Annotated in this window: 33 protein-coding genes; 14 read left to right on the plus strand and 19 right to left on the minus strand. The window is 74.3% G+C overall.

Features of this window, described 5'->3' with window-relative positions:
* The first annotated feature begins 227 nt into the window (after positions 1–227).
* Positions 228–695 carry an ATP-binding protein gene (locus ACWERV_RS16535; protein ID WP_452933377.1) on the plus strand — a complete coding sequence of 156 codons (468 nt, stop codon included), beginning with the start codon at positions 228–230 and terminating at the stop codon, positions 693–695.
* A gap of 70 nt (positions 696–765) precedes the next feature.
* On the opposite strand, the gene ACWERV_RS16540 is transcribed toward ACWERV_RS16535, so the two are convergent.
* Positions 766–1,887, minus strand: coding sequence for a GlxA family transcriptional regulator (locus ACWERV_RS16540; protein WP_452933379.1), 1,122 nt, complete (start codon positions 1,885–1,887; stop codon positions 766–768).
* Positions 1,888–1,957: 70 nt separating this feature from the next.
* Between ACWERV_RS16540 and ACWERV_RS16545 the strand changes: the two genes are divergently transcribed.
* A complete protein-coding gene (locus tag ACWERV_RS16545; protein WP_452933381.1) occupies positions 1,958–3,283 on the plus strand; it encodes an MFS transporter in 1,326 nt (441 codons plus the stop codon).
* Between the two features lie 210 nt (positions 3,284–3,493).
* Here the strand turns inward: ACWERV_RS16545 and ACWERV_RS16550 are convergent, their stop codons facing one another.
* The 3 genes from ACWERV_RS16550 to ACWERV_RS16560 all read right to left on the minus strand — a co-directional run bounded on the left by ACWERV_RS16550 (position 3,494) and on the right by ACWERV_RS16560 (position 6,537).
* Positions 3,494–4,675 carry a flavin-containing monooxygenase gene (locus ACWERV_RS16550; protein ID WP_452933383.1) on the minus strand — a complete coding sequence of 394 codons (1,182 nt, stop codon included), beginning with the start codon at positions 4,673–4,675 and terminating at the stop codon, positions 3,494–3,496.
* Positions 4,676–4,816: 141 nt separating this feature from the next.
* The gene (locus ACWERV_RS16555; RefSeq protein WP_452933385.1) at positions 4,817–5,719 is read right to left on the minus strand and encodes a trypsin-like serine peptidase; all 903 of its coding nucleotides are present in this window, start codon (positions 5,717–5,719) and stop codon (positions 4,817–4,819) included.
* A 170-nt stretch (positions 5,720–5,889) separates the two neighbouring features.
* Positions 5,890–6,537: a TetR/AcrR family transcriptional regulator gene (locus tag ACWERV_RS16560; protein WP_398176847.1), complete on the minus strand. Its 648-nt coding sequence runs from the start codon at positions 6,535–6,537 to the stop codon at positions 5,890–5,892.
* A 301-nt stretch (positions 6,538–6,838) separates the two neighbouring features.
* On the opposite strand from ACWERV_RS16560, the gene ACWERV_RS16565 reads away from it, so the two are divergent.
* The gene (locus tag ACWERV_RS16565) at positions 6,839–7,633 is read left to right on the plus strand and encodes a VOC family protein (RefSeq protein WP_452933387.1); all 795 of its coding nucleotides are present in this window, start codon (positions 6,839–6,841) and stop codon (positions 7,631–7,633) included.
* Between the two features lie 240 nt (positions 7,634–7,873).
* A complete protein-coding gene (locus ACWERV_RS16570) occupies positions 7,874–10,267 on the plus strand; it encodes an outer membrane protein assembly factor BamB family protein (protein WP_452933389.1) in 2,394 nt (797 codons plus the stop codon).
* A 73-nt stretch (positions 10,268–10,340) separates the two neighbouring features.
* Here the strand turns inward: ACWERV_RS16570 and ACWERV_RS16575 are convergent, their stop codons facing one another.
* The 3 genes from ACWERV_RS16575 to ACWERV_RS16585 all read right to left on the minus strand — a co-directional run bounded on the left by ACWERV_RS16575 (position 10,341) and on the right by ACWERV_RS16585 (position 14,846).
* Entirely contained in the window at positions 10,341–11,000 is a 660-nt protein-coding gene (locus ACWERV_RS16575) for a hypothetical protein (protein WP_452933391.1), read from the minus strand.
* A 430-nt stretch (positions 11,001–11,430) separates the two neighbouring features.
* The gene (locus ACWERV_RS16580) at positions 11,431–11,598 is read right to left on the minus strand and encodes a hypothetical protein (protein WP_452933393.1); all 168 of its coding nucleotides are present in this window, start codon (positions 11,596–11,598) and stop codon (positions 11,431–11,433) included.
* A gap of 278 nt (positions 11,599–11,876) precedes the next feature.
* Complete coding sequence (locus ACWERV_RS16585; protein ID WP_452933395.1) at positions 11,877–14,846, minus strand: BTAD domain-containing putative transcriptional regulator; 2,970 nt, start codon at positions 14,844–14,846, stop codon at positions 11,877–11,879.
* 383 nt (positions 14,847–15,229) lie between these two features.
* On the opposite strand from ACWERV_RS16585, the gene ACWERV_RS16590 reads away from it, so the two are divergent.
* Positions 15,230–16,243 (plus strand): AMP-binding protein, encoded by a 1,014-nt coding sequence (locus ACWERV_RS16590; protein ID WP_452933396.1) that lies wholly within the window; start codon positions 15,230–15,232, stop codon positions 16,241–16,243.
* Positions 16,244–16,327: 84 nt separating this feature from the next.
* Here ACWERV_RS16590 and ACWERV_RS16595 read toward each other — a convergent pair whose 3' ends face one another.
* On the minus strand, positions 16,328–17,122 hold the full coding sequence (locus ACWERV_RS16595) for a class I SAM-dependent methyltransferase (RefSeq protein ID WP_452933398.1): 795 nt from the start codon (positions 17,120–17,122) through the stop codon (positions 16,328–16,330).
* A gap of 183 nt (positions 17,123–17,305) precedes the next feature.
* Between ACWERV_RS16595 and ACWERV_RS16600 the strand changes: the two genes are divergently transcribed.
* A complete protein-coding gene (locus ACWERV_RS16600) occupies positions 17,306–17,857 on the plus strand; it encodes an N-acetyltransferase family protein (RefSeq protein ID WP_452933400.1) in 552 nt (183 codons plus the stop codon).
* A 52-nt stretch (positions 17,858–17,909) separates the two neighbouring features.
* Here ACWERV_RS16600 and ACWERV_RS16605 read toward each other — a convergent pair whose 3' ends face one another.
* The 4 genes from ACWERV_RS16605 to ACWERV_RS16620 all read right to left on the minus strand — a co-directional run bounded on the left by ACWERV_RS16605 (position 17,910) and on the right by ACWERV_RS16620 (position 24,125).
* Entirely contained in the window at positions 17,910–19,418 is a 1,509-nt protein-coding gene (locus ACWERV_RS16605; protein WP_452933402.1) for a CehA/McbA family metallohydrolase, read from the minus strand.
* Positions 19,419–19,498: 80 nt separating this feature from the next.
* Positions 19,499–20,617, minus strand: coding sequence for a WxL protein peptidoglycan domain-containing protein (locus tag ACWERV_RS16610; protein ID WP_452933403.1), 1,119 nt, complete (start codon positions 20,615–20,617; stop codon positions 19,499–19,501).
* Between the two features lie 183 nt (positions 20,618–20,800).
* On the minus strand, positions 20,801–22,777 hold the full coding sequence (locus ACWERV_RS16615) for a fibronectin type III domain-containing protein (RefSeq protein ID WP_452933405.1): 1,977 nt from the start codon (positions 22,775–22,777) through the stop codon (positions 20,801–20,803).
* A 136-nt stretch (positions 22,778–22,913) separates the two neighbouring features.
* Complete coding sequence (locus ACWERV_RS16620) at positions 22,914–24,125, minus strand: HupE/UreJ family protein (RefSeq protein ID WP_452933406.1); 1,212 nt, start codon at positions 24,123–24,125, stop codon at positions 22,914–22,916.
* Between the two features lie 182 nt (positions 24,126–24,307).
* Here ACWERV_RS16620 and ACWERV_RS16625 point away from each other — a divergent pair, with 182 nt between their 5' ends.
* The 3 genes from ACWERV_RS16625 to ACWERV_RS16635 all read left to right on the plus strand — a co-directional run bounded on the left by ACWERV_RS16625 (position 24,308) and on the right by ACWERV_RS16635 (position 26,143).
* Complete coding sequence (locus tag ACWERV_RS16625; protein WP_452933408.1) at positions 24,308–24,994, plus strand: hypothetical protein; 687 nt, start codon at positions 24,308–24,310, stop codon at positions 24,992–24,994.
* 56 nt (positions 24,995–25,050) lie between these two features.
* Positions 25,051–25,485 carry a VOC family protein gene (locus ACWERV_RS16630; RefSeq protein WP_452933410.1) on the plus strand — a complete coding sequence of 145 codons (435 nt, stop codon included), beginning with the start codon at positions 25,051–25,053 and terminating at the stop codon, positions 25,483–25,485.
* 61 nt (positions 25,486–25,546) lie between these two features.
* Positions 25,547–26,143 (plus strand): hypothetical protein, encoded by a 597-nt coding sequence (locus tag ACWERV_RS16635; RefSeq protein ID WP_452933412.1) that lies wholly within the window; start codon positions 25,547–25,549, stop codon positions 26,141–26,143.
* A gap of 41 nt (positions 26,144–26,184) precedes the next feature.
* Here ACWERV_RS16635 and ACWERV_RS16640 read toward each other — a convergent pair whose 3' ends face one another.
* Entirely contained in the window at positions 26,185–26,931 is a 747-nt protein-coding gene (locus tag ACWERV_RS16640; RefSeq protein WP_452933413.1) for a TMEM175 family protein, read from the minus strand.
* Positions 26,932–27,225: 294 nt separating this feature from the next.
* On the opposite strand from ACWERV_RS16640, the gene ACWERV_RS16645 reads away from it, so the two are divergent.
* Complete coding sequence (locus ACWERV_RS16645) at positions 27,226–29,826, plus strand: bifunctional FO biosynthesis protein CofGH (protein WP_452933415.1); 2,601 nt, start codon at positions 27,226–27,228, stop codon at positions 29,824–29,826.
* An 88-nt stretch (positions 29,827–29,914) separates the two neighbouring features.
* The gene (locus tag ACWERV_RS16650) at positions 29,915–32,188 is read left to right on the plus strand and encodes a tetratricopeptide repeat protein (RefSeq protein WP_452933417.1); all 2,274 of its coding nucleotides are present in this window, start codon (positions 29,915–29,917) and stop codon (positions 32,186–32,188) included.
* Positions 32,189–32,196: 8 nt separating this feature from the next.
* Here the strand turns inward: ACWERV_RS16650 and ACWERV_RS16655 are convergent, their stop codons facing one another.
* Positions 32,197–33,165, minus strand: a complete 969-nt coding sequence (locus tag ACWERV_RS16655) for a hypothetical protein (protein ID WP_452933419.1) — start codon at positions 33,163–33,165, stop codon at positions 32,197–32,199.
* Positions 33,166–33,228: 63 nt separating this feature from the next.
* Between ACWERV_RS16655 and ACWERV_RS16660 the strand changes: the two genes are divergently transcribed.
* Positions 33,229–33,840 (plus strand): TetR/AcrR family transcriptional regulator, encoded by a 612-nt coding sequence (locus tag ACWERV_RS16660; RefSeq protein WP_452933420.1) that lies wholly within the window; start codon positions 33,229–33,231, stop codon positions 33,838–33,840.
* A gap of 224 nt (positions 33,841–34,064) precedes the next feature.
* Positions 34,065–35,168: an ADP-ribosylglycohydrolase family protein gene (locus tag ACWERV_RS16665; protein ID WP_398176889.1), complete on the plus strand. Its 1,104-nt coding sequence runs from the start codon at positions 34,065–34,067 to the stop codon at positions 35,166–35,168.
* Between the two features lie 17 nt (positions 35,169–35,185).
* Here the strand turns inward: ACWERV_RS16665 and ACWERV_RS16670 are convergent, their stop codons facing one another.
* From ACWERV_RS16670 to ACWERV_RS16690, 5 genes are all read right to left on the minus strand, one after another.
* Complete coding sequence (locus tag ACWERV_RS16670) at positions 35,186–36,757, minus strand: sodium:solute symporter family protein (RefSeq protein ID WP_452933421.1); 1,572 nt, start codon at positions 36,755–36,757, stop codon at positions 35,186–35,188.
* 331 nt (positions 36,758–37,088) lie between these two features.
* On the minus strand, positions 37,089–38,279 hold the full coding sequence (locus ACWERV_RS16675; protein WP_452933423.1) for an aminotransferase-like domain-containing protein: 1,191 nt from the start codon (positions 38,277–38,279) through the stop codon (positions 37,089–37,091).
* Positions 38,280–38,499: 220 nt separating this feature from the next.
* On the minus strand, positions 38,500–38,709 hold the full coding sequence (locus tag ACWERV_RS16680) for a DUF397 domain-containing protein (protein ID WP_398176895.1): 210 nt from the start codon (positions 38,707–38,709) through the stop codon (positions 38,500–38,502).
* A gap of 237 nt (positions 38,710–38,946) precedes the next feature.
* On the minus strand, positions 38,947–39,801 hold the full coding sequence (locus tag ACWERV_RS16685) for a helix-turn-helix domain-containing protein (RefSeq protein WP_398176897.1): 855 nt from the start codon (positions 39,799–39,801) through the stop codon (positions 38,947–38,949).
* A 632-nt stretch (positions 39,802–40,433) separates the two neighbouring features.
* Entirely contained in the window at positions 40,434–41,135 is a 702-nt protein-coding gene (locus ACWERV_RS16690; protein WP_398176899.1) for a GOLPH3/VPS74 family protein, read from the minus strand.
* A gap of 786 nt (positions 41,136–41,921) precedes the next feature.
* Here ACWERV_RS16690 and ACWERV_RS16695 point away from each other — a divergent pair.
* Positions 41,922–43,784, plus strand: a complete 1,863-nt coding sequence (locus ACWERV_RS16695) for a D-alanyl-D-alanine carboxypeptidase (RefSeq protein ID WP_452933425.1) — start codon at positions 41,922–41,924, stop codon at positions 43,782–43,784.
* The last annotated feature ends 558 nt before the right edge of the window (positions 43,785–44,342 follow it).

The following is a 44,342-nucleotide window of genomic DNA, read 5'->3' on the forward strand; positions in this document are numbered from 1 at the left end:
GCCGCCCGGTTCCGCCGGGTGGGGGTGAGCCCTGGTCGGCTGACCGGTGCGCCGACCGGCGCACTGCGGGGCACAGTATGCAGCACGCGTGCTCCGTTGCGCTGGAATATGACGGAAGCGCTTGTTGGGGTGACTGACGGTCAATCATGCTATGGAGGGCCGGGATCACGCACGGTGATTCCGTGGAAGCATGAAGTCCGGTGTCCGCCGGTTCGGATGGTGTGAACGTGCAGATGCTGCAGGTGCAACTGGAGCTGGGCGTCGACCCCGCGGAAGTGGGGCGGGCGCGCCGCTGGGCGAGGTCGCGGCTGGTCAGGTCGGGCATAGGTGCCGACGAGCCGGTCGCCGAGACGCTGATCCTGCTCATCTCCGAACTCGTCACCAACGCCGTCGTGCACACCGGCTGCCCCGCCGTGCTGCGGATGCTCTTCTCCTCCGCGCCCGCGGCCCCGGTGCGCGTCGAGGTCGCCGACTCCAGCGACACCCCGCCCGCCCCGCGGCACGCCCGCAAGGACGACACCGGCGGCCGCGGCCTGGAACTCGTCGACGGCCTCGCCGACCGGTGGGGCTGGCAGCCGGAGGGCGCGGGCAAGCAGATCTGGTGCGAGGTCGACCGCGGGGCGGGCGACACCGACGGCTGCCCGGCCCGGGTCGGCCTCGGCGACCGGGTCCTGCGCGCGGCCGCCCTGAGCTGACCCCGGCCGCCAAGCCGCCCGGCCGTCCAGCCGTCCGGACCCGGCTTCCCGGACCGGCCGCGGCCGCGGCTCAGCGCGGCGGCGCGGCCGGCTGGAAGGCGCGGCGGTACGCGGTCGGCGACACGCCCAGCGTGAGCTGGAGGTGCTGCCGCATCGAGGCGGCGGTGCCGAAGCCCGCCCTGTCGGCGATCCGGTCCACGCTCAGGTCGGTCGACTCCAGAAGCTGCCGCGCCAGTTCGACCCGCTGCTGCGTCAGCCAGCGGCCCGCGCTCATGCCCACCTCCTCCCGGAAGCGCCGGGTGAAGGTGCGCACGCTCATCGCCTCCCGCTCGGCCAACTGCCGCAGCGTGAGCGGCTGGTCGAGCCGGTCCAGGGCCCACGCCCGAGCCCGCTCGGTGCTCGCGAGCTGCGGCTCGGGCAGCGGCCTGCGGATGAACTGCGCCTGCCCGCCCTCGCGGTGCGGCGGCACCACGGTGCGGCGCGCGACGTCGTTCGCGACCGCTGTGCCGCAGTCGCGCCGCACGATGTGCAGGCACAGGTCGATGCCCGAGGCCACCCCGGCCGACGTCAGCACGTCCCCGTCGTCCACGTAGAGCACGTCGGGATCCACCGTGACCCGCGGGTAGAGCCGCTGGAAGTGCTCGGCGTGCATCCAGTGCGTGGTGGCCCGCCGCCCGTCCAGCAGCCCCGCGGCCGCCAGCAGGTACGAGCCGGTGCAGATCGACACCACGCGCGCGCCCGGCCGGATCGCCGCGACGGCCCCGGCCAGCGGGGCACTCAGCACCCCGTCCTCGTAGGCCGGGCCCACCTCGTGCGACGCGGGCACCACCACGGTGTCGGCCTGCGCCAGCGCCTCCGTGCCGTGCGCGACCACGATGGGGAAGTCGGCGTCCGTCCGCACCAGCCCCGGCGCGAGACCGCACGTCACCGTCTCGTAGTACGGCACGCCCTCCGCGCTGCGGGCGGCGCCGAAGATCCGGTGCGGGACGCCCAGTTCGAACGGGATCACGCCGTCCAGCGCGAACACCGCGACCCGGTGCCGCCCGGGGTGGCGGAACACGCCGGCGCGGCCGTGTCCCGCCCCGCCGCCGGTTCCGTCCCCGGCCCCGTGCCCGTTCCCGGCCCCGTCGGCGGTCGTGCGGTCGGTCGCGTCCCCGGCCACGTCCCTGGCCATGTCCTCGGCTCGGCTCATGGCCCGATCCTTGCACATGATGGCCATCGGGCCACTCGCTGCCCGGTGCGGGCCGCCGGAGACTGGCCCGGTGACGCAGACAACCCCCGCAACCGCCCCCGCCACCGGCGGCGGAGCCGCCGCTCCCGGCCGTCGACCGCGCCCGCACCGTGCCTGGGCCGTCGCCGCCGTCACCTTCCTCACCCTCATCGGCGCCGCCGCGTTCGCCTCCCTCCCGGGTCTGCTGATCGACCCACTGCACTCCGAATTCGGCTGGTCGCGCGGGATGATCGGGCTGGCCGTCTCGGTCAACCTCGCGCTCTACGGACTGACCGCCCCCTTCGCCGCCGCGCTCATGGACCGCTTCGGCATCCGCAAGGTGGTCGTCTGCGCCCTGCTGACCATCGCGCTCGGCGCGGCGCTGACGGTCTCCATGACGCAGGTGTGGCAACTCGTGCTGTGCTGGGGCGTCCTGGTCGGCCTCGGCAGCGGCTCGATGGCGCTGGCCTTCGCCGCCACCGTGACCAACCGGTGGTTCGTCGCCCGCCGCGGCCTGGTCACCGGCGTCCTCACCGCTGCGGGGGCGGCGGGGCAGCTGGTCTTCCTGCCGCTGCTGTCCTGGATCACCGAGAACCACGGCTGGCGGCCCGCCGCCGCGGCGGTCGCCTGCGCCGCGGTCGCCGTGGTCCCCTTCGTCTGGCTGCTGCTGCGCGACCACCCCGCCGACGTCGGCCTCGCCCCGTACGGTGCCGCGGACTTCGTCCCCAAGCCGCCGCCGGTCACCGGTGCCGCCGGCCGTGCGCTGCGCGCACTGCGCCAGGCCTCGGGCACCGGAACCTTCTGGCTGCTCGCGGGCGCGTTCGCGATCTGCGGGGCGTCCACCAACGGGCTGGTCAAGACGCACTTCGTGCCGGCCGCGCACGACCACGGCATGCCCGTGACCGCGGCGGCGTCACTGCTCGCTGTGATCGGCGCCTTCGACATCGTCGGCACGGTGGCCTCCGGATGGTTCACCGACCGCATGTCGCCGCGCCGCCTGCTGGCCGTCTACTACGGCCTGCGCGGGATCTCCCTCATGTTCCTCCCCATGCTGCTCGCCGACAGCGTCCATCCGCCGATGGTGCTGTTCATCGTCTTCTACGGTCTGGACTGGGTGGCCACCGTCCCGCCGACGATCACCCTGTGCCGAGAGCACTTCGGCGAGGACAGCGCGATCGTCTTCGGATGGGTGCTGGCCGCCCATCAGGTCGGCGCCGCGCTGGTCGCCTATCTCGGCGGTGTGGCCCGCGATACGTTCGGTTCGTACGATCCCGTCTGGTACACCTCCGGTGCGCTGTGCGCGCTGGCCGCGCTGATGTCGCTGGTGGTCCGCCGCGCCCCGGTCGCCGCTCCGGCCGCGGTGGCTGTCGGAGTGTGAACGGACCGCCGTGCGCGGCCCGTTCCCGATCCGTCCACGATCACTCGAACGGGTGAACGATTTCCGTGGCGCCGCAGCTCACGCACGGGCGGCGGCACCGGACCGCCCGCCCGGTCGCCCCTGACCGTCCGGGCGGGCGGTCCGCCCGATCCGCCCGTCCAGTCCCCCCAGTCCACGCAGTCGGTCCACCCGGTCCGTCCGCCGGATCCGTCAGTCAGGAAGCGAGACGAGCAGCCGGGCCGCCGCGCGGGCGATCTTGCGGGCGTCGATCGCCATCTCCCGGAACATCCCGCTGATCGGGTTGGTGAAGCCCGTGAAGAACAGGCCCGGCGCGCCCTGCGGCTGCCGCGCCCCGTGCACCACCGGCCGCCCCCGCCCGTCCAGCACGCCGAGGTGGCCGACCAGCGGCTCCAGCCCGCGCCGGTAGCCGGTCGCCGCGACCACCGCGTCCGGCGTGACGTGCGAGCCGTCGGCAAGCGCGATCCCGCCGTCCTCGAAGCGCTCGACGGCGGCCACGATCTCGACCCGCCCCGCCCGCACCGCGTCGATCAGCCCGACGTCCTGCACCGGGATCGCGCCGTCGAGCACCCGCGCGTACAGGCCCTCCGCCGGGCGCGGCAGCCCGTACCGCGACAGGTCGGGCACGCTCATCCGCTCCACGCGCGGGGCCACCTTGTCCACCAGCCGCGGTGGCAGGCGCCGTACCAGGATCCCGCTGGCCTGGGCGGGCCAGCCCGCCGTCGAGCGGCGCATGATGTGCGGCGGGGTGCGCACCGCGAGCCGTACCCGGGCGGCGCCGCCCTCGACGAGATCGACGGCGATCTCCGCGCCGGTGTTGCCGATGCCGACGACCAGCACGTCGCGGCCGGCGTACGGCCCGGCGTTGCGGTAGCCGGAGGCGTGCAGCAGCTCGCCGGGGAAGGTGTCGCGGCCCGGCCAGTCGGGGACGTACGGCGTGTGGTTGTGGCCGGTGGCGACCACGACCACCGGCGAGCCCAGCACCCGGCCGCCCGTGGCGGGCAGGTCCCAGCCCTCGGCGCCGCGCTCGACGCGGTCCACGGTGATGCCGGTCGCGATGTCGAGCGCGTGGTGTTCGGCGTACCGCTCCAGGTAGCGCACGACGTCGTCGCGGCCCACCCACCGGCCGTACGCCCGGGGTATCGCCAGTCCCGGCAGGGCGGAGAGTCTTCGGGTGGTGTGCAGGTGCAGGCGGTCGTAATGGCCGCGCCAGGAGGCGCCGAGCCGTTCGGAGCGCTCCAGCACCAGCGGGCGGACGCCGCGCTGCCGCAGGGCCGCGGCCGCGGCCAGACCGCCGGGGCCCGCCCCGATCACGATGGCGTCCGGCGTCGCGGCCTGGCCCGCTGCCGTGGGGGGTGGGGTGGGTGCGGACATGCGGAACTCCTGCGCTGCTGCGGCCTACTGGGTGCGACGTGAGCGTAACGGGTGCCGTCGCGCGGGCCGTCGCCTCCTTGCGTATGCGGCCGCGGGGCGGTAGCGGAGCGTCAGGGAGGGGGAAGGGAAGGCCGCGGGGTGTCAGGAGCGGGTGGCGGCGCGGTAGAGGGAGAGGACGGCGTCGCCGAAGAAGGGGCTGTAGGAGATGCGGTCGTTGGGGCCGCCGCCGTCCAGCCCGCCGATCAGGCCGACCACGCTGCCGGTGCGGGTGCGGGGGTCCCAGCCGAGCAGCCAGGGGCCGCCGGAGGTGCCGCCCGCGAAGCCGTCGCACAGGATGCGCAGTTGGCGCCGCCGGTCGAGGCGCTCGCTGCTGGTCGTGCAGATCACCGGCAGGTCGTGCGGGTCGCCCGCGCGGCTCGGGTAGCCGACGACGGTGACGCGGGTGCGATAGCCGGGGGTGCGGGCCAGCCGGTCGGCCCCGGTGACGTCCTCGATGTGCTGCCCCCGCGGTCCGGGCAGCACGCGGGCGAAGGCGACGTCGAGGTCGGAGGCCGCGTCGTCGTCCGGCTTCCAGCGCGGATCGGTGAAGACCTCGTCCACCGCCCAGATCCCGTAGGGCTGCCGGGCGGCGCCCGCGCGGTAGTCGGGGACGAAGCCGATGTCCGCGCCCGGCCGGCAGTGCGCGGCGGTGAGGATGAGGTCGTGGCCGGGGCTGTGCACGACGCTCGCCGTGCAGCGGTGCGCCGTCAGGTCGTCGCCGACCGAGAAGAGGACGCCCACGGTGGGCAGCCCGCCGAAGTAGACGGCGGCGTCAACGGGTTCGGCCGCCGCGGGGCCCGCGGCGGCGCGCACGGCGGGCGGCAGCCGGTCGTGTCCTGCCGCCGGCATCGAGTCGGCCATCCGCTCGGGCGTCCAGAAGCGCACGGCGGCCTGCGCCGTCCACGCCCGGCCCGGCGGGGCGGCGGCGTGGTGCACCGGCCACAGCAGGGCCACCCCGCACAGCAGCGCGGTGGACACGAGGGCCGGCAGCGTGCGGTGCGGCATGGCGGCCGGCTCCTTCGGCGTGCGGGCGGGCCCGCCGGACCGCGGGCCTCCGCCGCGCCGGGCCGCGGTGCGGGCCGTGCGCCGCCGGGAGGTGCCCGGCTCTCCTGCCGCCTGTGCTGCTTCCTGCCGGGGCTCGGCGGGACCAGGGGCCCGCCGGGAGGCGCCCGGGTCTACTTGGGCGGCTTCTTGCCGGTCACCCCGAGGTGGACCAGCAGTGCCAGGTTCGGCTTGAGGTCGGCCTGCTTGACGCCCGAGCCGGTGAAGCCCTTCTGGTGGGCGGCGACCCCGGCGAGCATCGTGACCAGCGAGCCGGCGATGGCGGGAGCGCTGACGTCCTTGTCGACCCGGCCCTTGCCCTGGAGCTCCTTGATGGAGTCGGTGAGCGAGCCGGTCACCGAGTTCAGGACCTTGGTGCGGATTTTGGAGAAACGTTTATCCCCTTCCGCCGCACCGAGATCGATGACCCGGAGGATCGCGTCGTTCTTCCGCCAGAAGGCCAGGAAGCCGTCGACCAGTTCGTCGGCCGCCTGCGCGCCCGACTTGCCGACCCACGAGCGGCCCGCGACCAGGTCGGTCAGGCCCGCGCCTTCCTTCGCCATCTCGTCGGCGAGCTCCAGGACGGCGCCCTCGACGTCGGGGAAGTACTGGTAGAAGGTGGCCGGTGACGTTCCGGCCATCCGTGCGACGTCGATCACCTTGACGTCCCGGTACGGCGACGTGCTGAGCATCTCGCTCAGGCAGTCGAGCAGCTTCTGCCGCGTCGCCTGCCCTCGGCGACCCGCGACACGTCCGTCGACGGTGCGAACTTGTCCTGTCATGCCGTCAGTTTACCGGCGGGCGGTCCGCGCGCGATCTGGCGGCGTGCAAATGGGGAGGGGGAGTCTGGTGATACGGAAGACGCAGGTCAATGGGGGTTTCCAGAGCCTAAGCGGAACGTGTTCGCGGCTTCCGGAGGCGCTTTCGGTGTCCCTTTTTGTCCCGATATGGTGCGACTGGGCGGGTGGCCCGGGAAGAATTGACCATATGTTCGAATTGTGACGCGTTCGTGTGGGCAAGATCACTGGTGTCGGGCGAGGATGCCGACGGGACGGCAGGAACGGAAGAAAAGGGGACGGGACGATGTCCGCATTCGACGAGGGGGCGCCCTGCTGGGCCGACGTGGCGCTGCCGGATCTCGCGGCCGGGAGGCGCTTCTACGGGGAGCTGTTCGGCTGGGAGTTCGACGACCAGGGGGAGGATTTCGGCCACTACACCCTCGCCCTGCAAGACGGGAAGCCGGCCGCGGGGCTGATGCCCCGGCCCGATCCCGCCATGCCCTCCGCGTGGACGGTGTATCTCGCGTCGCCGGACGCGAAGGAGGCCGCCGCCCGCATCGCGGAGGCGGGCGGACGGCTGCTCTTCGGGCCCGACGGCGCGGGGGAGGCCGGGGTGATGGCCGGCGCCGCGGATCCGGCGGGCGCCCTCTTCGGGGTGTGGCAGCCCGGCGGCCTCCAGGGCTTCGGCGTCACGGAGGTGCCCGGCTCCTTCTGCTGGGCGGAGACGTGGACGCGTGAGCCCGCCGCGGTCGACCGCTTCTACGCGGCGGTGTTCGGCTACCGGGCCGAGCAGGTCGGGGACGGGCAGCACTTCGACTACGCGGTGTGGTCGTCGGCGTCCGACCCGGAGCGGAAGTTCGGCGGGCGGCTGGCCCTCGGCGCGGACACGCCGGACGAGGTGCCCGAGGGCTTCCGGGTCTATTTCGCGGTGGCCGACTGCGACGCGGCGGCGCAGGCCGTACGCGCGCTCGGGGGCACGGTGCCGAGGGAGCCGCAGGACTCGCCCGAGGGCCGGGTCGCCTTCGTCACGGACGACCGGGGGACGCCCTTCACGATCATCGACCGGGAGCGCAAGGCCGGTTCCATAGCGGGGAGTTGACGGACGGCGGGCGGTCCCCGGTGTGTTGCGGTGCGCGCGGTGCCCCGGATGGCGGATGATAACGAGTTCGCTCCGCGGGCGTGTCGTGGCGGCCCCGGGTTCGCAACGGACGCCCTTCCCAGGAAGAATCAGGTCCGTACCCTGGCGTGGGCGCGGGGGAACGGGCCGCGGAGGGCGAGGACGTACGAACGCGGAGTACGGCCGCAACAACGCGGGTACGGGGAGGTGGCAAGGGCAGTGATGGAGCAGCTGACGCAGCACGACCCGAGACGGATCGGCCCTTTCGAGGTGCTCGGACGGCTCGGCGCCGGCGGCATGGGGCTGGTCTATCTCGCCCGCTCGGCCTCCGGCCGCCGGGTGGCGATCAAGACCGTGCGCGCGGAACTGGCCGAGGACCAGCTCTTCCGGGTCCGCTTCACCCGTGAGGTCGAGGCCGCCAGAGCCGTCTCCGGCTTCTACACCGCGGCCGTGGTCGACGCCGACCCGCGTGCGGCCGTGCCGTGGCTCGCCACCGCGTACGTGCCCGCGCCGTCGCTGGAGGAGATCGTCAACGAGGCCGGGCCGATGCCCGCGCAGGCGGTGCGCTGGCTCGCCGCCGGGATCGCCGAGGCCCTGCAGTCGATCCACGCCGCCGGCCTGGTGCACCGTGACATGAAGCCGTCCAACGTGCTGGTGGTCGAGGACGGCCCGCGGGTCATCGACTTCGGCATCGCCTCCGGGGTGTCCAACACCCGGCTGACGATGACCAACGTCGCCGTCGGCACCCCCGCCTACATGTCGCCCGAGCAGGCCCGCGACTCCCGCAGCGTGCGCGGCGCGAGCGACATCTTCTCGCTCGGCTCCACCCTGGTCTTCGCCGCCACCGGGCACGCCCCCTTCCACGGTGCCAACCCGGTCGAGACCGTCTTCATGCTGCTGCGCGAGGGCCCCGACCTGACCGGGCTGCCGGACGAGCTGCGCCCGCTCATCGAGTCCTGCATGCGGATGGAGGCCGAGGCCCGGCCCACCCCGGCCGACCTCCAGGCCCAGCTGGCCCCGCACCTGTTCTCGACCGGCAACGACGACAACACCGGCACGGCCTCCGCCTGGCTGCCCGCGGGCGCGGTCGCGCTGATAGAGCAGCGCCGCCTCGGCGGACACCCGGCCAACGGCGGGCGGCCGCACCAGCCCGCGCGCCCGGCCCCGGTCTCCGGGCCGCAGGTGCCGGTCGATCCCGGGCTGCCGCCGCGCCCGCCGCAGCCGCCGCCGGTGCCCGCGCAGGCACAGGCCGAGGAGCACCACGGGCGGCACAGCCGGGACCGCCCGGCCGAGCCCGTGCAGCTCGCCGGTTCGGCGCCGATCGGGCCCGGCCTGCGGGTCGCGGAAGCCGCCGAGCACAAGGCGGCGACCGGCGCCGCACCCGGTACGGAGTGGGTGCGCCGCAGGGGCGGCGCGCACCGCGTGGGCGATCCGGCGCCCCCCGCCGTGCCCGCGCCGCAGGGGCAGACCGCGGCGGCCGCGCCCGCGGAGTGGCGCCCGTGGCGCTTCCGCATGTCGAACGACGTGTGGGGCACCCCCGTGGTGTCCGACGGGCTGCTGTACGTCACGTCGTTCGAGGTGCACGCGCTGGACGTGGCCACCGGGCGGCGGGAGTTCAAGACCAGGGACGTCGCCTGGACGATGGCCGTGGACGGCGGGCGGATCCACGCCTCGGACGGCCCGAGCCTGTTCGCGCTGGACGCGAAGGACGGCTCCGACCGGTGGCGCACGCCCGTCGAGGGCTGGGTCTACACCGTGCGCGCCGACGCGGGCACGCTGGTGACCGGGACGCGCGGCGGCGGGGTCCAGGCCTGGGACGCCGCCCGCGGCATCCTGCGGTGGGAGCGCGGCGGGGCGCAGGCCGAGGCCGAGACGCCCGAGTCGGGCCCGACGGTCGTCGGCCGCGCCGTGTTCTACCGGGGCGGCGGGCAGTTGCACGCGGTGGACGCGCTGACCGGCGCCGCGATGTGGTCGTGCCCGGTGGGCCCCTGGGGCCCCGGCGGCGCGGTGCCGACCCTGCCGGTGGTCGCGGAAGGGACCGTCTATCTGACCGCGGGCACCCGGGTGCTGGCCCTGGACGCCCGCAGCGGCGCGGAGCGCTGGCACTTCGACGCGCCGGCCGTGATGCTCGCACCGCCCGCGCACGTACCGGGCCCGGGAGCCTCCGGCGGGGGCGTCTACGTCGTCGACCACCTCGGCACGGTCTACGCACTCGACCCGGCCGACGGGCGGCAGCGCTGGCGGGTGGCCACCGAGCCCCGGCAGTCGGTGGAGCCGGTCGTCGTGGCCGCGGGCGCGGTGCACCTGGGCGCGGGCAGCGCGCTCTACACGCTGGAGGCCGCCGGGGGCACCCCGCGGTGGCGGTTCGCCGCACAGGGCGACATCGTCGGCTCGCCCGCGGTGGCCGACGGCCGGGTGCACTTCGGGTCCACCGACCACTGCCTGTACACGGTGGACGCGCAGGGCGGCCAGCTGCGCTGGCGGCTGGAGACCGGCGGCGAGATCACCGGCTCCCCGGTGAGCGCGGACGGTGTGGTCTACGCCAGCTCGCGCGACCGCTGCGTCTACGCGCTGGACGCGGCCAAGGGCACGGGGGCGGCGGCCCGCCGCTCCTGAGCCCCGCCTGTTCTGGGGCCCGCCTGTCCTGGGGCCTGCGGGTTCTGCGGCCTGCGCGCCCCGGGGCCCGGCGCTAGCGCGGTCGGGGGTCGGGGCCCGGCCCCGGATCCGGGTCCAGGGGCCAGCCGGGCGGCGGCAGCGTGAGGGTGTCGCCGTCCACCGGCGGTCCGGGCGGCATCCCCGGCGCCCAGGGCACGGCCTGCGTCCCGGACTCCGCCTCCGGCACCCCCGGCGCGTACGGCGGCGGGGGAGGCGGCGCGGGCGGAGGCGACGGCTCGGCGGCGGCGAATCCATCGCCCGCCTCAGGACGAGCACGGCCCCCGGCCCGGGGCGGCAGAGCCGCGGTCGCGAGCAGCAGCAGCGTCCCCGCGCCGAACGCGGCGGCCACGCCGACGTCCATGCCGTCGCCCCCGGCGGTGAGCGACCCGGCGGACATGCCCTGCCGGACCATCCACAGCACCGTCACGCCCAGCACCAGCACCCCCGCCGCCCCCACCGCGAGCCGGGAGTACGCGAGCAGCCCCAGCAGGGCGAGCAGGGCCGCGAAGGCCATGGGGAGGAAGAGGGAGCCGAGCAGGGCCGCGTCGTCCGGGGTGACACCGGCCCCGGTGAAGAGACCGTCGACCCGGATCCGGGACCCGAGGCGCCCGCCGTACCAGATACGGAAGGGGCTCCAGACGGCGAGCACCGCTCCGATGAGCGCGAGAAGCGAGCCGGAGATGTTGCGGAGCATCCGAGGCACCGCCTCTTGTGCGTACTCAGCCCCCTCGCGCCCGAGGTTACGCCGCCCGCAGCCCAGGCGCCACGCGAGCCCCAACCGCCCCACAGTCACGCACGCACCCCGGGCGCCCCGCACCCCCGACAGCCCCGCCCCCGAAAGCACCCGCCCGTATCCGGCGGCGCACCCGGCGCGCAAAAACGGGGCAGACCGGCCGCAGCGTCCCCTCCGCGCTGTGGCCGGCCTGCCCCCTCGCCCGGGGCGAGCGTCCGTGGTCCCCTGAACCGTGGACGCTTCCCCCTCCCGGGCGTTCCCCCCGTGGTCTTCCCCGTGGTGGTGCTTCCCCCTGATGTCCCTCGGGCTCCCCAGCCCTCGGGTTTCCCCCCTGGGAGATCCCCCGATCTCCCGTCCCCCTCCGGGCACCGCCGTGCCCGGACGGCAGGTCTCAGGCCTTGGTGCCCTCGGCGTGGGAGTTGTTCGGCTTGACCGTGCCGGAGTCGCCGGTGGTCGGCGCGGCCGGGGCCGCGGACTTCTCCGGCGTGGCCTCGCTGTAGACGTTGTCGGGCGCGGTGACGTCGTCGGTCACCGGGGTCTTCGGCTGCTCAGCGCTCATGGTGCTCTCCTGTGTGTGTCCTGCTTGGGGACTACTGACGTGACGCCCGCCCGGCAGCGACCCCCGTACACCGCCGGACGGGCAGCTCGTGCAGTGATGGAATCCTGGCAGCCGCCGATAATCAACTGATAAACGCCGCCAGTTGGGTGAATCGGGAGCCCGCCGGGCGGCCGGAGGCGCATGTCAGGCGCCGTCGGCCGCGGACGGTACCCGGCGCACCGGGCACCGTTCGGACGCGCGGCTGACCGTCCGCTGAACGCGGGGGCCCGGGTCCGTCCTCAGACCGCCGCGGCCGACCCCGCGGCCGTTCCCGGCTCGTCCGCCGCCCCCGCCGCGAGCCCGTCCAGCAGCCGTCGTACCTGCTCCGCCTCCGGCGAGCCGAGGGCGGTGTACGTGGCGAGGGCGTCGTGCCAGCAGGCGTGCGCGCGGACCGGCTGGCCCATGCCCGTGAGGGCCTCGCCGAGGACGGTCAGCGCGTTGGCCGTGCGCCACTCGCCGCCGATGTCGCGCATGACGGCCAGCGCCTGTTCGACGTGCGAGGCCGACTGCCGGTAGCTCCCGGCGGCCAGGTGGAGCCGGCCCAGCCGGTACAGGGTCAGCCCCTCCCACAGCCGCTGCCGCACCGTCCGGAAGATCTCCAGCGCCTCGGTGAGGCAGCCGAGTGCCTGGTCGTACGCGCCGGTCGAGGTGAGGGTGACGCCCATCGAGTAGAGCCCGTTGCCGAGCCGGAAGCCGGCGCCCATGTCCCGGTAGATCGCCACCACGCGTTCGGCGGCGGCCAGCGCCGCCTCCGTCTCGCCCAGTTCGCCCTGCGCGCGGGCGAGGTTGCTGAGCGCCGCGGCTTCGCCGTGCCGGTTGTCGTCGGCCCGGAAGGCCTCCAGCGCGTTCTTGAGGTAGTCCGTGCTCTCGGCGAAGCGCAGCCCGCGCAGCGCGAGGATGCCGCGCAGGTTGGCGGCGTAGCCGCACGCCACCGGGTCCTCGGCGGACAGCCCGAGGATGAGGGACCGCTTGGACTCCTCCTCCGCCTCCTCGAAGCGTCCTCCGAAGCGCAGCAGGCTGCTCAGCCAGAACCGGGCCCGCCCTTCCGCCAGCGCCTCGCCGCAGTCCTGGGCGGCCTTGATGAGCGCGCGGGCGGCCTGCTCGTACTGCCGCACGTAGAAGCCGGACTCCACCAGTTCCTGCGCGGCCAGCAGCAGGTCGGCGGCGCGCCGCAGGAAGCCGCCGCAGCCGCCTTCCGCGGCCTGCTGGACGGCGGCCATCACCCCCTGGGCCTCGCTGAAGAGCCAGTTCAGCGACTCCTCGCGGGCGGTGAAGGCGAGTCCGGGGTGGCGGGTCGGCGCCAGGTGGTCCAGGACCCGGTCGCCGGGGTTCTCCAGCGCGTACGCCGAGGCCGTCGAGCCGAGGTAGAAGTCGAGCAGCCGGGAGAGCGCAGCGCAGCGTTCCTCGGAGCTCTCGTCGGACTCGGCGCGCTCGCGGGCGTAGAGCCGCAGCAGGTCGTGGAAGCGGTAGCGGGCGGGCGCGGCGGATTCGATGAGGCTGATGTCGACGAGGGCTTCGAGGAGTTCCTCGGCCCGGTAGCGGTCGAGGTCGAGGACGGCGGCCGCGGCGTCGAGCGAGATGTCGGGGCCCTCGGGCAGCGACAGCAGCCGGAAGGCGCGGGCCTGGGCGGCGGACAGGTGGTCGTAGCCGAGGTCGAAGGTGGCCTTGACGGCGAGGTCGCCGGCCCGCAGTTCGTCCAGCCGCCGCCGGTGGTCGGCGAGTTTGGCGGCGAGCACCGACACCGTCCAGGTGCGGCGGGCGGCCAGGCGTGCGGCGGCGATACGGATCGCCAGCGGCAGGAAGCCGCACGCGGCGACGACGTCGAGGCTGGCCTGCCGCTCGCTGCCGGCCCGCTCCTCGCCGACGATACGGGTGAACAGCAGCAGCGATTCCTCGGGCGACATCACGTCGAGGTCGACCAGGTGGGCGCCCTCCAGGTCCACCATCCGCACCCGGCTGGTGACGAGGGCGGCGCAGCCGGGGGTGCCGGGCAGCAACTGCCGGATCTGGGCGGCGTCGTAGGCGTTGTCGAGCAGGGCCAGGACGCGGCGGCCGGAGAGCGTGGAGCGGTAGAGGGCGGCGCGGTCGGCGAGCGAGTCGGGGATCGACGCGTCGGGCAGGCCGAGCGAGCGCAGGAAGGAGCCGAGCACCGCCTCGGGTTCGGAGGGCGCCGCGCTGGTGCCCTGGAGGTCGACGTAGAGCTGGCCGTCGGGGAAGTTGTCCCGGGCGTCGTGCGCGACCTGGACGGCCAGCGTGGTCTTGCCGACACCGCCGATGCCCGCGACCGCCGAGACCGCCATGACGCCGCCGTCCGTGGAGGCGCTCGCCAACTGCTCGCCCAGTTCCCGGACGAAGGCGGAGCGGCCGGTGAAGTCGGGCACAGTGGCGGGCAGTTGCGCGGGCCGCAGGATCTCCGGGGCGCCGGGGACGGACGTGCCCTGCGGCGGGGCGAGACCGGCGTCGGCCTCCAGGATGCGCTGGTGGAGGTCGGTCAGCTCGGGCGAGGGGTCGATGCCCAGCTCGTCGGCGAGCAGCCGGCGGGTGTCCGCGTAGACGCCGAGGGCTTCGGCCTGCCGCCCGCTGCGGTAGAGGGCGAGCATGAGCAGGGCGCGCAGCCGCTCGCGCAGCGGGTGTTCGACGGTGACGGCAGTGAGTTCGGAGACGGCCTCGGCGTGGGCGCCCAGTTCCAGGTCCAGTTCGAGGCGCACCTCGACGAGGCCGAGGTGCCACTCGGCGAGCCGCACCCGCTGCGTCTCGGCGTACGGCCCCGGCAGCCCGGCGAGCGGTTCGCCGCTCCACATGTCCAGGGCGCTGACGAGGAGTTCGCGGGCCCCGGCCGGGTCGGACTGGCGTATCTTCTCCGCCTCGCCCGCCAGCTGCTCGACCACGGTGGCGTCGAGCGCGTCGACGGGGATGCGGATGGCGTAGCCGCCCGAGTCGGTGACGAGCGTCTGCGAACCGAGCGCCTTGCGCAGCCGGAAGGCGTACGAACGCAGCGCGGCCAGCGCGGTGTTGGGGGGTGCGTCGCCCCACAGGGCGTCGAGCAGCTCGGCCGCGGTGGCGGTGCGCCCGCCGCGCAGCAGCAGCACCGCGAGCAGCGCGCGCTGCTGCGGCGCACCGGTGTTGATCTGCTCGCCGCCGCGCCAGGCGCGTACCGGCCCGAGGACCGCGAACCGCAGGCCGTCGCCCGGTTCCGACGCGCTTCCCATCCATGGCCCCCAAAGCCGCCGCGAGCCGTTCGGCCGGGCGGATGCCCCGGGCCGGGTGGCTCTCCCACGCGTATATCAATCATTCATCGCCGGACGGAACAGTTGTCCGCGCCGCTCTCCTAGCGGAGCCGGTGGTTCGGCACCGTCCGTGCCAGTTTGCCGTGTCGGAAGCTCCCGGGTCACCCCATGCGGGTTCCTAACCGGCCGGACGGCACAAGTTGTGCCGAATATGAGATTCCGTCTGTGCGAATGCGGAGGCTGTGGTGTGTGGGGATGGTTCGTACCGTGGGGCTTTCTGCACCGAGACGGGTAGTTGAGCCGCAATGTGTGCGAAGTGTGCGGAGCGTGCGAGAGGTTCGTACGGGGCGGAGTCGGACACCGCAATGCCCGGCGTCGTCCGCTTCCCGGACCGCAGGGTCGGCGCGAACGAGCCCGCGGGACACGACGACGGGTCCGCGGGGCAGGTGTACGAGCCCGCGGGGCGCGCGTACGAGCCCGCCGGGCGGGCGTACGGACCCCTGGAGGAGGCGTACCGGTCCGCGGGGCGCGCGGCCGGTGACGTCGGGGCCGGGCACCCGGCCTTCGCGGCGCGGGAGAGCGCCGCGGTGAGCGGCGGCAGGCACAGCAGGCCGCGCCGCACCCGCCAGGGCGGCGGGGGCGGCGGTACGCGCCGCGTCCTGGGCGGTCTCCCCGGCCCGATGCTGCGGCTGCGCGCGGAACGGCACCCCACGCTCGTCCCCGTCCTGCCCTTCGCGGCCCCGCCCGGCGGCCGCCCCGGCAGCCTCGCGGCGGGCGGCTCCGGCACCGCGGACGTCAGCTTCGCCGAACTCGACCGCCGCGCCCGCTCGGTGGCCGCCCGGCTGGGCGCGACGCTCAGCCCCGGCAGCAAGGTGCTGCTGGTCTATCCCGAGGGCCCGGACCTGGCCGGCGCGTTCTTCGGCTGCCTCTACGCGGGGATGGCCGCGATCCCGCTGGTGCTGCCCACCCCGGGCGCGACCCACGCCGTGCCCCGCGCGGTCGAGCGCTGCGCCCCCGACCTCGTCCTGACCGGCACCGACGGCTGGCACGCGCTGTCGGTCGACCGCTCCGTCACCCAGGTCGTCGAGGCCGACGGGGTGCGGGTCGCGGGTGAGCCGGTGTGGCGGCTGGCCCAGCAGTGGCGGCCGGTCGGTGTGCTGCGCGGCGCCGCCGCGTACCACCGCTACCACGACGACGGGGCCGCGGGCGGGCGCCTGGAGGCGGCCATGGACCACGGCGACCTCGCCGAGGTGCTCGGCGAACTGGCCCAGGCCGTGCGGCTCGGCACGGACGAGGAGAACGTGGGCTGGATCGCCGCGGTGCACGGCCTGGAGGAAGCCGTCTGGCGGATCCTCCTCCCGGTCCGCGTCACCTCCTGATCCGCCCCCGGGGCACCACTTCGGGGAGGGTGCTCCGGGGGCGCCCGCCGCGCGAGCCGCGGCGGGCCGCCGAGGCCCGGCCGGTCATCGGAGCCGCCGGGCCACGAAGACGAACTCCCTGCCCGGCCGGTCGGGCGCGCCCCGCACCTCGTCGGTGGCGAAGCCGTGCGCGGCCAGGTCGGCGGTCACCTCGGCGCGGCCGCGGAAGCGCAGCGTGGAGTCCGACGTCAGCACCGCGCCGTCCGCGGCGAAGACGTACGTGCTCCGGAAGGTCACCAGATCCGCCTCGACGGCCACCGGCTCCTGCCACGACTCGACCGCCCCCACCCCCGGGACGTGCTCCGTCCGCCGGGTCAGCTCGGGCGTCCACTCCTCCCACGCGCGCCGCGCCGGGTCGCGCGTCTCGAAGACCAGCCGCCCGCCGGGGCGCAGCGCCGCGTGCGCGCCGCGCAGCGTCCGCGCCCAGGCGTCCGGCGCGACGATGCCCTGGGCGACGTTGCCGGTCATGGTCGCGAGGTCGAAGGCGGGCGCGGGCGGTACGTCGGCGGCGTCGCCGTGGATCCACCGCACCTGCCGCGCACCCGGCTTGGCCCGCGCCACGTCCAGCGACGCCCCGGCCGGGTCCACGCCCGTGACGTCGGCTCCGCGCCCGGCGAGCAGCAGCGCGAACACGCCCGTCCCGCAGCCGATGTCCAGCACCCGGCGGGCGCCGAACTCCTCGGCCATGTCCAGGTAGGCGGTCAGATCGCGGCGGCCGGTCTCGAACGGGTCGTAGAGGGCGGCGAGCCGCGGATGCGTGTAGCAGGGATCGCCAGGTTCAGGGGGCTCGCCGGATTCAGGGGGCTCGCCGGGGTCACGGGGTGCGCGGGGGGTGCCCATCCGGCCGACGGTACGAGCCGGGGCCCGGCCGCGCGAGGGGTTTTCGGGCGGGGCGGGCGGAACGGGCAGGGCTGGCGGAACGGCGCATTCCGGTCGCGCCGCGCGGTAAACGGCTGGCCGCCCCGTCCGGCGCTGCGGTTGACTGCGGGCGGCTCACGCACACGGCACGTACAAGGGGGCGGCATGGCACCGCAGTTCCGTTACGCAGGACCCGGCGACGCGGAGGCGGTGGCCCGGCTGCACGCCGACAGCTGGCGGCGCCACTACCGGGGGGCGTACTCCGACTCCTACCTGGACGGCGACGTGGTGGCCGACCGGCTCGCCGTGTGGTCCGGCCGTCTCGCTGCGCCCGCGGGCACCCGCACGGTCGTCGCCGAGGACACCGGCGGCGGCGGCTTCCTCGGCTTCGTCCATGTCGTCCTGGACGACGACCCGGCGTGGGGCAGCCTCGTCGACAACCTGCACGTCACGGCCGCCCGGCAGCGTACGGGCGTGGGCCGGGCGCTGCTGGCCCGCGCCGCCGCCGAGGCGTCCGGGCACGCGACCTCCCCGGCCCTCTACCTGTGGGTGCTGGAGCAGAACACCTCCGCGCAGGCCTTCTACGCGGCGATGGGCGGCGCCCACGTCGAGACGCTGCCCGTCGGCCCGCCCGGCGGCGACCCGACGCGGCTGGCCGGCACCCCGTCGAAGCTGCGGATCTCCTGGCCGCGGGCGTCGGCCTGCACGGCGTCCTGACCGGGCGCCCTTCCCCCGCGTGCGGGCGGGGGGAACGGCGCCCGGCGGGACGTCACTTCCGGCCGAGCCAGATCGGGTTGGTGATCGCCGCGGCCGGACCGGGCAGGCCCGCGGGGGTGCCGGCCGGCGCCGGGTGGCGGACCTCCGCGCGGACGTAGGCGGCCAGCGACGCGGAGGTCTGCCACGTCACCGTGCCGGACGCGGGCAGCGGCGCCGCGAAGACCTGGCCCTCGTCGGAGACCAGCCGCAGCAGCGCGTCCGCGGGCACGCCCGAGACGGTCAGGGCGACCGTCACCGCGTCCTGCGGTCCGACCGCGAGCCGTTCGCCGATGCCCGCGTGCTGGCCGCGCGGCCCGGACGCGGTGAGGTCGAGCTGTACGTCGGCGTTCTCGGCGATCCACGAGCGGCCCGCCCGGATGCCGTCCTGGAGCGCCCTGCGGCTGAGGCTCTCGGCGTGCACGACGGTCTGCGGCAGGCCGACGACGTCGGGGTCGCGGTGCGCGTCGGAGTTGCCCATCGCCGGGATCCACTGGCCGTCACCGCGGCGGGCGGCGCCGGTCAGCAGGTTGTCCCAGGTCAGCAGGGAGGCCTCGTCGTCGCTGGTCCAGGGGCCGTTCCAGACCTCGATGGCGTCGACGTTGTCGTAGCCGAACTTCCACTGGCTGGCCAGGCTCGTGCCGTACGGGTGCGCGGGCACCACGATGCCGCCCGCGCGGCGGATCTGCCGGGCGAAGCCGTCGAAGGCGTCGTCGCGCGCACGGTAGCGCCAGTCGACGAACGTGCCGCCGTCCAGGCCGATGGCCAGGTAGTGGCCGTTGCGGGTGGTGACCTCCTCGCCGGTGAGGATGAGCAGGTCGTCACCGGCGAGCGGGCCGAGGTGCGGGTGCGCCGAGCTGGTGTTGTGGTCGCTGGAGTTGATGAAGTCCAGCTTCGCGGCGCGGGCGAGCGCCGCGAGGTCCTCCAGGGTGCGCTTGCCGTCGGAGTGCACGGTGTGCAGGTGGCAGTCGCCGCGGTACCAGCCGCGCCCGCGCCCGCCGATCTGCTCCGGCGGGTAGTCCGGCTTCGGGGTGCGCCCCTGCTCGCCGCGCGTGAGCGTCACCGTGACCTCGTAGTTCAGCCCCTGCGGTGCCACCGTGTACGGCCCGAGGACCACGTACCAGGTGCCCGCGGTGACGGGCCCGGCCAGATACCCGGGCGTCGCCTCCTCCGCGCTGATCGCGAACTCCGTGCGTGCCCCGCCCGACCAGCCGCGGAAGCCCCGCCCGCCGAGCGCGGTGCCGTGGGTGTCGAAGATGCCGATGTCGCACGCGTTCCCGAGCGTCCCGGCGGGCACGGCGGGCCGGTCGTAGGTGTAGCCGACCGCGATCTGCCGCACCCCGCGCGGCACCTCGACGGGCAGATACACGAAGTCGGCCACCCCGGTGGGCAGATGCCCGGTGACGGTCCTCGTCAGATCCCCGTCCCCGGGGGTGTCGGCAGCGGCGAAGTCCACAGGCGCCAGCGTAATCACACCGGCCACTCCTGCCGCCGCAGAAAGCTTCAGTACGTCGCGTCGGTCCATCCCCCGACCCTCCCTCCCCCGGGTGACGCCCGGGTGACGAACCTCTTGTCCCCGGTGGGCCGTCCCCCGAACCCCACCGGTCACAGGGACGACTCGTGCTCCCGCAGCGTCCGCTCGACGGCCTCCCGTACCCGGGCGTCCTCGCGCCGGGCGGCGCGGGCGCGGGCGCGGCGGAACAGGAGCACCGCGGCGGCCGCGGCGGCGGCCAGGAGCAGCGCCGTCAGGGCCAGGGTCCAGGGGACGGCCCAGCCGTGGGCGGTCGCCCGGACGGGCTTCAGGGCGGAGGTGGAGCCGGAGGCGTCGGTCAGCAGCGGGGTCAGGGTCACGGTCGCGGCCAGCCGGACGCCGGGGGTCACTCCGTGGACGGGCACCTCGACCTTCCAGGTCTCGCCGGGCAGCAGCGCGGGCGGCGCGGCGACGCTCTTCGCCCCGGCCGTGAACCACCCGAAGGGGCCGGAGACGGAGACCGCCTGGCGCGCCGACAAGGTGGCGTTGCCGGTGTTGCGGATCGTGTACGTGACGCTCGCGTCGCCGGTGCCGAAGGGGCTCGCGGTGCCGCTGTAGCCGACGTGCAGATCCTCGACCTTCAGGGCCGGTCGCAGCGCGCCGCCGACCCGCAGCGCGATCTTGATGCCCAGGCGGCGGTCGACGGTGATGCCCTGTCCGGCGTCGGGCTGCTTGAGCGAGGTGAGGATGCCGCCCACGTAGTCGCCGGGCGCGGCGCCCGCGGGGACGGCGAGGGTGAAGGGCACGTCGGCCGTCTTCCCCGGCGCGACGGTGAGGCTGTCGTGCCCGGGGCGGGTCCAGGCGCCGACACCGGTGGACTTCCTGTCGCGGGTGAGCAGGTCCAGCTGCCCGGTGGCGGTGGTGAAGCCGTCGGCGGCGTAGACGGAGAGCGTGAGCGGCCGCGTGCCGTGGTTGGCGACGGTCATGGTGTCCTCGACCGTGCCGCCGGGGTTGACGCTGTAGCCGAAGCTGGAGCGGTCGGAGCCGTAGGAGTTGGACGCCGTCCTGACCGTCCAGCTGACGTCGCCGCCCGCGGCCCGCGCGGTGCCCGAGCCGGGGCCCGCGAGGGTGGCCGCGACGGCGGCGAGCAGCGCCAGGACGACGGTGACGGCGCGGGTACGGGGACGGGCGGTGACGGTGGCGCGGGCGCGGGCGCGGGCGCGGGCCGGGCGGCCCGGGGGGATGGCGTGCATGCGGGGATCTCCTGGCGCGGGGAGGGCGGGGCGGGCGCCCGGGGGCACCCGCCCCGCCCGGTGGGGTCGGCCGGTCGGCCGGTCGGCCGGTTCGGCTGGTTCGGCTGGTTCGGCCAAATCCAGCCGGTCCAGCCGGTCCAGCCGGTCCAGCCGGTTCGGCCGGTCAGCAGGACGGGCGGCCGCTCAGCTGCTGAGCGCGGTGAGCGTGAGCGTGGCCTGGTAGTTGCCCTTCTCGACGCTGTCCGGGATCTTGAGGCTGAGGTCGGCGCCGAGCTTCGCCGTACCGCGGGCGTGGCCCTGGTCCGCGGAGCCGAGGCCCTGCGGGACCGACAGGCCCTTGCCGTGGTCGGTGAAGCCGGAGGCGACCGTGCCGCCCGCCTGCGCGCCCGCGCCCGACTGCGTCACCCGCGGGGACCAGCCGAGGTAGGAGCCGGAGAACGACTTGCCGCCGTCGTGGAAGTCGCTGACGGCGGCCGAGATCGACCAGGGCGCGAGCGAGCGGCGGGTGTCCGACACGGAGATCGTGTTGATCCTGCCGTTCGCCTCGAAGTGGTCGCCGCCCTTCTCGACGGCGGTGCCGAGGTCGACCAGGCCGTTGTTGCCGTCGATCGTCCAGCCGAACTCGCCCGGGGCGGCGTTCGGCACGTTGACCTGGATGTCCTGGCCGTCACCGTGGTAGTTGTGCACGGTGAAGTCGTCGACGATCGAGCCGACGGGCTGGGCCTGGCTGGTGTTGGTGCACCAGTTGCCCTTCTCCACGGCCGCGTTGGGGGCGGCGCAGGTGCCGCTGCGGACGTTCTGGACGACGAGCCGGTCGTTGCGGACCTGGACCTTGACGTAGGTCCGGACGTGCTCCTGGTTCTGGACCGAGTTGTACCAGTAGCTGTCCGGGTTCAGCGGGTCCGCGCCGTTGCCGGCGCCGCTCGTGCCGCTGCTGTCGGGCTTGGTGATGTCGTAGTACTTCGAGCCCGAGGCGGAGTTGGCCGTCACGTAGACGACGCCGCCGGGGCCCGGGTAGAGCTGGGCCTCGCCCGGCTTCTCGTCCGGGTTGGCCTTCTGGCCGTTCCTGATCTCGTAGCTGCGCGAGTAGCTGTGGTCGTGGCCCTGGAGGACCAGGTCCACGCCGAGCTTGGAGAAGGTGGTCGGGAAGTCGACCCGCCGGGCCTTGTTGTCGGAGTCCTTGGCGTGGTCGGCCGGCGAGTAGATCGAGTGGTGGTAGGTCAGCACCTTCCACTTCGCCTCGGAGCCGTGCTTGTCGATGACGTCGGTGACGTAGGCGATGTGCGCCGCGTCGCCGCCGCCGCCCTGCGAGGTGGCGTAGCTGTTGCTGTTCAGGTCGATGAACAGCACGTCCTTGTAGATGTACCAGTAGTCGCCGCCCGAGGTGTTGGACGCCGGGTTGCCGTTGGAGTAGTAGGCGCCGGAGTTGTCGGTGTTCGGGGTGGCGAAGTGCTGCTCGTAGGCCTTGCCGCCGACGTCGTGGTTGCCGATGGTGGCGGCCCACGGGTACTGGCGCAGCTTGTCGGGGGCCAGGAAGGCGTCCCACTGGGACTCGGTGTTGGCGCTCTCGACCTGGTCGCCGCCGGACACCAGCAGTTCGGCGTCCGGGTTGGCCGCCAGGGCGACGTCGAGGGTGTCCTTCCAGCCCGCGCCGTCCTTGGCGGTGTCGCCGGACGAGCCGATCTGCGGGTCGCCGAAGAACAGGAAGTCGTAGTCGCCCTCGAAGTCCTGCGTCGTGAAGGCGTACGTGGCCGACCAGCCGCTCTCCCCGCCGACGCGGTAGGAGTAGGCCGTCTTCTCCTTCAGGCCGGTGATCGTCGCGTGGCGGTTGAAGCCGCCGCTGGTGGCGATGTTGGCCGTGCCGGTGGCGGCGAAGGTCGCGGCGCCGGACGGGAAGACGCCGTTCACGACCGAGGCGGTCGGGGCGACCTGGATCTGCTGCGCGGTGTCGGCCGAGGTGTACCAGCTGACGGTGCGCTGGGTCTCGTCGGCGCCCACGCCGAGGACGACGCCGGTGATCGCGGTGGGCTCCGCGGCGGCGGCGGGTGACGCGAGGCTGCCGCCCAGCGCCACGGTCAGGCCCAGGAGCACCGCGGTGGCCGTCGTGGCCGCGCGGCGTCGCACGGGCGCGGCGGCCCGTGTCGAGGGTCTCGAATTCATCAGTTCTCTGTTCCTTCTGCGTACGGATGTACCGGAAGTGGGGAGCGTCAAGCTGTCAGCGCCAGGTAAACCACTACTAAACGAGGTCTTTGCAATAACTAAACTTTGCCATGGGCAAAAAAATACTGACGAGGAATCAGGGGGCGAGAATGCGCTGCAGGAACCACACGAGTCCCATGACGAACACGCCTGCCGCGATCGCCCCGGTCGTCCACCGCCCCGCGACGGGCGCCCGCCGCCGCAGCAGTACGAGCACCGGGAAGACGAGGGCGATCAGAGCCAGCTGGACCGCCTCGATGCCGACGTTGAACACCAGCAGCGACCACAGCAGCGTCCAGGAGAAGGCGCTGTCGATGCCGAGCGCCCCCGCGAAGCCCAGGCCGTGCACCAGCCCGAAGCAGAAGACCACCCCGAGCCGCACCCGCCCCGCGCGGTCCAGGCCGAACCGCCCGCCGTCCGTCCGCGCCAGCTCGTCCGCCCCGGCGCGCCGCCGCCACAGGTGCCAGCCCGCGACCACCGCGATGGACAGCGCGATGACCGGCTCCACCACCGCCGACGGCACGTCCACCACGCCGAGCGCGGCGAGCAGCAGCGTCACCGAGTGCGCCAGGGTGAAGCTGGTGGCGGCGAGCACCACCTCGCGCAGCCGCCGCGAACCGGCGATGAGCGCCAGCAGGAAGAGGATGTGGTCGGTGCCGGTGAGCAGGTGCTCGGTGCCCAGGTGGAAGAACTCCCAGAACCGCTCGTACCAGGCCTGATGCGTGGAGAAGGCCGGGTGCGCGGCGTCCAGCGCGGCGCTGCCGGTACGGCCGTCCACGGCGTAGGTGACGATCGTGCGGGTGCCGGTGACGTACGTCTCCGCGTCGGGGAAGAGCCCGCTGCGCACCTCGTGGTCGGTGCCCCGCTCCGGGCACGTCCAGTCGAGCAGCGCGATCGCGTACGGGACGCCCTGGCGGCGGCCCATGCGGAAGTCCCCGGACTGCTCCGGGACGCAGGCGCGGCCCCGGGAGCTGACGGAGAAGCGGTCGCGGACGTAGCCGAGGGCCGTCTCGCGGTGGGCGTCCAGGGCCGCGGCCCGGGAGGCGGAGTCGCCGGACTCGAAGGCGGCGGTGCCCGCGCGGAAGAGCGCGTCGTCGTGCCCGGCGTCGGCGGCGGAGACGACGAACAGGTCGTACTCCAGCTCCAGCTTCGTGTGCAGCGAGCCGTCGCCGCCGCCGGTGACGTCGGCGTAGACCACCGAGCTGAAGCCGTGGGCGGCCGCGGGCTGGGCCAGGCACAGGAGGGCGGTGACGGCCGCCGCCGCTGCGGCGAGGGCGGTGACGACGCCGCGTCGTATTCGGGATGACACTGTTCTCCTTTTGCTGCTCCTTTGCCTTGCGAGCGCACCGTGCACGCGCCGGGTGAACGGATCACCGCGCGATGGTGAACGCTGAAAAAACAAGGGCGGGAATGGTCGGCCGGGGGTGAATTCCACGCCCTTGCGCATAGCAGGATGGCGCCGTATCCCCGCTACTGCTTCGGAGGACGAACGTGTCGCGCTCCCCGTTTCCGGCCGTCGCCGCGCTGGTCGCGGTCACCGCGGCGGCCGCCCTGACGGCCGCCGGATGCGGCGCCGGTGACGACTGGTCGAAGCCGCGCGCCAGGCCGTCCGCGGTCGGCACGCTCGGCGCCGGCTTCGTCGACCGCGCCCACCCGCCCGCCCCGGAGGCCACGGTCACCCCCGAACCGGGCTCGTGGGAGGGCGTCGGCCCTTCGGACGGCTACCGGGTCGTGCTGCTCACCGCGGGCACCGACGGCCCGACGGTCGCGCTGGCGGCGGCGGTCCGGCGGTGGGCGGCCGAGGAGCACGTGGCGCTGCGGACGGTGACCGCGCACGAGGGGCCCGGCCTGCTCGCCGCCGTCACCGAGGCGATGGACATGCACCCCGACCTGATCGTCAGCGCCGGAAACGACCTGATCGACCCGCTGGCCACCGTGACGCCCAACCACCTGTCCCAGCAGTTCCTGGTGGTGGGCGCGGAACTGGCCGAACCGACCGCGAACGTCACGGCGGCGGACTGGTCCGGCGCCTCCTTCCGGGGCGAGGGCCTGGGGATGTCCTCGACGTACGACCCGGCCTCCTTCACCCCGCGGCGGTGCGACGCGGCCGTACGGGCGGGGGTCGCGGCGGTGCTCAACGACCTGACGGGCATCGTGCTGTGGCTGGACCGGGTCTGAGCCGGGCGGGCGAAAAGCAGGCGCCGGTGCTGAGGCGCCGCTGCTAGGGTGCGCCGATGCCGACGATCAGAAAAGTCCAGGTCACCTTCGACTGCGCCGACCCCGAACGCGTCGCCCGCTTCTGGTGCGAGGTGCTGGGGTACGAGGTGCCGCCCGCGCCCGAGGGCTTCGACGACTGGGCGGACTACGAGCGGTCGCTGCCGCCGGAGCGGCAGGGCACCGGGTTCGCGTGCCAGGACCCCACCGGGGTGGGGCCGCGGCTGTACTTCCAGCGGGTGCCCGAGGGCAAGGTCGTCAAGAACCGGGTGCACCTCGACGTCCGCGTCGGCACCGGGCTCGTGGGGGACGAGCGGGTCGCCGCACTGGAGGCGGAGGCCGCGCGGCTGGTCGCGCTCGGCGCGACCCGGCTGGAACTGCTGGTCGCCGACGAGTACAACGAGTCGTGCCTGCCGATGCTCGACATCGAGGGGAACGAGTTCTGCGTCGACTGACGTCCCAGTGCGCGGGGGGAGGCACACAGGGGCCGCCCCGCGGACAGGACGGGGCTTCACCATGGTGCTCGCACAGCCGTTGCCGGTCCAGAACAACCACCCCCCGGGGCCCTTCCCGGTCGGGGTCGCCGCGCTCCTGCTCGTCGTCGGGGTGCTCGTCGCGGGGCTGAGCGCGCTCGCCTTCGACGGCGACGGACCCCGCGGGGGCGACGGCTCCCGGCGCGGCTGGCTGATCGGGCTCGGCACGACGCTCGGCGTGCTGGGCGTGCTCGGACTGCTCCTCCACGCCGTCCAGACCGGGCACCGGCGCGACGGCCTGCGCGACGCCGGCCAGCACGTCATCGACGACGCCGTGCGGGCCGCCCAGGACTGCGACACCGCCGAGACCCCGACCTACTTCTACCCCGACAGCTCCAAGCCCGGCGGGGGCTACACATGGGCGCCGCCGCCCTGCACGCCCTTCCCGCGCGACGCGGTGCTGACGAGCAGCAACGTCCTCACCGTGCGGCCCGGCTACTCGGTCGAACCGGGCGGCTCCTTCGCCGACAACGGGCATGTGACGGTGACCGAGGAGAAGAGCGGCAAGCAGGTGTGCGCCACGGTCCCGCTGGAGGCGGACGGCAGGGGGTCCGTCACGGACGGGCCCTGCCGCGGCTGACGGCCGGTCGGCGCGGGTCGCCCCGCCGGCCGCCGCGGGGGTCAGGAGTGCGCCTCGGCGGCCGCGCGCGGCATGCCCTCGCTCGTCGCGAAGTAGAAGGCGGGCAGCAGGGCGAACCCGGCCAGGGCGATCAGCGGGGTCACCAGCCAGCCCAGCGCCCCGGCCAGGCAGTAGACGAGGGCGCCGATGACCGAGCGGACGATGCCCTGGCGGACGTAACCGGGTTCCACGCCCGGCTCCAGGAGGCCGGGGCAGCGGTACAGCCGGTGGTAGAGGGCGACCCAGCTCAGGCACAGGCCCGCGGCGATCCCCGCGTAGAGCGCCACGGCCGCCTTCGCGTCCGCGCCCGACACGTCGGCCTGCACCGCGTCGGCCAGCACGTCGGTGGGGAAGGCGAGCGAGGCCGTCGTGAACAGGACGAGCAGATTCGCCGCGTGCAGACCCCGGTTCATCGTCCGGACCCGCACGAACGCCTGGTGGTGGTTGAGCCAGATCACCGCGATGTAGCTGAAGGACGCCACATAGCCGACGTACGCGGGCCATTGCCGGCCGAGCGCGTGCGCCAGGCCGCCCTCCGGGTGCGGCGGCGTGACCAGGCCGATCACCAGGATCGTCGCGGCGATCGCGAACACGCCGTCGCTGAAGGCCTCGGCCCGTGCCGTCTCGGACCGCTGGAAGCGCGACGGGTCCGCGGACGTGACGGCGGAGGCGCCCGCGGGCGCCTCCGTGCCGGGCCGTCGCCCGGAGGACCCGTCGCCCGGCCCGGACCCGGAGTGGGGCGTGGACACGGCAGTTGCACCCGCCTTCCCGTTCTTCCGTTCTACCCGTACGCCACGGCCGTCCCGTCCGGCGCACCAGGACGATCTTCGCGGACCGGACACGTACCGCGCCGCAAGGCGCGGGCCGACGCGCCCCGCCGCTTCGCCCCGCCGTCCGCCGTCCGCCGTGCCCGGCGGCGGCGCCCGCCTCCACCGGATCGCGCGGCTATTCCCGCCGGGCGCCCGCGTGTCGGGTGAGAATGGCGACAGCACCACGGCGTGACGCGTCCGCCCGTTGTCGGTGGGGCGACCTATGCTCGGGGGATGAGTCCGACGCCGCCCACCGCCAGTGCGCCGCCCACCGCGAGCGCCATGCGCCGCGCCCTGCACCGCGCGGAGCAAGGGGTCGCCCTCGACACGGGGGAGGCCGCCGTACTGCTCCAGGCGCGCGGCGCGGATCTGGAGCGGCTGTCCGCGACGGCCGCCCGGATCCGGGACGCGGGGCTCGCACAGGCGGGCCGGCCCGGCGTCGTCACGTACTCCCGCAAGGTGTTCATACCGCTCACACGGCTGTGCCGGGACACCTGCCACTACTGCACCTTCGTCACCGTGCCCGGCAAGCTGCGGCGCGAGGGCCACGGGATGTACCTCTCGCCGGACGAGGTCCTGGACATCGCCCGGCGCGGCGCCGAAATGGGCTGCAAGGAGGCGCTGTTCACGCTCGGCGACCGCCCGGAGGACCGCTGGCCCGAGGCCCGCGAGTGGCTGGACGCGCACGGGTACGACGACACGCTCGCGTATGTGCGCGCCATGGCGATCCGCGTGCTGGAGGAGACGGGCCTGCTGCCGCACCTCAACCCCGGGGTGCTGAGCTGGCAGGATCTGCAGCGGCTCAAGCCCGTCGCGCCGTCCATGGGCATGATGCTGGAGACGACCGCGACGCGGCTGTGGTCCGAGCGCGGCGGCCCGCACTTCGGCTCGCCCGACAAGGAGCCGGCCGTGCGGCTGCGCGTCCTGGAGGACGCCGGGCGCTCCAACGTGCCCTTCACCACCGGCGTCCTCATCGGCATCGGCGAGACGTACGAGGAGCGCGCCGACGCGCTGTTCGCGATCCGCCGCACCGCCCGCCGCTACCACGGCGTGCAGGAGGTCATCGTCCAGAACTTCCGCGCCAAGCCGGACACGGCGATGCGCGGCATGCCGGACGCCGAGCTGGAGGAGCTGGCCGCGGCCATCGCGGTCGCCCGCGTCGTGCTGGGCCCCGCCGCCCGCATCCAGGCCCCGCCGAACCTGGTGGACGGCGAGTACGCGCGCTTCATCGCCGCCGGCATCGACGACTGGGGCGGCGTCTCCCCGCTGACGCCCGACCACGTCAACCCCGAGCGCCCCTGGCCGCACATCGACGACCTGGCCGCCCGCACCCGGGAGGCGGGCTTCGAGCTGCGCGAACGCCTCACCATCTACCCGGAGTTCGTCCGCCGCGGCGAGCCCTGGCTGGATCCGCGGCTGCTCCCGCACGTCACGGCGCTCGCCGATCCGCAGACGGGCCTGGCCCGTACGGACGCCGCCGTCGAGGGCCGCCCCTGGCAGGAGCCGGACGACGCCTTCCCCGCCGCGGGCGGCACCGGGCGCACCGACCTGCACCGCACGATCGACACCGAGGGCCGTACCGGCGACCGCCGCGACGACTTCGACGAGGTCTACGGCGACTGGGCGGAGGTGCGCGAGCTGGCCGCCCCCGGCCTCGTCCCCGACCGGGTCGACGCCGACGTGCGCGCCGCGCTGTCCACCGCCGCCGACGATCCGACGAAGCTCACCGACGCCCAGGCCCTCGCCCTGCTGCACGCCGACGGACCGGCCCTGGACGCGCTGTGCCGCATCGCCGACGACCTGCGCCGCGACACCGTCGGCGACGACGTCACCTACGTCGTGACGCGCAACATCAACTTCACCAACGTCTGCTACACCGGCTGCCGCTTCTGCGCCTTCGCGCAGCGCCGCACCGACGCCGACGCCTACACCCTCTCCCTGGACCAGGTCGCCGACCGGGTCGAGCAGGCGTGGCAGGTCGGCGCGACGGAGGTGTGCATGCAGGGCGGCATCCACCCGGATCTGCCCGGCACCGCCTACTTCGACATCGCGCGCGCCGTGAAGGCCCGCGTCCCCGGCATCCACCTGCACGCCTTCTCGCCGATGGAGGTCGTCAACGGCGCGACGCGCACCGGTATGCCGATCCGCGAGTGGCTTGCCGCCGCCAAGGAGGCGGGCCTGGACTCCATCCCCGGCACCGCCGCCGAGATCCTCGACGACGAGGTGCGCTGGGTCCTCACCAAGGGCAAGCTGCCCACCGCCACCTGGATCGAGGTCGTCAGCACCGCCCACGAACTGGGCATCCGCTCGTCGTCCACCATGATGTACGGGCATGTGGACCAGCCCCACCACTGGCTCGGCCACCTGCGGCTGCTCGCCGAGATCCAGCAGCGCACCGGAGGCTTCACCGAGTTCGTGACGCTGCCCTTCATCCACACCAACGCGCCCGTCTACCTGGCCGGCATCGCCCGCCCCGGCCCCACCGCCCGCGACAACCGGGCCGTCACCGCGATGGCCCGGCTGCTGCTGCACCCGCACATCACCAACATCCAGACCAGCTGGGTCAAGCTCGGCGCGGACGGCGCGGCCGAAATGCTCCGTTCGGGCGCCAACGACCTGGGCGGCACGCTCATGGAGGAGACCATCTCCCGTATGGCGGGCTCCGGTTACGGCTCCTACCGCTCCATCCGCGACCTGACCGCCATCGCCGCCGCCGCCGGGCGTCCCGCCCGGCAGCGCGGCACGCTGTACGGTGAGGTGCCCGCCGAGCGCATCGCGGCCGGACGCGCCTCCGACGGCCATCTGCCCGAACTGCTGCCCGTGCTGGGCGACTGACGCCGGCGCACCCCACCGGGTGCCGCCGGCCGCACCGGACGCAACCGCCCGCGGGTCCGCGGGCCCTGGCCGCGGGAAGGAGCCGGGCATGGCCGTCGAGGGCGGGCAGCTGTCGCTGCAGGAGCAGCTGGCGCGCCGCCGCCGCGGCGCCTTCGTCGGCCGGCACGCCGAGATGGCGGCCTTCACCGGCAACCTCGGCACCGACCCCGCCGACCCCGCGCACACCTTCCTCTTCCACGTCCACGGCCCCGGCGGCGTCGGCAAGACCACGCTGCTGGAGCGGTGGGAGCGCGCCGCCCGCGACCGCGGGGCGCTCACCGCGACCGTCGACGAGGCGGCCACGACCGTGCCCGCCGCCATCGAGGCGGTCTGCGCGCGGCTCGCCGACCAGGGCCGCCCGCTCAAGGCCACCGGCAAACTGCTGGCCCTGCACCGGCAGTTGCGCCAGGAGGCGGAGTCGCTGGCCGCGGGCGAGCAGGCGCCCTCGGTGGCCGGCACGCTCGCCGCGCACGCCGGTCTCGCCGGACTCGGCCTGCTGCCCGGCATGGGCGCGCTGGCCGGGGCGATGGACCCGGCGCAGGTCGCGCAGGGCGTCGACCGGTTACGCGGCCTGCTCGGCGCCCGCTTCCGCGACGAGCGCGACCTGCGGCTCGTCCTCGACCCGGTCGCCGTCCTGAGCCCGGTCCTGACCGCCGACCTCGCCGCCGCCGCGGCCCACGCGCCCTGGCTCACCCTCTTCTTCGACACCTACGAGCGCACCGGCCCGGTACTGGACCGCTGGGTGCGCGACCTGTTCGTCGAGGGGCGGTACGGGGCGCTGCCCGCGACCGTCGTCGTCACCCTCGCCGGACAGCGCGCCCCCGACCCGGCGGTGTGGGCCGACCACCTCGACCTCGTCACCGAACTGCCGCTCGCGCCCTTCACCGAGGACGAGTCACGGCAACTGCTCGCCGCCCGCGGCGTCACCGACGAGGCCGTCGTCGCGGCCGTGCTGCGGCTCACCGACGGACTGCCGGTGCTGGTCGGCGCCCTCGCCGCGAGCCGCCCCGGCCACCCCGACGCGGTCGGCGACCCCGCCGACACCGCCGTCGAACGCTTCCTCGCCTGGGAGCCCGACCCGGACGGCCGCGCCGCGGTGCTCGCCGCCGCACTGCCGCTGGAACTCGACGAGGACGTCTTCCGCACCGCCGTGGCCGCCGACGCGCCACAGGCCGCCGGGCGCTACGACTGGCTGCGCGGGCTGCCCTTCGTCACCGAGCACGGCGGCCGCGCCCGCTACCACGGCGTCGTACGCGCCCAGATGCTCCGGCTGCGCCGCACCCGCTCCCCGCAGCGCTGGCGCGACGGGCACGAGCGGCTCGCCGCCGCGTACGGCGGCTGGCGGGCCCGCGAGGAACGCGGCCGCGCCGTCGGCGAACTGTGGGCCGACGCGGCCTGGCGCACCCAGCGGATGCACGAGATCTACCACCGCCTGTGCGCCGACCCGCGCGGCGCCCTCCCCGGCGCCCTCCTCGACCTCGCCCGCGCCTGCACCGCGGGCCCCGGGACCGCCCGCCGCTGGACGCGCATGCTCACCGACGCCGCCGAGGACACCGAGGCCCCGGCGCTCACCGCGTGGGCGACCGCGCTCGCCGCGGTGTACGCGGGGGAGCAGGGCCCCGGCCGGGACGCGGAGACCTCCGACGCGGGCCTGGCCGCGCGGGCTCTGACGGTGATCCTGGAACGCGGCGGGACGGAACACGGCGGCCTGGACCGCGAACGGCGCGCCGCCGTGCACGCCGTACGGGCCTGGGCCCGGCGGCAGGCGGGCCGGCCGCACGAGGCGCTCGCCGACTACGACCGCGCCGAGCAACTGGGCCTGCGCGGCTTCCTGCTGCACGCCGGGCGCGGCGACACCCGCTGGACGGTCGGCGACCCGGCCGGGGCCGTCCCCGACTACACCGCCGCGCTGGCCGCCGAACCCGGCCACCCGCGCGCCGCGTACGTCCGCACCCAGCTCGGCGGCGCCCTCATGCGCACCGGCCGCCCCGCGGAGGCGCTCGTGGAGCTGGACGCCGCGGTCGGCGCCGACCCCGCCGCCGTCCTCGCCCGCGAGTACCGGGCCATGGTGCTGCTGACCCTGGGCCGTCCCGCGGACGCCCTCGCCGACGCCGAGGCGTGCCTGGCCGACGCCGCCGCGCCCGACATCGGCCACGTCATGCTGCGCGCGGTCGCCAACCTGGAGCTGGGCCACCGCGACCTCGCCGCCGCCGACCTGGACGCCCTGCTCGCCGACCCCTCCGCCGTCCGCGCATGGGCCGACGCGCTGGGCCCGTACGTCCCCGTCCCCCGGACCGTCGATCCCGCCCCGCGCGAACACTAGACGCCGCGTCAGCTCCTTGTGGCCTGCGGCCGGGCTGTCAGGTCGGCGACGAGCCGGCGGTAGGTGTCGAACGCCGGTTTCGGCGTGTAGTCGTCGCGGAGCAGGCCGAAGCCGTGGAAGAGGCCGGGGCCGGAGGTGTCCGCGTCGCGGAGCCCGAAGTAGGTGTAACCGGTGATGTTGTCGACCGTGCGCCGTTCGTGGACGGTCCGTACCACCTCGGCGACGACTTCGGCCTGTCGTTCCTCGCTGCGGCCCGGACCGGTCGGCCAGCCGGTCTCGGTGACCACGATCGGCACCCGCGGTCCGATGCCGGCGCGCGGGAGGGCGTCGCCGCGGAAGCCGTCGAGGACGGCACCGACCGCCCCGGCGAGCTGCCCGGCGGGCAGCGGGCGGAACACGTCGGGGAAGAAGTCCAGGCCGACGTAGTCCAGGGCCTGGTGGAAGGCGTCGTCGGCCAGGCGGCCGAGGCCGGGCCAGAAGCTGTCGTCGGGGTCGAAGGTCGGCACCGCGTTGAACCCGACGGCGATGTCGTGGCCCGCCAGGCGCGCGGCCTGCTTTGCCGCGGTCACGCCGCGCACCACGGCTTCCTTCACGTGCGGGGTGCTGCCGTCGAGGACCGGCAGGTTCGCGTTCGGCTCCTCCGCGATCTGGAGCCGCGCCAGGTGGGCGCCGTCGGTGCGGACGGTCTCGCTGACGAAGTCGAGCCAGCCGTCGACGTCGCCGCCGGGGTCGCGGAAGGTCAGGACGAGGTCCAGGGCGCGGCCGCGGGTGGCGTAGGACGCGGGGTCGGCCGGGGTGTCGGGCAGTCCGGGGTCGCCGAAGGCCCGGTAGGCGCGTACCAGGAAGGTGCCGGCGTCGCCTTGCAGGGTGTCGAGCGCGTCGGCGATCCGGCGGGGGTCGTCGGGGCGTGCGGGGGCGATCAGGCCGGTCTCGCCGCCCAGGGCGGCGCCGGGGTAGATGCCGAAGGTGAAGGTCATGGCGGCCACCCTAGGCATATTTTTGGTGTGACACCAAGTTTGGTGTCGCACTAGAATTGCCTCATGGGACTTCGAGAGGCCAAGAAGCAGCAGACCCGCACCGCCATCGCCGACGCCGCGGCAGCGCTGTTCTTCGACCGTGGGTTCGATCAGGTGAGCGTCGCCGAGGTGGCGCGAGCGGCGGGGGTCTCGGTCAACACCGTCTTCAACTACTTCCCCGCCAAGGAGGACCTGTTCTTCGACCGGCGCTCCGAGGTCGAGCAGCACCTGGCCACCGTGGTGCGGACCGCGCCGGCGGGGGTGCGGCCGGCCGACGCGGTCCGCGCGGACCTCCTGGCCGCGATCGACCGCGCTGACCCCTACCTGGGGCTCAGCCCGGACGCGGCGACGTTCTGGCGGGTGGTCCACGACAGCCCGGCGCTGCTGGCGCGAGCGCGCGAGATCGCCGAGCAGGCCGAAGCGGCTCTCGCCGAGGTGCTGGTCCAGCGGGCCGGAGCGCCGCCGCAGGACGCGCTGCCCCATCTGTGTGCCGGCGCCATCGCCGGCGCGTACCGGGCCGTCGTCGCCGAGATCAGACGGCAGATGCTGGACGGCCGGGACCCGGACGCCGTGCGGGACGACGTGCGCACGGCCACCGTCCGGGCGTTCGACACACTCAGCACCCTCGTCGAGTAGGTGCCCCGCCCGCGATCGGACCCTCGCCGACCCCCTCCCGGTGACGGTCCGTCCGCGTCGTGTGCGCCGGAGCGCGCGCCGGGGAGAATTCCCGCCATCCAGCCGGAGCCGTCTCTTCCGGGACAACCCTCACCTACCCCTCGCGCCCCTTCCGCTCCTGGATACGTCGGCTATCGTGCAGGCGCAGAACGGCACGGATCGGGGGCAGACCGAAGGGGACCGCTTTGAACGCAGTCTGGGGACGCGCGCAGCAGCAGGACTTCCGCAGCCGTGTCCGCGGGTGCCTGCTCGGCGGGGCCATCGGCGACGCCCTGGGCGCCGGCATCGAGTTCGAGTCCCTGGAAGCGATCCAGGCCGCCCACGGCCCGGACGGCGTCGTGGACTACGTGCCCGCCTACGGGCGGCGCGGCGCGGTCACCGACGACACCCAGATGACGCTGTTCACCGTCGAGGGCCTGATACGCGCTCAGGTCCGCCGCGACACCGGCGCCTGGCACCCGCCCACCGACATCCACCGCGCCTACCGCCGCTGGGCGGCCACCCAGAGCGAGTGGGGCCCCGACGAGCGCCGCAAGGACGCGGGCTGGCTGGCCCGCGAGGAGTGGCTCTACGCGCGGAGGGCCCCCGGCAACGCCTGCCTCAGCGGCCTGTCCGACGAGGTGATGGGCAGCCTGGAGGCCCCCAAGAACCCCGGCTCCAAGGGCTGCGGCACGGTCATGCGCTCGGCGCCCTTCGGGCTGCTCGTCGGCTGGGAGCCGCAACTGGTCTTCCAGCTCGCGGTGGAGTGCGCCGCGCAGACCCACGGGCACCCCACCGGGCAGCTCGCCGCGGGCGCGTTCGCCGTCATCGTCCACGGCCTCGCGCGCGGCGAGGCCCTCGACGGCTCCGTCCAGCACGCCCTCGCGCTGCTCGGCGCCCGCCCCGGCCACCAGGAGACCACCGACGCCCTGCAGAGCGCGCTCGGCGCCGTACGCCAGGGGATGCCCTCCCCGCAGCGCGTCGAGGCTCTCGGCGAGGGCTGGACGGCGGAGGAGGCGCTGGCGATCGGCGTCTACTGCGCGCTGGTCGCCGAGGACGTCCGGCACGGGCTGCTGCTCGCCGTCAACCACTCCGGCGACAGCGACTCCACGGGCTCGATCTGCGGCAACCTGCTCGGCGTCCAGCACGGTGAGACGGCGCTGCCGCCCGCGTGGATCGCCGAGCTGGAGGGCCGCGCGACGATCCTCCAGCTCGCGGACGACTTCGCGATGGAGATGACCCAGGCCCCCGCCCTCCACGGCCCCTCCGGCGCGAGCCCCGCCTGGCTCGACCGCTACCCGGCCCTCTGACCCGGGCGGTTCCCCGACTACTCCGCCGCGGCCGGCCGCAACGGGCCCTCCTCCGGGCCGGAGCCTGCGGCCGCACTCTCGGACGTGTCGTCCCCCTCGGGAGAGTTGATCGCCGCGATGAGGGCGTTGCGCGCCTCCGTCTCCTCGGGCCTGATCCATCCGACGACGACGTACAGCACCAGCGACACCACGAGCGGCAGCGCGATCTGGTACTCCAGGTTCACGCCCCCGGAGACGGCGTCGTTGATGGGGTAGTTGACGAGGTAGAAGGCGAGCAGGCCGAGCGCCCAGCTGGTGAGCGCGGCCGTCGGGCCGGACTTCCGGAAGCGCGGCAGCAGCCCCAGCATGAACGGGATCGCGATCGGCCCCATGAGCCCGGCGACCCACTTGATCACCACGGTGATGATGTCCTTGAACGTCGGCGAGTTGACCTGCGTGGCGACGGCCATGCTGAGCCCGAGGAAGGACAGTGTGGTGATGCGCGCCGCGATGAGCCCGACCCGCGCGGTCCAGGCGCGGGCGCGCTGGGAGAAGGCGGGCGCGATGTCCCGGGTGACGACGGCGGCGATGGCGTTCGCGTCGGACGAGCACATGGCCATGGTGTGCGAGAAGAAGCCGACGACGATGAGCCCGAGCAGCCCGTGCGGCAGCAGGTCCTGCGCGAGCAGCCCGTAGGAGTCCGAGCCGTCCGGCTTCTTGGCGTGCACCAGCAGCGGCGAGACCCACATGGGGAAGAACAGCACGACGGGCCACACGAACCACAGCGCCGCCGAGAGCGCGGCGCCGCGGGTGGCCTCGCGGGGCGAGGACGTGGCCATGTAGCGCTGCGCCTGGTTCCACATGCCGCCGTTGTACTCGAACGTCTTGATGAAGAGGTAGGAGATGAGGAAGACGGTGGTGTAGGGCCCCGCGGTGGGGTGGTCGTGGTGCCGCAGCGCCGGTTCGTCCCAGACGTTCCAGATGCTGCTGATCCCGCCGAGTTCGTGCAGCGCGGCGACGAGCATCGCGAGCCCGGCGACGAGCTGGATGACGAACTGGCCCAGCTCGGTGAGCGCGTCCGCCCACAGCCCGCCCACCGTGCAGTAGACCGCGGTGATCGCGCCGGTGATGACGATGCCCTGGGTGATGGTCACCCCGGTGAAGACGGACAGCAGGGTGGCGATGGCCGCCCACTTGGCGCCGACGTCCACGATCTTGAGCAGCACCCCGGACCATGCGAGGGCCTGCTGCGTCGGCAGGTTGTAGCGGTTCTTGAGGTATTCCAGCGGTGAGGCGACGTGCAGCCTGGCCCGCATCCGGTTCAGCCGGGGCGCGAACGTCTTCGCGCCGATGGCCACACCGATGGCGATGGGCAGCGCCCAGGTGACGTAGGAGGTGATGCCGTACTGGTAGGAGATGCCCGCGTATCCGGTGAACATCACGGCGCTGTAGCCCGACATGTGGTGCGAGATGCCGGACAGCCACCACGGCATCCTGCCGCCCGCCGTGAAGTAGTCGCTGACGTCGCCGACGCGCCGGTGCGACCACACGCCGATCGCGACCATCACGCCGAAGTAGGCGATGAGCACGGTCCAGTCGAGACTGTTCATAAGTCCCCTCCAGGGGGTCCGCCTTGTGAACGGGGGCGCACTTCGCTGTGACGCTCACCCGGGCGGGTCGCCCCCGTGCGGGAGTGGGGACTTCCGGGATTGAACCCTTGCTGCGGAGGGGTGGTCAAGGGATCCGACGTTCATGAGTCTGAATCCAGGTCAGCAAGTCGAACGATTTTACGTCGTCTTTACCTTCGGGGGCATTGTGATGCCCATGACCGCCAACCCACCATGAGCGGGCACTTCGCTGGACGCGGGCAGGACCGAACCGCCGTACGGGAGCGGGTCCCGTACGGCACGGGAAGGGGGCCGGACGCGCCGGCCGGGAAGGTCAGCCGAAGGCGGGCGCCAGCCGGCGCAGCCCCTCGGCGATCTCCTCGGGCGTGTGCGTGGTGAAGGACATCCGCAGCGTGGCCGGATCGGGCGCGGCGGCGTAGAAGGGCGCGCCCGGGACATAGGCCACGTCGTACGTGATCGCCGTGCGCAGCCGCTCGCTCGCGTCGAAGCCCTCCGGCAGCCGCACCCACACGAACATGCCGCCCTCGGGGCGGTTCCACACGCTGCCCTCCGGCAGCGCCGCGGGGAGCCCGGCCAGCAGCGCGTCACGCCGCTCCCGGTAGGCGCCGCGCACCCGCGCCAGATGCGCGTCCAGGTCGCGGTGGGCCAGGTAGTGGGCGGCGGCCGCCTGGTCGACGCCCGACGTGTGCAGGTCGGCGGCCTGCTTGGCGATCACACAGGCACGCCGCAGCGCCTCCGGGGCCCGCAGCCAGCCCAGCCGCATACCGGGCGCCATGATCTTCGAGAAGCTGCCCAGCAGCACGGTGCGGTCCGCGGCGGCCTCGTGGGCGGCGATCGGCCGCCCGCGCTCACCCTCGTAGCGCAGCTCGCCGTACGGGTCGTCCTCGGCGATCCACAGCCCGTGGCGGCCCGCCACCTCCGCGACGGCCCGGCGGCGCCCGGCGGGCATCGTCCGGCCGGTGGGGTTCTGGAACTCCGGTATGAGGTAGAGCAGTTTGGGCCGCTCGCGCAGCACCAGCTCCTCCAGTGCGTCCGGCAGCACGCCGTCCTCGTCGGTCGGCACCGGCACCACCCGGGCGCCCGCGAAGCCGAAGCACTGCAGGGCCGCGAGATACGTCGGGTTCTCCACCAGGACGACGTCGCCGGGCTCCAGCAGCGCGGTGGCCAGCAGTGTGAGGCCCTGCTGCGAACCGGCCGTCACCAGCAGGTCCGCGGGCCCGGTCGGCAGCCCGCGCGCGGCCAGCCGCCCCGCCACGGCCGCCCGCAGGTCCGCGTCGCCCTCGGTCGTCGCGTACTGCAGGACGGTACGCGGCCGTTCGGCCAGCACCGCGTCGTAGGCCGCGCGCAGCCCCTCGGTGTCGAACAGCTCGGGGGCGGGCAGCCCGCCGGCGAAGGAGACGACCTCGGGGCGCGCGGTGAGCGCCAGGATCTCGCGTACCGGCGAGGCACCGACGTCCCGTGCGCGCGCGGCCAGAGGGGGCAGGGGGGTGGCGGTCGTCGTCATGGGCGGCAGCCTACAAACAGTCGGTGTAGTGCGCAGGTACTTTTCCGGAATCCCGCCCGGTCCGCGGGACGGCCCCCAACTGCCCCCGGTACGGGCCCGGAAACAGCAGCGAGCCCTCTCGGCCAGGACGGCGGCCGGTCGAGAGGGCTCTGTCGGTGGTGCTGTGGTGCTGTCGTGCTGTGGATCGGTGGTGCGGTGGATCAGTGGTGCCGTGGAGTGCTCAGCGCAGGTCGAAAGCGCCGTGGTCCACGTCGACGACGAACTCGGACCACGCCTCGGGGGAGAAGGTGAGGACGGGGCCGTGCGGGTCCTTGGAGTCGCGGACCACGACGGCCGCGACCGCCGGGGACTTGACCTCCACGCAGGCACCGTTGCCGGTGGACCGCGAGGACTTCCGCCACTCGGGAGTGCTGCCCAGCTTGATTGCCATCTCTGCTCCGGTCTGTGCTGGTGACGGCGGCGGGGTGTGTTCCGCTCCGCGGGCGGGCCGCGAAGCGGAGGTGTACACCACTGCCTGACTGCGCTCGACGCTACCGGCCAACATCACCAGCCCCGAGGGGCCTTCACTCAACCAGGTGGTAAATCGCCTACAACCCTTGCCAGTTGTCGGGGCCTATCGCTACAGTGCGCGCCTTTACCTTCCGGTGCGCGCTGTCGGGCGGCCCGTTCAGGCGTAGCGCTGCGCCGCGTCGCGGATGAACTGCCGGGTGGCCTCCGCGCTCAGCGCCTGCGCGCGCAGGTGCTCGTACATGACGCTGTACGCCTGCACGTCGGTGTCCTTCTCCAGGTACAGGTCGCTGTTGACGCCCTCCAGGTACACCACGGTGGCGTCCGTCGCGTCGGTGAACTCCAGCACCGCGAACTGCCCGCTCAGACCCGGGTGCGCCCCGACCTCGAACGGCAGCACCTGCACGGTGACGTGCGGCAGGTGGCTCAGCTCCACCAGGTGCTCCAGCTGCTGGTGCATCGTCTGCGCGTCGCCGACCTTGCGCCACAGCGCGGCCTCGTCCACCACCGCCCACATACGCAGCGGCCCGTCGCCGTCGGTGATCCGCTCCTGCCGCCGCATCCGGACGCTGACCCGCTTCTCCACCTGCTCCGGGGTCGCCTCCGGCAGGTTCCCGGAGATGACCGCGGTCGCGTACTCCTTGGTCTGCAACAGCCCTGGCACCACCTGCGGTTCGAACACCCGCAGGCTCGCCGCCTCCGTCTCCAGGCCGATGTACACGCTGTACGGGATGTCGCCGAAGGCGTGCCACCAGCCCTGCTGGCGCGACTCCTTGGCCATCTGCATGAGCGACTCGACGATCCGCATGTCGTCCACGCCGTAGACCCCGCACAGATCCCGGACGTCTCGCTGGCTGATGCTGCGGCGGCCGTTCTCCAGGCGACTGATCTTGGACTGGGAGACCAGGAGCCGGGCCGCGACCTCCTCGGCCGTCATCCCCTTCTCCTCGCGGAGCTTGCGCAGCTCCGAACCCAGCCGGCGGCGCCTGACGGTGGGGTTGACGTTGGCGACCACAGGAACTGCACCTCCACGCTGATCCGTACTGATGGTCAGCAGCCTGCCACTAGCGGTCATCACCGCGCTGGCGAATGGTCGTAACAAGCTTGCCCGGCCCTTGCGCCGGGGCGCGCGGATCGTCCGCGCACGCCCCGCAAAGGGCGTAAAACATGCCGCGCGGGGCACCGGGGCCGGACAACTGTCCGGTTCCCGACACCCCGCGCGGCACTGCGGCTCCCGGTGGGGGATCTCATCGCGGACGGTACCGGCGCCACCGCTCCCACCGGCCCTGCGGTGGCCGCCGAAATCCGTGGTGCCCGGTCCCTGCTCACGGGCACCACGGCTCGTCCTGCGTCGTTACGTGTTGCGTGGGCCGTGTGCACGGCCCCGCCGCCTTTCCGGCGGTTCCTGCTGTCGTGCTGGTGAAGTCCTGCTGCGTGGAACGGAGGTGCCCGGTGGAGCGGAGTTGCCCGGCGGTGCGCGGTGCGTCCCGCCGTACGCGTGTCCGTGCGTCCGGCGCGTCCTGCACGTCTCGCGCCCGCCGCACGTACCGCGCGTCCTGCGCTTCCTGTACGTATTGCGCTTCCTGCACGTACTGCCGTGTGCACTGCCGTGTTCCGGCCCGGAGCGGTGCCGCTGCGCGCGGGGCGTCAGCGGGCCCCGGCCCTGGCCATCGAGCCGTGCGCGACCGCGCGCCGTTCCTGTGCGGCCGGCCGCTTGGGCTGCGCGGCCACACCGTTCTGCACGTCCATCACGGCGTGCGCGACGAGGCCGCCCATCGGGTCGTATCTGATCAGGTCCCGCAGGCGCGATCGGGACGACCGCCCCTCGTTGCCCGGATACAGGTGCTTGCCGAGGCCCACCGAATGGGCGAGCGCGGCGAGCGCCGCGGTCCGCGGGTCCGGCGGCACGCCGGTGCGGATCGCACTGTCCAGCCGGGCTCTGATGTCCCGGCTGACGGCGCTGTCGGTCGCCTGGTAGCGAGTCGTCGGCAGCACCCCGCACATCTGTCCCGGCACGGCGTGCACCATGCCGCACCGCTCCAGGTGCGCGAGATACGTCTGGCGCAGCCCCAGCCGGGGCCCGCCGATCCAGTGGACCGCCCGCACCGGGCTGCCGCGACGGCGCAGCAGTTCCAGCGCGGAGTCCAGAGTCGGATCTCCAGTCGGCCGTGGGTGCACCACGGCGATACGATCCCCGTCAGGGGCTATCCGTCCGGCCAGAGCCAGCTCGACGAGCTGCGCTCCGGCGAGGCCGAGGTCGAGTGATTGCGGCTGCGCCGTGGTCCCGGTCGTCGGGTCCAGGGCGAGCAGCAACAGCTCTTCCGGAATTGTTCTGCGGCTCTTGCCCATCCATGCCTCCCCGCGTGGATGAATGACAGGGTGACGCCTCTCACACCGGCCTGTCGAGAGCGCCTTTTCCATATCTGCGGGAACCGGCTGGTATGTCGTCCTCGTCTACGGGGGCGGCGGTGGTGTCGCAGACGGGTCGTGGGCCGGTCGCGGGGACCATGGCATGAGTGGGTCGTGAAGGGCCGGGGCGCCGCCGGGCGCCCCGGATGACGCGTCGAGGAGGTCTGCGTGGCGGGCGAGTCCCCCGGCAGGGAGAAGCAGCACGAAATGTCGGGGGAGGCGGTCTCGTCGCAGGCCGTGGATCCGAGGCTGGCGGTGTTCGGGACGCCTGCTGGGGCGCGTGAGGCCGCTGAGGCGGGCACCGCGCCCGCCCGGCCGGACGCCCCGCCCGCCGCGGGCGGCTCCGCGCCCGGCGCCGATTCGCCCCAACTGCCCGCCTCCGACGCCCGGCCGCGCGCCGCCGCCGCGTCCACCGCGGACTCCGGTGCGGATACGCCGGGTGAGGTAGCCGTTCTGGACACCGCTGACGCCACCCTTACTCCCGAGGTCCCTTCCGTCCCTTCTGTGGAGGCCGGGGAGCCGTCGAAAACGGAACCAAATCGTGATCCTGCGCCTGGGGCTGATGAGGCGGAGGAGGCTGCTGAGGCGGCTGAGGTAAGTGAACGTTCAACTCGGAAGGCGGAGCCGACGGCCTCGCCGGCCGACCCGGACACCCCCGCCGATGCCCCCCGCGACGCTCCGCCGGCCACCGAGCCGAGCACGCCGGGCACGCCGGAGCGCACTCCGGTGGAGGAAGCGGGCGCTCGTCCGGCCGCCGCCCGAGAGGGTGAGCTTGCGGACTCCGCCGCGGGCGGGGCGGAGGAGGGCGCGGGGTCCGCGGAGGGCGCCGAGTCCGCCAGGGGCGCCGAGTCCGGCGGGTCCGGCGGGGGCGCCCGGGAGCCGGGTGCCGCGCAGGGCGCGGAGGCGGATGAGGACGAGGAGGAGGGCGCCGACGGGGGGCCCGAGGACGCCGCGCCGGGGGCCGCTGACGCCGACGCCGCCGAGTCCGCCGCCGACTCCGCTGGGGACGAGGACGTACGGCCGGGGGCCGAGCCCGCCGACGTACCGGCCGACGCGCCCGCCGACGCCTCCGAGCCCGAGGACACCGGTGTGCACCGCGCCGCGGTCCGCCGCTCGCTGCTCCGGCCGCTGGTGTCGGACCTGCCCGCCGAGCGGCCCGCCGCGCCCCCGGCCGCCGCGTCACCGGACGGCGCCGCCGCCGCGACCGGCGACGAACCGGACGCCGAGGAGTCGCTCGGCCCCGACGGCACCCGGGTCATGCAGAAGCCCCAGGTGCTGCCGCCCGGTTCCGGCCACACCGGCTCCACGCCGCTCAAGCTGCTCGCCGCGCTCACCAACACCCCGCCGCCCAAGCCCACGCTGCTGCGCAGCATCGGCCGCCGGTTCAAGATCTGGACCCCGGTCGTCGTGCTGCTCGCGGTGATCTTCGTGATCGTCCAGGCGGTGCGGCCGCTGCCGACGCCCACCCTGAAGGCGACCACCGCGTCCTCGTACGCCTTCCCGGGCGCCGCCCTGCCGACGGCGATGCCGTGGCCGGCCGAGGGCCAGTCCGTCGCCGAGGTCGAGGGCGTCGGCTCGCTCGGCGTGCACGGCGCGCAGACCCCCGTGCCCATCGCCAGCCTCACCAAGGTGATGACCGCCTACATCGTGCTGCGCGACCACCCGATCAACGGCGCCTCCCAGAACGGCCCGATGATCCCCGTCGACAAGCAGGCCGCCGAGGAGTCCACCTCCGTAAACCAGTCGACCGCCCACGTCACGGAGGGCCAGCAGTTCACCGAACGGCAGATGCTGCAACTGCTCCTCGTGCCCTCCGGCAACAACATCGCCCGCCTGCTCGCCCGTTGGGACGCCGGCACGCAGGAGGCCTTCGTCGCGAAGATGACCGCGACGGCGAAGACGCTCGGCATGAACCACACCACGTACACCGGTGCCAGCGGCTTCGAGGAGACCACCGTCAGCACCGCCGTCGACCAGCTCACGCTGGCGCGCGAGGTCATGAAGAACGAGACCTTCCGGTCGGTCGTCGCCCTCGCCAACGTCACGGTCCCCGGCGTCGGCACGATCTACAACAACAACAACGACCTGGTGAAGCCGGGCGTCGTCGGCATCAAGACCGGCTCCAGCACCCCCGCGGGCGGCGCGCTGATGTGGGCCGCGCACAAGACCGTCGGCGGCAAGCAGCAGCTGATCCTCGGCGTCGTGCTCCAGCAGCACGGCGGCGTCACCGTCAACGACAGCCTCAACGCGGCGCTGGTGCGCAGCCAGCAGCTCATCGAGTCCGTCCAGGGCGGGCTGACGTCCGCGACCGTCGTGAAGAAGGGCGAGGTCGTGGGCAACGTCGACGACGGGGTGGGCGGCTCCACGCCGGTCGTCGCCGCGGCCGACCTCACCGCGCCCGGCTGGCCCGGCCTGCACACCCCCGTGACCCTCACCCCGCTCCCGGGCGGCCTCCCGCACAGCGCGAAGGCCGGCACGACGGTCGGCACGCTCACGATCGGCTCGGGCCCGGACGCCACGAAGGTCCCGGCCGTGCTGGGGTCGGATCTGACGTCGCCGTCGTTCGGCGCGAAGCTCACGCATTTCTGAGGGGGTGCGCTCCGGGGCGCGTGGTGCGGTTCGCTGTGCGACCTTCCCTCGGTGGGGGGTTGCTCGCGCCGTTCTCCCCCAGAGCTTCGCCTGGGAGGTGCCCCCACGCGCCCCTTTGCGCGGCGCGCCGGTGGGCGGGTCGGGGGCCGCCACGGGGCACCTCCTCGGAATGCGCCTTCTCCCTCCTACCTGGCTGGTGAGCCCCTCCCAGCGCATTCCTGCGGGGGCACCCCGCACCGTCCCCCTCCGGGCCGGACCGGCGGCTGCCAGCCGGTGGGGGGTGAGTGTCTCCGGGCGCGGCTACGGGGGACAGTTCTCGTTTCTCGGGGCGCGGCTGCGGGCGAGAGTTGCCGTTTTTAGGGGCGCGGGGAACTGCGCGCTCAACCCATCACCGGGGGAAAGGCGACGTGCCACCGCAAGTGGCAACCACCCAGGGGCGCGGGGAACTGCGCGCTCAGCCCCCACCGGGGGAAAGGCGACGTGCCACCGCAAGTGGCAACCACCCAGGGGCGCGGGGAACTGCGCGCTCAGCCCCCACCGGGGGAAAGGCGACGTGCA

It is taken from the genome of Streptomyces sp. NPDC004031, assembly GCF_053604375.1.

Coding starts and splice junctions, on each gene's coding strand:
- ACWERV_RS16540 (WP_452933379.1), bottom strand. CDS start 1,887: ATGAGCCGAGCCGAGGACATGGCCAGGGACGTGGCCGGGGACGCGACC.
- ACWERV_RS16550 (WP_452933383.1), bottom strand. CDS start 4,675: ATGTCCGCACCCACCCCACCCCCCACGGCAGCGGGCCAGGCCGCGACG.
- ACWERV_RS16555 (WP_452933385.1), bottom strand. CDS start 5,719: ATGCCGCACCGCACGCTGCCGGCCCTCGTGTCCACCGCGCTGCTGTGC.
- ACWERV_RS16560 (WP_398176847.1), bottom strand. CDS start 6,537: ATGACAGGACAAGTTCGCACCGTCGACGGACGTGTCGCGGGTCGCCGA.
- ACWERV_RS16565 (WP_452933387.1), top strand. CDS start 6,839: ATGTCCGCATTCGACGAGGGGGCGCCCTGCTGGGCCGACGTGGCGCTG.
- ACWERV_RS16570 (WP_452933389.1), top strand. CDS start 7,874: ATGGAGCAGCTGACGCAGCACGACCCGAGACGGATCGGCCCTTTCGAG.
- ACWERV_RS16575 (WP_452933391.1), bottom strand. CDS start 11,000: ATGCTCCGCAACATCTCCGGCTCGCTTCTCGCGCTCATCGGAGCGGTG.
- ACWERV_RS16580 (WP_452933393.1), bottom strand. CDS start 11,598: ATGAGCGCTGAGCAGCCGAAGACCCCGGTGACCGACGACGTCACCGCG.
- ACWERV_RS16585 (WP_452933395.1), bottom strand. CDS start 14,846: ATGGGAAGCGCGTCGGAACCGGGCGACGGCCTGCGGTTCGCGGTCCTC.
- ACWERV_RS16590 (WP_452933396.1), top strand. CDS start 15,230: ATGCCCGGCGTCGTCCGCTTCCCGGACCGCAGGGTCGGCGCGAACGAG.
- ACWERV_RS16595 (WP_452933398.1), bottom strand. CDS start 17,122: ATGGGCACCCCCCGCGCACCCCGTGACCCCGGCGAGCCCCCTGAATCC.
- ACWERV_RS16600 (WP_452933400.1), top strand. CDS start 17,306: ATGGCACCGCAGTTCCGTTACGCAGGACCCGGCGACGCGGAGGCGGTG.
- ACWERV_RS16605 (WP_452933402.1), bottom strand. CDS start 19,418: ATGGACCGACGCGACGTACTGAAGCTTTCTGCGGCGGCAGGAGTGGCC.
- ACWERV_RS16610 (WP_452933403.1), bottom strand. CDS start 20,617: ATGCACGCCATCCCCCCGGGCCGCCCGGCCCGCGCCCGCGCCCGCGCC.
- ACWERV_RS16615 (WP_452933405.1), bottom strand. CDS start 22,777: ATGAATTCGAGACCCTCGACACGGGCCGCCGCGCCCGTGCGACGCCGC.
- ACWERV_RS16630 (WP_452933410.1), top strand. CDS start 25,051: ATGCCGACGATCAGAAAAGTCCAGGTCACCTTCGACTGCGCCGACCCC.
- ACWERV_RS16635 (WP_452933412.1), top strand. CDS start 25,547: ATGGTGCTCGCACAGCCGTTGCCGGTCCAGAACAACCACCCCCCGGGG.
- ACWERV_RS16645 (WP_452933415.1), top strand. CDS start 27,226: ATGAGTCCGACGCCGCCCACCGCCAGTGCGCCGCCCACCGCGAGCGCC.
- ACWERV_RS16650 (WP_452933417.1), top strand. CDS start 29,915: ATGGCCGTCGAGGGCGGGCAGCTGTCGCTGCAGGAGCAGCTGGCGCGC.
- ACWERV_RS16655 (WP_452933419.1), bottom strand. CDS start 33,165: ATGACCTTCACCTTCGGCATCTACCCCGGCGCCGCCCTGGGCGGCGAG.
- ACWERV_RS16660 (WP_452933420.1), top strand. CDS start 33,229: ATGGGACTTCGAGAGGCCAAGAAGCAGCAGACCCGCACCGCCATCGCC.
- ACWERV_RS16670 (WP_452933421.1), bottom strand. CDS start 36,757: ATGAACAGTCTCGACTGGACCGTGCTCATCGCCTACTTCGGCGTGATG.
- ACWERV_RS16675 (WP_452933423.1), bottom strand. CDS start 38,279: ATGACGACGACCGCCACCCCCCTGCCCCCTCTGGCCGCGCGCGCACGG.
- ACWERV_RS16680 (WP_398176895.1), bottom strand. CDS start 38,709: ATGGCAATCAAGCTGGGCAGCACTCCCGAGTGGCGGAAGTCCTCGCGG.
- ACWERV_RS16690 (WP_398176899.1), bottom strand. CDS start 41,135: ATGGGCAAGAGCCGCAGAACAATTCCGGAAGAGCTGTTGCTGCTCGCC.